The sequence below is a fragment of the Sinorhizobium sp. BJ1 genome (genome assembly GCF_002531555.1).
GTDB lineage: Bacteria > Pseudomonadota > Alphaproteobacteria > Rhizobiales > Rhizobiaceae > Sinorhizobium > Sinorhizobium fredii_B.
On record NZ_NWTH01000009.1, the window covers coordinates 1 to 56988 of the forward strand.

At 62.7% G+C, this 56988-nt stretch carries 48 protein-coding genes, 1 tRNA gene and 4 pseudogenes (1 of these 53 only partly in view); 21 read left to right on the forward strand and 32 right to left on the reverse strand.

The annotated features are described in order from the left end of the window. Positions 1-63: 63 nt before the first annotated feature. Positions 64-570, reverse strand: a pseudogene (locus CO676_RS14510) (DUF899 family protein); the annotation flags it as partial. Between the two features lie 151 nt (positions 571-721). Between CO676_RS14510 and CO676_RS14515 the strand changes: the two are divergent. Further along, positions 722-1168 (forward strand): MarR family winged helix-turn-helix transcriptional regulator, encoded by a 447-nt coding sequence (locus CO676_RS14515; RefSeq protein ID WP_097521598.1) that lies wholly within the window; start codon positions 722-724, stop codon positions 1166-1168. A gap of 11 nt (positions 1169-1179) precedes the next feature. On the opposite strand, the gene CO676_RS14520 is transcribed toward CO676_RS14515, so the two are convergent. Continuing rightward, positions 1180-1641: a MarR family winged helix-turn-helix transcriptional regulator gene (locus CO676_RS14520; RefSeq protein ID WP_014765936.1), complete on the reverse strand. Its 462-nt coding sequence runs from the start codon at positions 1639-1641 to the stop codon at positions 1180-1182. A gap of 87 nt (positions 1642-1728) precedes the next feature. Here CO676_RS14520 and CO676_RS14525 point away from each other — a divergent pair, with 87 nt between their 5' ends. Further along, entirely contained in the window at positions 1729-2133 is a 405-nt protein-coding gene (locus tag CO676_RS14525; protein WP_014765935.1) for a GFA family protein, read from the forward strand. Between the two features lie 4 nt (positions 2134-2137). Here CO676_RS14525 and CO676_RS14530 read toward each other — a convergent pair whose 3' ends face one another. After that, positions 2138-2713 (reverse strand): nucleoside 2-deoxyribosyltransferase, encoded by a 576-nt coding sequence (locus CO676_RS14530; protein WP_097521599.1) that lies wholly within the window; start codon positions 2711-2713, stop codon positions 2138-2140. A gap of 126 nt (positions 2714-2839) precedes the next feature. Then, positions 2840-4678 (reverse strand): dihydroxy-acid dehydratase, encoded by a 1839-nt coding sequence (gene ilvD, locus CO676_RS14535; RefSeq protein ID WP_014765933.1) that lies wholly within the window; start codon positions 4676-4678, stop codon positions 2840-2842. 346 nt (positions 4679-5024) lie between these two features. Here ilvD and CO676_RS14540 point away from each other — a divergent pair, with 346 nt between their 5' ends. The 6 genes from CO676_RS14540 (at position 5025) to CO676_RS14570 (ending at position 12339) form a co-directional block, all read left to right on the forward strand. Next, entirely contained in the window at positions 5025-8291 is a 3267-nt protein-coding gene (locus CO676_RS14540; RefSeq protein WP_097521600.1) for an adenylate/guanylate cyclase domain-containing protein, read from the forward strand. 89 nt (positions 8292-8380) lie between these two features. After that, the gene (locus CO676_RS14545; protein WP_097521601.1) at positions 8381-9061 is read left to right on the forward strand and encodes a peroxiredoxin-like family protein; all 681 of its coding nucleotides are present in this window, start codon (positions 8381-8383) and stop codon (positions 9059-9061) included. 339 nt (positions 9062-9400) lie between these two features. After that, positions 9401-9568: a hypothetical protein gene (locus tag CO676_RS14550; RefSeq protein ID WP_097521602.1), complete on the forward strand. Its 168-nt coding sequence runs from the start codon at positions 9401-9403 to the stop codon at positions 9566-9568. A gap of 151 nt (positions 9569-9719) precedes the next feature. After that, positions 9720-10034 (forward strand): hypothetical protein, encoded by a 315-nt coding sequence (locus CO676_RS14555; RefSeq protein WP_014765928.1) that lies wholly within the window; start codon positions 9720-9722, stop codon positions 10032-10034. A 930-nt stretch (positions 10035-10964) separates the two neighbouring features. Then, positions 10965-11438: a hypothetical protein gene (locus CO676_RS14565; protein ID WP_097521603.1), complete on the forward strand. Its 474-nt coding sequence runs from the start codon at positions 10965-10967 to the stop codon at positions 11436-11438. A gap of 712 nt (positions 11439-12150) precedes the next feature. Then, positions 12151-12339: a hypothetical protein gene (locus CO676_RS14570; protein ID WP_097521604.1), complete on the forward strand. Its 189-nt coding sequence runs from the start codon at positions 12151-12153 to the stop codon at positions 12337-12339. 428 nt (positions 12340-12767) lie between these two features. Here the strand turns inward: CO676_RS14570 and CO676_RS14575 are convergent. Together CO676_RS14575 and cpdR1 are read right to left on the reverse strand one after the other, a co-directional pair. After that, positions 12768-12842 (reverse strand) — tRNA-Val (locus CO676_RS14575). 308 nt (positions 12843-13150) lie between these two features. Then, on the reverse strand, positions 13151-13513 hold the full coding sequence (cpdR1, locus tag CO676_RS14580) for a response regulator CpdR1 (RefSeq protein ID WP_003531148.1): 363 nt from the start codon (positions 13511-13513) through the stop codon (positions 13151-13153). A gap of 189 nt (positions 13514-13702) precedes the next feature. Between cpdR1 and CO676_RS14585 the strand changes: the two genes are divergently transcribed. Together CO676_RS14585 and hisN are read left to right on the forward strand one after the other, a co-directional pair. Next, a complete protein-coding gene (locus CO676_RS14585) occupies positions 13703-14584 on the forward strand; it encodes an N-formylglutamate amidohydrolase (protein ID WP_097521605.1) in 882 nt (293 codons plus the stop codon). Between the two features lie 288 nt (positions 14585-14872). Further along, positions 14873-15649: a histidinol-phosphatase gene (hisN, locus tag CO676_RS14590; protein ID WP_014765924.1), complete on the forward strand. Its 777-nt coding sequence runs from the start codon at positions 14873-14875 to the stop codon at positions 15647-15649. Position 15650: 1 nt separating this feature from the next. Here the strand turns inward: hisN and CO676_RS14595 are convergent, their stop codons facing one another. Continuing rightward, positions 15651-16634, reverse strand: coding sequence for an alpha/beta hydrolase (locus tag CO676_RS14595; protein ID WP_097521606.1), 984 nt, complete (start codon positions 16632-16634; stop codon positions 15651-15653). A gap of 382 nt (positions 16635-17016) precedes the next feature. Here CO676_RS14595 and CO676_RS14600 point away from each other — a divergent pair, with 382 nt between their 5' ends. Next, positions 17017-17478 (forward strand): Hsp20 family protein, encoded by a 462-nt coding sequence (locus CO676_RS14600; RefSeq protein WP_014765922.1) that lies wholly within the window; start codon positions 17017-17019, stop codon positions 17476-17478. Between the two features lie 81 nt (positions 17479-17559). Here CO676_RS14600 and CO676_RS14605 read toward each other — a convergent pair whose 3' ends face one another. Beyond that, positions 17560-18606: a low specificity L-threonine aldolase gene (locus CO676_RS14605; protein WP_097521745.1), complete on the reverse strand. Its 1047-nt coding sequence runs from the start codon at positions 18604-18606 to the stop codon at positions 17560-17562. 555 nt (positions 18607-19161) lie between these two features. On the opposite strand from CO676_RS14605, the gene gltB reads away from it, so the two are divergent. Both gltB and CO676_RS14615 read left to right on the forward strand, forming a co-directional pair. Next, positions 19162-23886 (forward strand): glutamate synthase large subunit, encoded by a 4725-nt coding sequence (gene gltB / locus CO676_RS14610; RefSeq protein WP_097521607.1) that lies wholly within the window; start codon positions 19162-19164, stop codon positions 23884-23886. Positions 23887-23984: 98 nt separating this feature from the next. After that, on the forward strand, positions 23985-25442 hold the full coding sequence (locus tag CO676_RS14615; protein WP_014765919.1) for a glutamate synthase subunit beta: 1458 nt from the start codon (positions 23985-23987) through the stop codon (positions 25440-25442). A 289-nt stretch (positions 25443-25731) separates the two neighbouring features. On the opposite strand, the gene CO676_RS14620 is transcribed toward CO676_RS14615, so the two are convergent. Further along, on the reverse strand, positions 25732-26988 hold the full coding sequence (locus CO676_RS14620) for a DUF459 domain-containing protein (RefSeq protein WP_014765918.1): 1257 nt from the start codon (positions 26986-26988) through the stop codon (positions 25732-25734). 104 nt (positions 26989-27092) lie between these two features. Beyond that, positions 27093-28310 carry a lytic murein transglycosylase gene (locus CO676_RS14625; protein WP_014765917.1) on the reverse strand — a complete coding sequence of 406 codons (1218 nt, stop codon included), beginning with the start codon at positions 28308-28310 and terminating at the stop codon, positions 27093-27095. Positions 28311-28611: 301 nt separating this feature from the next. Here CO676_RS14625 and galU point away from each other — a divergent pair, with 301 nt between their 5' ends. Next, positions 28612-29499: a UTP--glucose-1-phosphate uridylyltransferase GalU gene (gene galU / locus CO676_RS14630; protein ID WP_014765916.1), complete on the forward strand. Its 888-nt coding sequence runs from the start codon at positions 28612-28614 to the stop codon at positions 29497-29499. 90 nt (positions 29500-29589) lie between these two features. Here galU and CO676_RS14635 read toward each other — a convergent pair whose 3' ends face one another. From CO676_RS14635 to CO676_RS14645, 3 genes are all read right to left on the reverse strand, one after another. Beyond that, positions 29590-31032: an outer membrane beta-barrel protein gene (locus CO676_RS14635; RefSeq protein ID WP_097521608.1), complete on the reverse strand. Its 1443-nt coding sequence runs from the start codon at positions 31030-31032 to the stop codon at positions 29590-29592. 104 nt (positions 31033-31136) lie between these two features. Then, the gene (locus CO676_RS14640; protein WP_097521609.1) at positions 31137-31592 is read right to left on the reverse strand and encodes an NfeD family protein; all 456 of its coding nucleotides are present in this window, start codon (positions 31590-31592) and stop codon (positions 31137-31139) included. Between the two features lie 10 nt (positions 31593-31602). Further along, complete coding sequence (locus CO676_RS14645; protein ID WP_097521610.1) at positions 31603-32595, reverse strand: SPFH domain-containing protein; 993 nt, start codon at positions 32593-32595, stop codon at positions 31603-31605. Positions 32596-33007: 412 nt separating this feature from the next. Between CO676_RS14645 and CO676_RS36040 the strand changes: the two genes are divergently transcribed. Further along, complete coding sequence (locus tag CO676_RS36040; protein ID WP_245424328.1) at positions 33008-33175, forward strand: hypothetical protein; 168 nt, start codon at positions 33008-33010, stop codon at positions 33173-33175. Positions 33176-33243: 68 nt separating this feature from the next. On the opposite strand, the pseudogene CO676_RS14655 reads toward CO676_RS36040, so the two are convergent. From CO676_RS14655 to CO676_RS14680, 6 genes and pseudogenes are all read right to left on the reverse strand, one after another. Beyond that, positions 33244-33570, reverse strand: a pseudogene (locus CO676_RS14655) (glutaminase); the annotation flags it as partial. Between the two features lie 89 nt (positions 33571-33659). After that, positions 33660-34697, reverse strand: a complete 1038-nt coding sequence (gene hemH / locus CO676_RS14660) for a ferrochelatase (protein ID WP_097521611.1) — start codon at positions 34695-34697, stop codon at positions 33660-33662. A gap of 113 nt (positions 34698-34810) precedes the next feature. Beyond that, positions 34811-36688, reverse strand: coding sequence for a bifunctional UDP-sugar hydrolase/5'-nucleotidase (locus CO676_RS14665; protein ID WP_097521612.1), 1878 nt, complete (start codon positions 36686-36688; stop codon positions 34811-34813). A 223-nt stretch (positions 36689-36911) separates the two neighbouring features. Then, a complete protein-coding gene (omp10, locus tag CO676_RS14670) occupies positions 36912-37274 on the reverse strand; it encodes an outer membrane lipoprotein Omp10 (protein WP_014765908.1) in 363 nt (120 codons plus the stop codon). 304 nt (positions 37275-37578) lie between these two features. Continuing rightward, positions 37579-39030, reverse strand: a complete 1452-nt coding sequence (locus CO676_RS14675) for a homospermidine synthase (RefSeq protein WP_097521613.1) — start codon at positions 39028-39030, stop codon at positions 37579-37581. A 145-nt stretch (positions 39031-39175) separates the two neighbouring features. Next, the gene (locus CO676_RS14680) at positions 39176-40087 is read right to left on the reverse strand and encodes a DUF3445 domain-containing protein (protein WP_097521614.1); all 912 of its coding nucleotides are present in this window, start codon (positions 40085-40087) and stop codon (positions 39176-39178) included. Positions 40088-40204: 117 nt separating this feature from the next. Between CO676_RS14680 and CO676_RS14685 the strand changes: the two genes are divergently transcribed. Next, positions 40205-41155, forward strand: coding sequence for a sensor domain-containing diguanylate cyclase (locus tag CO676_RS14685; protein ID WP_097521615.1), 951 nt, complete (start codon positions 40205-40207; stop codon positions 41153-41155). Here the strand turns inward: CO676_RS14685 and CO676_RS14690 are convergent. From CO676_RS14690 to CO676_RS14700, 3 genes are read right to left on the reverse strand one after another with little or no spacing between them, the layout of a single operon-like run. Further along, a complete protein-coding gene (locus CO676_RS14690) occupies positions 41120-41746 on the reverse strand; it encodes an aminotransferase class IV family protein (protein ID WP_097521616.1) in 627 nt (208 codons plus the stop codon). The genes CO676_RS14685 and CO676_RS14690 overlap by 36 nt on opposite strands. Beyond that, positions 41743-42900 (reverse strand): aminodeoxychorismate synthase component I, encoded by a 1158-nt coding sequence (locus CO676_RS14695; RefSeq protein WP_097521617.1) that lies wholly within the window; start codon positions 42898-42900, stop codon positions 41743-41745. The genes CO676_RS14690 and CO676_RS14695 overlap by 4 nt, the downstream gene beginning before the upstream one ends. A 47-nt stretch (positions 42901-42947) precedes the next feature. Further along, a complete protein-coding gene (locus CO676_RS14700) occupies positions 42948-44816 on the reverse strand; it encodes a M3 family oligoendopeptidase (protein WP_097521746.1) in 1869 nt (622 codons plus the stop codon). Between the two features lie 289 nt (positions 44817-45105). Between CO676_RS14700 and CO676_RS14705 the strand changes: the two genes are divergently transcribed. Together CO676_RS14705 and CO676_RS14710 are read left to right on the forward strand one after the other, a co-directional pair. Beyond that, on the forward strand, positions 45106-46653 hold the full coding sequence (locus tag CO676_RS14705; protein ID WP_097521618.1) for a sigma-54 dependent transcriptional regulator: 1548 nt from the start codon (positions 45106-45108) through the stop codon (positions 46651-46653). Between the two features lie 180 nt (positions 46654-46833). Further along, positions 46834-48675, forward strand: a complete 1842-nt coding sequence (locus CO676_RS14710) for a DUF882 domain-containing protein (RefSeq protein ID WP_097521619.1) — start codon at positions 46834-46836, stop codon at positions 48673-48675. Between the two features lie 69 nt (positions 48676-48744). Here CO676_RS14710 and CO676_RS14715 read toward each other — a convergent pair whose 3' ends face one another. From CO676_RS14715 to CO676_RS14725, 3 genes are all read right to left on the reverse strand, one after another. Continuing rightward, on the reverse strand, positions 48745-49011 hold the full coding sequence (locus CO676_RS14715; protein ID WP_014765899.1) for a DUF2312 domain-containing protein: 267 nt from the start codon (positions 49009-49011) through the stop codon (positions 48745-48747). Positions 49012-49174: 163 nt separating this feature from the next. Then, positions 49175-49477 carry a DUF1244 domain-containing protein gene (locus CO676_RS14720; protein WP_097521620.1) on the reverse strand — a complete coding sequence of 101 codons (303 nt, stop codon included), beginning with the start codon at positions 49475-49477 and terminating at the stop codon, positions 49175-49177. Between the two features lie 92 nt (positions 49478-49569). Further along, complete coding sequence (locus CO676_RS14725) at positions 49570-50355, reverse strand: N-formylglutamate amidohydrolase (protein WP_097521621.1); 786 nt, start codon at positions 50353-50355, stop codon at positions 49570-49572. Positions 50356-50654: 299 nt separating this feature from the next. On the opposite strand from CO676_RS14725, the pseudogene CO676_RS14730 reads away from it, so the two are divergent. After that, positions 50655-51026: pseudogene (locus CO676_RS14730) on the forward strand (DUF1036 domain-containing protein); the annotation flags it as partial. After that, complete coding sequence (pyk, locus tag CO676_RS14735; RefSeq protein ID WP_014765895.1) at positions 51026-52465, forward strand: pyruvate kinase; 1440 nt, start codon at positions 51026-51028, stop codon at positions 52463-52465. The pseudogene CO676_RS14730 and the gene pyk, both read left to right, overlap by 1 nt. On the opposite strand, the pseudogene CO676_RS14740 reads toward pyk, so the two are convergent. The 6 genes and pseudogenes from CO676_RS14740 to CO676_RS14765 all read right to left on the reverse strand — a co-directional run bounded on the left by CO676_RS14740 (position 52432) and on the right by CO676_RS14765 (position 56301). Next, positions 52432-53477, reverse strand: a pseudogene (locus tag CO676_RS14740) (alpha/beta hydrolase). The gene pyk and the pseudogene CO676_RS14740 sit on opposite strands and share 34 nt — an antisense overlap. Positions 53478-53525: 48 nt before the next feature. After that, positions 53526-54137, reverse strand: coding sequence for a hypothetical protein (locus CO676_RS14745; protein WP_097521622.1), 612 nt, complete (start codon positions 54135-54137; stop codon positions 53526-53528). 95 nt (positions 54138-54232) lie between these two features. After that, complete coding sequence (gene ykgO, locus CO676_RS14750; protein ID WP_012709334.1) at positions 54233-54358, reverse strand: type B 50S ribosomal protein L36; 126 nt, start codon at positions 54356-54358, stop codon at positions 54233-54235. Positions 54359-54534: 176 nt separating this feature from the next. Beyond that, positions 54535-55584, reverse strand: a complete 1050-nt coding sequence (locus CO676_RS14755) for a 5-(carboxyamino)imidazole ribonucleotide synthase (RefSeq protein WP_097521623.1) — start codon at positions 55582-55584, stop codon at positions 54535-54537. Further along, positions 55581-56045, reverse strand: a complete 465-nt coding sequence (gene purE / locus CO676_RS14760; RefSeq protein WP_037389346.1) for a 5-(carboxyamino)imidazole ribonucleotide mutase — start codon at positions 56043-56045, stop codon at positions 55581-55583. The genes CO676_RS14755 and purE overlap by 4 nt, the downstream gene beginning before the upstream one ends. Positions 56046-56097: 52 nt before the next feature. Then, positions 56098-56301 carry a DUF465 domain-containing protein gene (locus CO676_RS14765; protein ID WP_012709331.1) on the reverse strand — a complete coding sequence of 68 codons (204 nt, stop codon included), beginning with the start codon at positions 56299-56301 and terminating at the stop codon, positions 56098-56100. Positions 56302-56512: 211 nt separating this feature from the next. Between CO676_RS14765 and CO676_RS14770 the strand changes: the two genes are divergently transcribed. After that, positions 56513-56686, forward strand: a complete 174-nt coding sequence (locus CO676_RS14770; protein ID WP_014765888.1) for a DUF465 domain-containing protein — start codon at positions 56513-56515, stop codon at positions 56684-56686. Between the two features lie 182 nt (positions 56687-56868). On the opposite strand, the gene CO676_RS14775 is transcribed toward CO676_RS14770, so the two are convergent. Next, a protein-coding gene (locus CO676_RS14775) for a metalloregulator ArsR/SmtB family transcription factor (RefSeq protein WP_014765887.1) crosses the window boundary here: on the reverse strand, positions 56869-56988 show its final stretch. The gene runs 141 nt beyond the window's last position; the window shows 120 of its 261 coding nt (coding positions 142-261); the start codon falls outside the window, past its right edge; it ends in the stop codon at positions 56869-56871.

A 56988-nucleotide genomic window follows, 5' to 3' on the forward strand; every position in this document is an offset into this window, starting at 1 on the left:
ATGACCTCCGAATCATGGAGACCCATAGATTCAGATCATAAATAAATATGCAACTGTAATGTTAGGATCGATTTCGGTGAAGTTGTACACGACCTTGTCCTTCGCCATTTCGCTGGGCGTGAAGGACACGTGGAAGTCGCCGTTGAAGTCGCTGCCCGAGGCGGAAACCCAGGGGAAATCCCAGCCCATTCGCTGTCGATAGGCCTCGATCTTCTCGAGCGGCGCGCTCGATGCGGCGACCAGCGTAACGTCGTGATGGTTAAGATGCGGCAGGGCGCCATCGAAATGGTCGACAAGGAAGGAGCAGCTTGGGCAACCGGCGTCCCAGCTCTCGCCGAACATGAAGTGGTAGACGAGAAGCTGGCTGCGTCCGTCGAAGAGCTCCGCCAACGTTCTTGGGCCTTCCGGTGTATCTAAGGTGTAGGATTTCTCCAGCCGCACCCAAGGCAATGCCTGACGTTGGGTGTTTATCTTGTCCCGCAGCCGACTATGTTCCTTCTCCAGCGCCAGCAGCGATCTGCGTGCCTGCAGCCATTCCTCCTGAGATACGACGGCGTGGTTCGGTCCCATATCCGTTCCTCCTCCAGTGCGGGGCTTTGTTCGAATTTCTCGTTGGAGCACCGATTATAACGCAGCTCGAGCCTTGCGGTGAGCACGTCGAACGGTGGAGGCATTGCCATTTGTGCTTGACTATTTAGGTTGATATCAACATTAGTCGGACATGTCAAAGTCGCCGCTCATCCCTTTCTCGACCACGATCTTCGTCAGGGATACCTGCCTGTGCCTGCATGTCCAGCGCGCCGCCCGGGCGCTGGCCCGCCGTTTCGACGAGGCGCTCAGGCCGCTCGACATCACCAATGGACAGTTCTCGCTGATGATGTCGCTCAATAGGCCGGAGCCGCCGAGCATGAGCGCGGTCGCGTCGCTCCTGGCCATGGATCGCACGACGCTGACTGCAGCGCTGAAGCCGCTGGAGCGTCGCAGTCTTCTGGAGACCTTCGTGGATCCGCAGGACAGACGACTGCGGCGCCTGCGACTGACGGAAGCGGGCGAGCGGCTGCTGACTGAAGCCGTGCCAATCTGGAAGCGAACGCATGAGGCGATCGATGCGCAACTCGGCGACGCCGGCCCCGAGCGGCTGCGGGCCGACCTCCTCGCTCTTACATAGGCGCCGCATGATCAGGATGGAGTGCGCCTTTCGCCGAGAAGCGCGACAATCTCCGTGATCAGCGCCGTTGCCTGCCGCAGCCTCTCTTCCCCTAAGTCAGCTCCGAGCGCATTCGCCCAGATGGCCTGCCGGCCGGCGATGTCGGCGAGCGCCGCCTCCCCTTTCTCGGTTAGCGCCATCAACTTGGCGCGCTGATGGACCGGATTGCTCCGATAGGCGATCAATCCCTCGGCATCGAGAAGATCGGCGATGCGCTGCACCCCTTGCCGGGCCAATCCCAGCAATCGGGCTGTTTCCGCCACGGACATGGGCGCATGGCCGGCTGCCGCCAGCACCTGCCATCGCGCACTGCTCTGGCCGGACGGCTCCGCAAGCCTATCTCCTTCCGAGTTCAGGTGACCGGCGAGACGAAGCACGGAGATTGCCAATTCGGCAAAGGCATCGCCGGCGGGCGTGCGCGTGGGAAAGCTCATATTGACAACATGCTGTCAAAAGTGGATGTTGACAATATGTTGTCGTATTCGTGTCGGCTTTACAAGCTTTGAATGGGAGGAACGCTGATGAAGACGACCTACAAGGGTAGCTGCCATTGTGGACGGATTCGGTACGAGGTCGATGTCGACCTTAACGCCGGGACCAGTCGATGCAATTGTTCGTACTGCTCGAAACTGCGCTATTGGGGCGCCAGCGTGAAGCCGGAGAATTTTCGGCTCCTGTGCGAAGAGACCGGTATCGGAGACTATCAGTTCGCCACGATGAGCGGCCATCACCGGTTCTGCATGACATGCGGTGCCGCGCCCTACGGCCACGGCTATGTCGAAGAGATCGGCGGCGCCTTCGTCTCCATCAATATTTCGTGCCTCGACGATATCGATCCGGGGGTGCTTGCGGCCCTGCCGATCCAGTATATGGACGGGCTGCACAACAACTGGTGGAATGCGCCGGCCGAGACGAAATACATGTGAGGGATCACGTTTCGCTGAGCTTGCGGGCCGCGGCGGCCAGGCATTTCTCGAACGCCGCGAGGTCGGTGTAGACCGCGTCCCTCGCTGCATCGCCGACTATGATGATGCCGCCGCGGCGTTCGATGCCGGAATGCAGCATGAGGTTGTCGATCAGGCCGAAATCCTCGACCGACAACCCGTCGGGGTCGCGCAACCGGCCTTCCGCATCAGGCGCGACGGCGCCCTTGAAGTGTTCGACAACGCGGTCGGTGTGGTCGCGCGCCACATTGGTATAGGCAAAGACCGGCTTGCCGAGCGCGCACATGAAGCCGAGCTCGAACGTGGTCCCGGTGTCGGCGGCGATGCCGCGAAAGGGCGTCAGGTTTGCGATGATCGCGTCCGCCTCGAGCATCATCTGTTCGTCCACGGCGCTGATCGCTGCCGCACGATCCCGCTTCGAATTGGTTGGCGGAATTTTCAGGTCGCCCGGCGACAGGGGGATCAATCCGGCGGCACGCGTCAGCGACGCCTTTTGATCGAGCATTTCGAGCGCATTGGGCAGGAAGACCTCGGGTCCGGCCAGGTAGACTTTCTTCGCCATAAGTTCCCAGTCCCGCCCGACGATGTGGTTGGATCGGACTTGCGTTCTCGACAAACTGGAGCCGGATGAGGAGATGAAGCTCATCCGGTCTGACATAACCTTTTGCAGCTGCGGCGATCCGATGGCTTAGCGGTCGCCCAGGTCCCGGACAGCCCCGCGGTCGGCGGAGGTCGCGAAGGCGGCATAGGCCTTGAGCGCCGTCGTCACCCGACGCTTGCGCTGTTCGGCCGGCTTCCATCCCTTGGCGTCCTGCTCCGCGCGGCGGCTGGCAAGCTCGGCTTCCTCGACGCGCAGGCTGATGGTGCGGTTGGGGATATCGATATCGATGATGTCGCCTTCGCGGACGAGCCCGATCGTGCCGCCATTCGCCGCCTCGGGCGAGACGTGGCCGATCGAGAGACCGGAGGTACCGCCGGAGAAGCGGCCGTCGGTGATCAGCGCGCAGGCCTTGCCGAGGCCCTTCGACTTCAGGTAGCTCGTCGGATAGAGCATTTCCTGCATGCCGGGTCCGCCCTTCGGACCTTCATAGCGGATGACGACCACGTCGCCGGCCTTGATCTCGTTGCCGAGGATCGCCTTGACGGAGGCGTCCTGGCTCTCGAAGACCCGGGCCGGACCGGAGAACTTCAAGATGCTCTCGTCGACACCGGCCGTCTTCACGATGCAGCCGTCGAGCGCGATATTGCCCTTCAGGACGGCGAGGCCGCCGTCCTTGGAGAAGGGATGTTCGACCGAGCGGATGACGCCCTTCTCGCGGTCGGTGTCGAGTTCGTCCCAGCGCGCCGCCTGGCTGAAGGCGACCTGGGTCGGGATGCCGCCGGGGGCGGCGCGGAAGAAGTTGCGGACCGTTTCGCTCGACGTGCGGGTGATGTCCCAGCGATCGATGGCGTCGCCGATCGTCTCGCTGTGCACGGTCGGGCACTCGCGGTTGATGAGGCCGCCTTTTTCCAGTTCACCGAGGATCGACATGATGCCGCCGGCGCGATGCACGTCTTCCATGTGCACGTCGGCTTTTGCCGGTGCTACCTTCGACAGGCAGGGAACCTTGCGCGACAGCCGGTCGATGTCGTCCATGGTGAAGTCGACCTCGCCTTCATAGGCGGCGGCGAGGATGTGCAGGACGGTGTTGGTCGAGCCGCCCATGGCGATGTCGAGCGCCATGGCGTTCTCGAAGGCCTTCTTGCTCGCGACCGAGCGCGGCAGGATACGGTCGTCGTCCTGCTCGTAATAGCGCCGCGCCAGGTCGACGACGAGATGGCCGGCCTCGACGAAGAGGCGCTTGCGGTCCGCATGGGTGGCGAGCGTCGAGCCGTTGCCGGGCAGCGACAGGCCGAGCGCCTCGGTCAGACAGTTCATCGAGTTGGCCGTGAACATGCCGGAGCAGGAGCCGCAGGTCGGACAGGCGGACCGCTCGATGACCTTGACGTCCTCGTCGGAAACACTGTCGTCGGCGGCCGCGACCATGGCGTCGACGAGGTCGAGCGCGTGCGTCTTGCCGTGCAGCACGACCTTGCCCGCCTCCATCGGCCCGCCGGAGACGAAGACGGCGGGGATGTTGAGGCGCAAGGCCGCCATCAGCATGCCGGGGGTGATCTTGTCGCAGTTGGAGATGCAGACCATGGCGTCGGCGCAGTGGGCGTTGACCATGTATTCGACGCTGTCGGCGATGATTTCGCGCGACGGCAGCGAATAAAGCATGCCGTCATGGCCCATGGCAATGCCGTCGTCGACTGCGATGGTGTTGAATTCCTTGGCGACGCCGCCCGCCGCCTCGATCTCGCGGGCGACGAGCTGGCCGAGGTCCTTGAGATGCACGTGACCGGGCACGAATTGGGTGAAGGAGTTCACCACCGCAATGATCGGCTTGCCGAAGTCGCTGTCCTTCATGCCCGTCGCGCGCCAGAGGCCGCGGGCGCCGGCCATGTTGCGGCCGTGAGTGGTGGTGCGGGAGCGATAGGCAGGCATGAACGTTTCCTTCACGGACGAATGTCGATACGCGAATATGGCGATCCTTGAGCGCCGGTGCAGGGGTACTAGCGCAAAATTGCGCGCGCGTCATCTTTCGCGTCAGATTATTTCCGCCTGCCGGGGCGGACAGGCGCGCAGGCCTTGAGGGCGAGGTCTGGTCGGTCGCAGTTGCCTTGCACGGCATTCGATCCGGAGCGGTTGGGCTATGTGCCGACCTATTCCTCGATGTTCGCCTGGATGGCGCCTTGCTTGCCAAGCCGGATCAACAAGTCCATTCTTTTGCAGCATTCACGCCTGTGCCGCGGACTCTTCGCCGCCGGGTGCGTATTGAGGTTCGTCCGCGATGAACTGCCATGAATGCGGTAGCGAGATAGAGAGCGGCTTCGCGTTTTGCCCGAAATGCGGCGCCAAACAGCAGAGTTCGTGCCCAGCTTGCGGCTACCGCTGCGCGCCGCATTTCGCCTTCTGCCCCAGTTGCGGCGCCCGGCTCGGAGCGCCCGCGGAAGCCCGACCGGCTCCGAAGCCGATCACGACGGCGCCTGTGCCACAGGCGCCTGCAGCACCGTCGGCACAGGATATCAGGGCCGACCGGCGCACAGTTACGGTCCTGTTTGCCGATCTTTGCGGCTTCACCGGCCTTAGCGAGCAGATCGATCCGGAAATTCTCCAGGCGCTGCAGAACGAGCTCTTCGAGGAATTGACGAGCGCCGTCGAGACGTTCGGCGGCTTCGTCGACAAGTTCATCGGCGATGCGCTGCTTGCGCTCTTCGGCGCCCCGGTGGCCCATGAGGACGATCCGGAGAGGGCTCTTCGGGCCGCATTGGAGATGCGCGATCGGGCCGCGCAGGTGAGTGACCGCTGGCACAGGCGCATCGGCCTGCCGCTCAGCCTCCATATCGGCGTCAACACCGGCCCGGTCGTCACCGGCGGCTTCGGGGCGGGCGACACGAAGTCCTATTCGGTCACCGGCGACACTGTAAACACGGCGCAGCGCCTGCAGGCGTTGGCGGGCCCGGATGAAATCCTTGCGGGGCCGGTTACTTACAAGCTCACCCGGCATGCCTTCGCCTATGAAACGCTCGGCGCCGTTGCCCTGCGCGGCAAGACCGGCAGCCTTCAGGTCCATCGCGTGGGCGGCGCGCTCGAGGCGCCGCGCCCGGCAAGGGGCCTGGACGCCCTCGGTCTCAGTGCGCCGCTCATCGGACGCGACGCCGAGGTCGCCCGCATGCGCGATTGCCTGGTGCTCGCCTGCGCCGGCACCGCGCAGGTCGTGCGGCTGACCGGGGAAGCCGGCATCGGCAAGTCGCGTCTGGTGAGCGAGTTTCTGGCGACCCTCGGCGAGGATCCGCGCTTTGCGCATGTGGCCGTCAGGCGTGCGGCCTGTTCTCCGCTCGGCGAGCCGTCCTACGGGACGCTCGCCACCGTGCTGAGCAGTGCATATGGCATACCTGCCGGCGGGACGGCGGAGGAAACGCAGGAGCGGCTGGCGTCCGGTCTTGCCGAAATCGGCTTTAGCGCCGACGAGCTCGGCGAGTTGATGCCGCTTCTCTTCCATATCCTGGGGATAGGAGATCGCGAAGGTGCCCTGCAGCACGTTGCTCCCGACCAGATCCGGCGCCAACTCCTCTCCGTCATCCGCACCCTGTTCGAGCGGCGGCTCGAACGGACGCCGTTGCTCATCGTCCTTGAAGATCTGCACTGGGCGGATTCCGCTTCCCTGGAGGCCTTGCGCTTCGTGCTCGACCGGCTGGATCGTCGTCCTTTGATGCTGATCACCACGCAGCGACCCGACGCCGGCCCGGAGCGTCTGGCCCCGGGTCGCACGGGCGTCACCGCACTGCGCCTCGGGCCGCTCTCTCCCGCCGACGGACAGCGGCTTCTTGCCGGTTTCTTCGGAGAGACTTGCCTCCCTGGAAGCCTGCGCCAGCAAATCCTCGCGCGTGCCGGCGGCAACCCACTGTTCATCGAGGAAATCGTCCGGGGCCTCATCGAGCTCGAAACGCTGCGGCGCGATGGCTCCGAATGGCACGTCGCCGACGGCGAAGCGAGAGTCGACATTCCCGCGGGTATCGAGGCGATGCTGCTGGCGCGGATCGATCGGTTGCCGCAGGAGGTGCGCCGTCTCGTCCATGGTGCGGCCGTCATCGGCCCGCGCTTCGACGCCGAGTTGCTTGCCGTCATCTCTCCCCAGCCCAGCGATGTCGCATCGGGTCTGGAGTTGCTTTGCGACGCCGAGATCATCGAAGAGAGTGCCAGGGGCGGTACGCAGGCACCGCAAGGCTTTCGCTTCGTGCAGTCCCTGCTGCACGAGGTGGTCTACAACAATCTCCTCGTCAAGCGGCGCACGGAGATTCATGCGGCCATCGCGAACGCTCTGGAGCGCCGCCATGGGGAGAATCCGGAGCGCTTCGAGGATCTGGCTGTCCTCGGGCATCACTACAGTCAGTCCGCCGATCGGGCCAGGGGCGCACACTACCTGATGGCCGCAGGAGACCGGGCAAGCCAGCTCTACGCCAACGAGGACGCCATCCGCTTCTATCGGCAGGCGATGGCCGCCCTTGCCACGCTTGGCGAAGAGCGGCCGGACTGGTTCGTCGCTCGCGAGCGGATTGCCGATCTCCTGGTGCCGTTCGGCGAGCGCGCGCAAGCCGAGGAGCACTACCGCGCCCTGCTTGGCTCTCATCGCGTATCGGCAGACCCAGTTGCTTCTGCACGAATCCTCCGCAAGCTCGGCCATCTTCTCTGGGAGGCCGGCAAGCGCGATCAAGCGCAGGCGAGATTCACGGAAGCGTCGGGCCTCCTCGAACGCGCCGAGGCACCGGTCGAAAGCGCGTCGCTGTTGCAGGAGCGGGGGCATCTCGCCTTCCGCATGGGCGACTATCTTGCTGCCTCCCAATGGGCGGAGGAAGCTTTGGAGCGGGTCAAGGCGCTTGGTCCAGACGTGAGCGACGAGACCCGGCGGGAGGTGGCCCTTGTCACCGCCGAGGCATTGAATACCAAGGGGGTGGCTCTCGCGCGAAGCGGCCGCACGCGAGAGGCGATCGAGGCTGTGGAGACGAGCGTTGCCGTCGCCGAAGCAGCTGCCCTGATGCACGCGGCCTGCCGCGGCTACACGAATCTCGGCGTGCTCTATACGATCGTCGACCCGAAGCTTGCGATCGACATCTGCCGGCGCGGCCTCGACATGGCCCACCGCATCGGCGATCTCGGCTTTCAGGCTCGGCTGCTCGCCAATCTCGCGGTCGCCTGTTGCACCTTCACCGACCGCTGCGCGACCGAAGGCGTGCCGGCGGCGCAAAGGGCGATCGAAATCGACCGGGCGCTCGATCAGCGCGACCATTTGCCGGTATCGCTGCTCGTGCTGGGGCAGATCTACCAGTGCCACGGCAGGCCAGCTGATGCGCGCCAGCTCTACGGCGAAGCGCTCGCCCTTGCCGGCGAAACCGGCGAGGCGCAGGTGCTGTTTCCGTGCTATGATGGCCTAGCGACACTTTGCCTCGATGAAGGCGAACTCGCCGAGGCCGAACGCCAGTTCCGTTTGGCTCACGACATCTGCGAAAGCCACGATCTCGACCCGGAAGCCTTGGTGATACTGCCGTTCCTCGACTGAACGGTCCTTCATTCCAGGCAAGGGCGCGGAGAGAAGCAGCCTCGCACGCCTAAACGAGGCCCGGGGCTGCACGAGGGAGGAGAACAGCCATGGCGGAAAATCGCAGCTCCGGGCCATTGCAGCCGGGCGACCGGGCGCCGAACGTGGTGCTCGACGCGATCACCCAGGAGGGCAAGATCGCCCTCGATGATTTTCGGGGACACAAACCTGTTCTGGTGGGTCTGTTCAGGGGGCTGCAATGCCCATTCTGCCGCCGGCAGATCGCCACGATGGCGCAGCTCAAGGCTGCTCTGAGCGAAAAGGGCGTCGAGACCCTAACCGTCGTGAACACGCCGATCGAGCGAGCGCGCCTCTATTTCCGCTACCATCCCTTGCCGAATTTGCTCGCCGCGGCGGATCCCGACCGGATTTCGCATCGAGCCTTCGGCTTGCCGAATCTCGAATTCACCGAAGACGAGGACGATTGGCCGCGCAAGATGAGCATGCAGACGGTGATGTCGATGCGCATCGACATGCCTGGCGTATTGCCGAAACCGATGGATCCGGTCGCCGCGTCGAATTATCTCCAGAAGGCCGACGCCTACGAGATGACGGACGACGACCGTCGGATGGAGGCCGCGGCGATGGCGCAACTCGTCGGTGAATTCCTGCTCGACCGGGACGGTGTTGTGCGATGGTCCTTTACCGAAGCTGCGCCGGACGGCCGCAACATGTTCCGTGCGCCTTCTCCGGACGAAGTGATGTCGGCAGCGTCGCAGGTCGCTCACTGAAAGCTGGCGGCCAGGGGCGCCTTCCTCCGGCGCGTGGGCAGACTGTGCCCGGCTCGCATTTTCGCGATCACTGCAAACAAAAAAGGCCGGGGTAGACCCGACCTTCCTCATCACCTTTCCCTTTGCCAGTCCATCCGTGGTCAAAGGCGAGGTGGATCTTTCCTAGCCGCCGATCGTGACAACCGGATGACAAGCAATCGAAGAAGCACGGATCGATTGCATCGGCGGTGAATATGCGGGCCTCTCCGAGAGCGTCGCAAGTATCGACCGGCAGAAATCGAAAGACCGGCGAGGTCGCGCGTTAGATCTTTCTAAATAATTCATCGACAAGATGTCGATATGCGCGGCTCGCTACTCTTCATTGTTGCATTGGCTGGCCTTATGGCGATCGATCAGATCGTCTGGGACGGCCGGTATAGCCGCGCGACTTGGCGCGAAGCGAAAGAACAAGCCAACTCGGTTCGGTATCGGGTGGAATATTGGGTCGGCGATATCGTCAGGCTCTAGAGTCGGCCATGTCCGAGCGGCGATCTAAATAAAACCTTGGGGCGGTTGCCATTGCGATCGCAAAGGCGCAGTGTCCAACCTTCAGTAGCAATATTACGGGCGCTACTGCTTGAGGGCTGACTACCCTGGCCCCCAACGAAAGGAGGACGTCATGTCTTCCACCGTAGACAATTTCTCGAATTCCGATTTGGACATGATCCGGTCCGTCTTGGACGAGGCCGGCTATGACGCCAGCCTCCTTGTCGCGGATCAGCGGCTTTTCAACACGGCCGCATTGCTTGTGACCAAGCTGTTCCTGGCGGGTGAGACGTCCCGAATGGGCCTTGCAGCGAAGCTCGAATATCAATTGGGCACTGCCGGCAAGCACAGGCAACCGTCAGGAACATGCCTGGCGCGCTACGCAATCCAAGGTCTCCCACTCGAGCTTCAGTCGCGAAACCTCGCCCAACAAAAAAGGCCGGGCTGATCCGACCTTCCTCATCATCTTCCCCTTTGCCAGTCCATCCGTGGTCAAAGGCGAAGTGGGTCTTTCCTAGCCGCCGATCGTGACAATCGCGTGACCCGCAGCCGAAAAAGCGGTTGGGCAAGCTGCGATCGGCCTATGGGAAATACCTCTACCGGCCCAAGAACGTCGAAAATATCAACGAAATAGAGGGTGAAGTCGCGCCAAGCCAAGGCGGACGAATTCCGCAGGGCCGGATGAAAGCCGGTCAGCGCATGCCTTGACCTTCGCGAGGAAAGCCCGGATCGACACTCGAGGAAGACCGCTCATCCGCATGGCGAATTCAGGGATGGCTGAAGCGCGAACCTGATTTCTCTTAGCGAAGCTGCGCACCGCTACATGCGCCTCGCCCAGGAAGCAGATCAGCAGGAGCGATCGGCCGCGTGACGATCTATCGGCCGCTGTGAGTCTACTGCTTGGGCATGACGCCCTTGCTTATCAGCCACGCCTCGAAAGTGCCCGGACGCCCATTGTGAGTCCATTCCGCGCGGTATGAGAAACCAGGGGCTGCACCCCGAATGCCGATGCTTCCATCAACAAGGCGTTCGGTTACACCCGGCTCGTGGGTCTTTCGGAGATACTTCTTCTTCACTTTCATGAGTCTCATTGCCTGCCTCCCCCGGGGTACAACCAGGAGTCCGAGGGTCGCACAGGCCACGTGTGAGTCAAGGATTACAAGCAATATCAATGGGATAATAACAAGTTGGGCTAAGACCTCTGGCCCATTTATTGTTGGACCAAGGTCCTAGCAGAGCTCCGCTCGGCCGTAGCCGAGGTGCGGTTGATGGCGGGTTCCCAAACTCGCTTCAGGATTGTTTTTCGGTGGCTTACCTACCCAAATGTGTAACTAGACAGGTCCCGTATCGCGAAGCATTTTTACGCCGGGGGTGGACCATGTCGAGTATGCAGGAACTCGCGAAACAAAATCCCGGGCTTATCTCGGGGTGGCGTCTTTCCGTCACTCTGCAGCCCGGCACACCTTTAAAATGGCTTCTGAGGCATTGGGAAGTTAAGGAGGGTGCCAGCTACCCCAGTGAAGAAATCCCCACAAGCTTCGCGATGTGGATGCCCATCGTGAAGACATGGGCAGAGCTCGGTATTCCCCGAAAAGAATCTTCGCCGACGATGGCCTCTGCCGTGGGGCAAATACCGGTGGATGGAGGCGATCTTCTGCCTTTCCTTATCAAGTACCGGTCGATTGTCGAACTCGTGCCCATCCTCCATCAGGGTCGCCAGATAAGGCGGCTGAAAGCGGAGTATCCGGAATTTTCTCACCTGGTAGAACAGGCGAACAGACCCGGTGCAGGGAAGCTAAAGCGGTTCCCGGGAAGCTACAAAAGGCACCTGCGGAGGCTGGGGAAGCGTTAAACCGGAGGGGCGCCCAGTGGCGCTTCTGAAGCCCGGTGTAGCCTTTTTTCGTCGTCTATGGCTCGATCGATCGCCTCGATGCTCATCTGAAATTCAATCACGCCCTTTGCAGTTGCCACGACCTCCCTGGCTCCCTATTGCTGGCAACATCGCGTCGACGCTCGACCAATTCCTGACGCAATCTCAGCAGGTTATCGATGTGTTCCTTGCTTCTCGCCACGTCATCTCTCCCATCACATCTGACAACTGCATAGATTGGCACCTCGCGAGCAGCAGGCAACAAAAAAGGCCCCCGCCCGTCCTACTTAGGGGAGCGGTCATTCCTTGAGTTCTCCACATCATGTAACCGCTGCAGGAGATCTCTTATCTTCGCGGGCAGTTGTGGCTTGACTTTGAACACGGGAAGAGATCGGAGGAAATCGACGTTGCGAGCGGTGGCCATTGTCCGCCGGATACGCCTCGCCAAGTTTGTGTGGGGCTTCTTCATGTGGCCCGTCCAAAGGGACAAAACATCCAAGCTGAGTGAATGTTCCGGGCAGCAGATGCCGGCCGCTCAATTCAACGGGATAGACGCGATTTCCCGCCGTTCCTCATCATCCATCGGTAAATCGCTGAAACCTTCTCCAACCGCCCTCCAGAGCCGCTAGACGAGACTTTCCCTGGCCCTTTTGGTGCTATCCTTGAGACACGCTATCTCAGAGAGGACCTATGCATGTGGCTCGAATTGCACGACAGCAATGGACCGATATTCGTCAACATGGACACCGTTACGCACTTCCAGCGGGTTGAAGGGCAGCGGCGCACCACTCTCGTCACCTGCGCGACTAAAAGCGGGACCTGCGTCACGCTCCAGGTTAACGAGTCGCCTGACGAGATCATGGGCATGATCGGCGAATATTGACGCGGGTTGACCCGAGCACTCGTACCAAGGATTGCGGAGTTCGCTTCGGGGAACCTTTTGAGCACTGAGTCGTTATATCGCATCGCTCTACGCATACATGCCCTATGCGATCCCAAAAAAGGAGCGAAGAGTCCAAGAGACGACTCCGGCGCCCGTCTAATCAGCGGGCGCTTTGCTTTGGAGAGACGAACAAAAAAGGCCGGGAACGCTGGCCCCGACCTTCCGTCATCGCCTCCCGCCGCTGCCAGTACATCCGTGGTCAACGACGAAAGGCGTATGAGTGATCACAATGTAAGCGGTGATTGAATTTTAATCAAATCGGGAATCATAAACCCGATCATCAGGGGCGCAGGTTCACTGAACCTAAAGAGCACTACGTAAAGCGGCCCCTGAGGACCACCAAAACGTAATCATTTCAAGGAATTGGATGGTGGGCGTGACAAGGATCGAACTTGTGACCCCTACGATGTCAACGTAGTGCTCTCCCGCTGAGCTACACGCCCATCCGATGCGGCGCATAGACCATAAAACCGGCGTCGGCGTCAATAGGCTTTTCGAAGGTTTTTTGACAGAAAATTCGAAGGCGTCGGCGCGGCGGAATTGCTATGGCTCGCGTTCCGACTTTTGCTCGCTGCAGGCGCATTGAGCAGACTAAATGATTGAAATAACAAAAAGCCGCTGCCGAATGAACGTGCAGCGGCAGAACGACCCCGCGCCCTTGCGTACGGGAATCGAGGGGAATTTATTCGTTCAGATCGAGCGATCGACGGTTGTCACAGCGCCGGGCGCCGGCGGGGCCGACGGGGCTGTTTCAGGCGGCCAGCATCTTGTTGACCTCGTTGACGAGGTCGCGAAGGTGGAAGGGCTTGGAGAGCACCTTGGCGTCCTTCGGGGCCTTCGAGTCCGGGTTCAGCGCGACGGCGGCAAACCCGGTGATGAACATCACCTTCAGGTCCGGATCGAGCTCGGTTGCCCGGCGGGCAAGCTCGATGCCGTCCATCTCTGGCATGACGATGTCGGTCAGGAGGAGCGAAAAGGGCTCTTCGCGAAGCCGGTCGTAGGCGCTGGCGCCATTGTCGTAGGACAGGACCTTGTAGCCAGCCTTTTCCAACGCCTTCACGAGGAAGCGGCGCATGTCGTTGTCGTCTTCGGCAAGGAGGATTTTCGCAGTCATGAATCGGCCGTGGCTACTTCTTTTCAATGCTTCTGGGATGCGGCAGCCTAGCAAACCGCAACAGCGTAAATATCCGGTGAGCGGAAGGCGTCAACCCCCTGAACCGGCGGGAGGCCACTATGGACACAGAGGCGGCCAGCTGGCAACATGATCCAAACACCAAGATGCGCATATAGTAAAAGGGTTCCGATGGGGGAAGTGGCCGAGTGGGACGTGTTCGAGGTTCTGGAACCCGCGAGCCAGCGGATCCCCTTCGTGTTCAACTCCCCGCATAGCGGGCGCACTTATCCCCAGTCTTTTCTCGATCAGTCGCGGCTTGATTCGCATTCGATCCGCCGGTCCGAGGATCACTTCGTCGACGAGCTCTTCCAAAGCGCGACACTTCTCGGAGCGCCGCTGCTGCGGGCCCATTTCCCGCGCGCTTTTCTCGACGTCAACCGAGAACCCTACGAGCTCGATCCGCACATGTTCGAGGGGCCGCTGCCGGCCCACGCCAATATCAGCTCGATGCGGGTTGCCGGCGGGCTGGGGACGGTGCCGCGGCTGGTGGCCGAGAACATGGAGATTTATCGCAGCCGTTTCCCGGTCGAGGAGGCGCTGGCGCGCATCGAGGCGATATACAAACCCTACCATGCGACACTCAGGAAGCTGATTGCCCGCACCCATGTCCAGTTCGGGATGGCGGTGCTCATCGACTGCCATTCGATGCCCGGAAACGTTCACCTGGCAGGTAGCGGCCAGCGCCCGGATTTCATCATCGGCGACCGTTATGGAACGAGTGCCGCCGCGGAACTGTCACGCGTTGCGGTCGAGCTCCTGGAGCAGCTCGGCTATGCAGTGACCCGCAACAAGCCCTATGCCGGCGGCTTCATCACCGAGCACTACGGTCGGCCGACGCGCGGTCTTCACGCGCTTCAGATCGAGATCAACCGCAGCCTCTATATCGACGAGGCGACACTGGTCAGAAAGCCGGGTTTCGCCGCCCTGGCGACCGATCTTGCGACCTTCGTCGCGGCGCTGGCGCGCCATGTGGAGGAGTACGGCGCCTATCTGCCGCTTGCTGCGGAGTAAAATCCCTCTCGCGCTCAAAAAGAACCGCGCCAGCGGCGCGGTCAAGTCTAGGGAGGAAACACCCAAGGAGGGTATTTGCAGCCACGCGTGACTGCCTGGAAACTTTAATATTGCACTGCACAATTGTCAAGTTTCAAGGGGTCAGTCTTTTGCGTCGCGGCAAAACCAATGCAGCGATCCGGACGTGGACGCAGCTGTTCCCGAACCGGCGCCGCCGGTGCCGTCGTTGCCTTTCGACAAATTTCCTCTATTCAGAAGGAACTTCGTTCCTCCGCTCAAGAGAGTGACATGCTGCCCGATCGTTCCTTCTTCGACCGCCTCGCCGATGCCGCCAAGGCGGAAACCCTGCCGCGCTTCCGCACAGGCACGAGCGTCGTCAACAAGCTCGAGGGCGGTTTCGACCCCGTCACGGAAGCCGACCAGTCGGCGGAAGCGGCGATCCGGCTGTTGATCGAAGGCGCGTTTCCCGAGCACGGCATCCTCGGCGAGGAGCACGGCAATATTGGCCTCGATCGCGAACATGTCTGGGTCATCGATCCGATCGACGGGACCCGTGCCTTCATCTCCGGCCTGCCGGTCTGGGGAACTCTGATCGGGCTCTACCGCAACGGCAGGGCGATCATGGGACTGATGGACCAGCCCTTCACCGGCGAGCGCTATTTCGCCGACGGCCAGAAAGCGACCTATCGCGGCCCCGGCGGCGAGAAGGTGCTGTCAACGCGTCCCTGCGGTGCGCTCTCGGACGCTGTTCTGTTCACCACCTCGCCGCATCTCTACACGGGCGAACTCAAGGAGCGCTTCGAGGCGCTGCAGGCGAAGGTGCGGCTCTTCCGCTACGGGTGCGATTGCTACGCTTTCGCGCTGCTGGCGGCCGGCCATGTCGACCTCGTCATCGAATGCGGCCTGAAGCCCTATGATGTCGGCGGGCTCATTCCGCTGATCGAGCAGGCGGGCGGCGTCATCACCGACTGGCAGGGCGGGCCGGCGGAAATGGGCGGCGAGATCATCGCCGCCGGCAGCCCGGAACTGCATGCGCAGGCGCTGGAGATGTTGCGATCACGCTGACTCACGCATCCTCCATGGTGCGCGGCGAAGGATCGGCGTCCTCGTCATTCGCCTCCGGCAGGAAGGCCAGAATTGCGGCGAGTGCCTGAGCGCGGTAGCGGTCGGCCTCCTGGAAGAGCTCGTGGCGCGCGCCGTCGATCGGTATCAGGTGGCCGGCCCGGAAATTGCTGGCGAGGAACTCCATCGCGAGATAGGGCACGAGAGCGTCGGCCGTCGGCGCCAGGATGACGGTCGGGACGATGATCTTCGTCAGGTGTTCGCGGCGCATGGCGTGCCTGATCACCCGGAACGACTCGCTGAGCCACCGGCCCGTCGGTGGCCCGATCCGCAAATGCGGATGGGCGTCGATCAAAGCCAGGTTGCGCGCATAGCGTCGGCTGTCGGTGGTCAGCGGATTGTTGTCGAACGGCGTCCGACCCTCGGTGTCGCCGCGCACCGGCAGGCTGCCGAGGCCGAACCAGCGCATGGCGGTGGCGATCGCCACGATGCCGTGCTCGCCGATCGCCTGGCCCCTCAAGCCCAGGAAGGGGGCGAGCAGCACCATCCGGTCGATGCGGCTTGCCAGCATCGGCGCCAGCGACAGGGCGACGAGCGCCCCCATTGAATGGGCGACGATGGAGAAGGGCAGGCGCGTGTCGGGCAGGACGATCTGCTCGAGGAATATCGTGAGGTCGCGCTCGTAATCGGCAAAATGCTCCACGTGGCCACGGCCCGGCTGTGGCAACAGCCGTTCGGACCCACCCTGGCCGCGCCAGTCGAAAGTGGCGACCCAAAATCCTGCCGCCATGAGGTCGCCGATCGTTTCGAAGTATTTCTCGATCGACTCGTTGCGCCCCTGCAGCAGCACGATCGTGCCGCGCGTGACCGGCGCGTTCGCCTTGAACACCGCATAACGAATCTTGCGATCGCCGGCGCCGTCGAAAAAGCCCACCTGGGGCTTTCCCGGTATCGGATTGTCCGGCGTGGATTGAAGGATCGTCGTCATGAAGGCGTCGGCCGATTAGAACGAAGTCGAGATCATCAGGGATAGGCGGCGGTCTCGCCTGCGTCAAAGAAAAAAGCCGGAAGCGGCGGATGAAATCCGGACGATCACCGCTTCCGGCCGCTGAAGGAGAAGGGACATGTCACTTCAGCCCTGGGCGCTTTCACCCAGTGTGCTTGTTTTATACCCGCATGGCTGAACGGCGACCGAACCGGTCGTTCATATGCCGTTCACCAACGCTGCCAGACGGCCCCTTGAACTCATGCGAAGGCATTCCCATGTCTTGCTTGCGGACGCCGTAGACGGGTCCGTTCACCGGTCATGCCACAGCCAAATGGGGTGGCAGGGCAGACATCGCAAACCGTTGCTCTTGAAGGAGGACACCATGCGCCACGTTGATTTTTCCCCCCTCTACCGCTCCACCGTCGGCTTCGATCGCCTGTTCACCATGCTTGACAGCCTTGGCCAGCCCGATCAGGCGCAGACCTATCCGCCCTACAACATCGAGCGGACCGGCGAAAACGCCTATCGCATCACCATGGCCGTTGCCGGCTTCGACGAGACCGAGCTTTCGGTCGAAGCGCGTGAAAACACGCTGACGATCAAGGGCGAAAAGAGCGAGGAGAAGGGTGAGGAAACCCAGTTTCTCCATCGCGGCATCGCCAAGCGCGCCTTCGAGCGCCGCTTCCAGCTTGCCGACCATGTCGAGATCAGAGCCGCCTCGCTGAAGAACGGCCTGCTTCATGTCGATCTCTTGCGCGAGATCCCCGAAGCAGCCAAACCGCGCCGCATCGAGATCACTTCGGTCTCCTCTCAGCCGAAGCAGATCGAGGCGCAGAACGCCTAACTTCAACGGTCAGGCCTATTAGGACGGCGGCCCTCGGGGGCGCCGTTTTTTCATGGGGCATTTCCGCCGCGGCGGCGGTCTTCAGCAGGCAGCGACGAACCGGTCGACATCTTCGGCCTGCGTGGCGAAGCTGGTGACGAGGCGATAGAGGCCTTCATTCTCGGTGAGGCTGCCGGCGAGATGGTGCGGCACGGGCCAGTCGTAGAAGACCGCCCCCTGCTGCTGCAGCCGTGCGGCCAACTCACGCTTCAGGATCACGAAAACCTCGTTGGCTTCCGGCGCCCAGGCCAGCCGGCTATCGGCCGAAGCCGAGATTCCCTCCGCCAGGCGACGGGCCATGGCGTTTGCATGGCGGGCGAGTTCGAGCCACAGGTCGCCGGCGAGATAGGCTTCGAACTGGGCTGCGATAAAGCGCGACTTCGAGAAGAGCTGCGCCGCACGCTTGCGCAGGAAGTGCATTTCGTGCGCCTTGGAGAGGTCGAAGAGAATAAGGGCCTCGGCGCACCAGCAGCCGTTCTTCGTGCCGCCGAAGGACAGAAGGTCGACGCCGCGCTTCCAAGTCATCTCGGCCGGCGTGACGTCGAGGCTGACCAGGGCATTGGCGAAGCGTGCGCCGTCCATGTGCAACGGCAGCTTGTGGGATTGAGCGATCGAGGCGAGCGTTTCGATCTCCTCGAGCGAATAGACGCTACCGCTTTCGGTCGCCTGCGTCAGCGTTACCGCCATCGGTTGGCCGCCATGTACGAATTCCGGTGGAAACCGGCGGATTTCGGCCTCGAGCCGGGCTGCTGCCATCTTGCCATGCTCGCCGTCGACCGGGCTCAGCCTGGCGCCATGGGAGAAAAACTCCGGCGCCCCGCATTCGTCGACATTCACATGTGCCTCGCGGTGGCAGAAGACGACGCCCCCCGCCCTATTGGCGCTCGCCAGTGCCAGCGAATTGGCGGCCGTTCCGGTGCCGACGAAAAACACCGCGACATCCCTTTCGAAAATCTCCGACAGGCGTTTTTCCACCGACCGGTCGAGATCGCTCGTGCCATAGGCGGAGACATAGCCCTGGGCATGCGCGACGAGGTTATCGGCAATTGCCGGATGGGCACCGGCCCAGTTGTCGGAGGCAAATATCATTGGCACATCACCCTGTCTGTCAGCCCCTGGCGGATGCTTCGGCGAGACCATAGCCGAGTTCGCCTGTCAGGCAATGCTTTGGCTCCGGCGCAATGCCAACAGGAGACCAGTTTGAAACCAAAGCGAAGAATGTGGGCCCGAGGCGTAATTTAATTTCAAAACTGCGCAATTTACGGCAATGTTCGGCAAAATCTCCTCTATTATTTGCGGCGATGCCCCTTGCGAAGGGGGGCGCTTTCTGGCATAGAGCGCATGAAATAGGACAGGTTTGCTGTCCTATTTCGGTCTAGGGACCGGAACAATCGCCGGAAGGCCAGCGAAAAGCGGCATCGGGCGGAGAGCGCAAGGGGTTTGGCCGGATTTCATTCGGCCGTGACTGCCTGCCATCAGGATGGTCGTGGACATTCGTGCCTGGTGCAGCCGCGCTTCATTTGCGACCTGATCAGGATCATGCGACGATAATGCCCCGGCTTGCCGCGATGCGAAACGCAGGACGGCGATAGGCGCGCGGGCCGCGGCATGCCCGGAATTCCGGGTGCAACAGGAGGGAAGACGATGACGGATCATTCGCCATCACAACAGATTGGGCTCAACCTCGCACAGAATGCTGCGACGGCTGTGAAAACGCCCGCATTCCCCTCCGGTCTGCCGCGAAAACAGGGCCTTTATGATCCGCGTAACGAACACGACGCCTGCGGCGTCGGCTTCGTCGCGCATATGAAGGGGGAGAAGTCGCACCAGATCGTGCGCGATGGCCTCTTCATGCTCGAAAACCTGACGCATCGCGGTGCGGTCGGCGCCGACCCGCTGATGGGCGACGGCGCGGGCATTCTCGTGCAGATTCCCGACCGCTTCTTTCGCGAGGAGATGGCCGGCCAGGGGGTTACCCTGCCCAAGGCCGGCGAATATGCCGTCGGCTATCTCTTCATGCCGCGCGACGACAAGCTGATCGCCCATTTCAAGGAGGTGATCAGCGAAGTGGTCGCCGAGGAAGGTCAACACCTGCTCGGCTTCCGCGACGTTCCGGTCGACAATTCATCGCTCTCCAAGGCGCCCGACATCGCTGCCACAGAGCCGCACCACGTGCAAGTCTTCATCGGCGCCGGCCGCGACGCCGCCACCAACGCGGAATTCGAGCGGCGCCTGTTCACGCTGCGCAAGGTGATCTCCAACCGCATCTATGCGGAGGCGGATGGTGGCGATCTCGGCTTCTATGTCGTGTCGCTGTCGACCTCGACCATCGTCTACAAAGGCATGTTCCTCGCCTACCAGGTCGGAGCCTACTACAAGGACCTCGCCGACGAGCGCTTCCAGTCGGCCGTAGCGCTGGTTCACCAGCGATTCTCGACGAACACCTTCCCGTCCTGGAAGCTGGCGCATCCCTACCGCATGGTCGCCCACAACGGTGAGATCAACACGCTGCGCGGCAACGTCAACTGGATGGCGGCGCGGCAAGCGTCGGTTTCCTCGCCGCTATTCGGCGACGATATCTCGAAGCTCTGGCCGATCTCCTACGAGGGCCAGTCCGACACCGCCTGCTTCGACAACGCGCTGGAGTTCCTGGTGCAGGGCGGCTATTCGTTGTCGCATGCGGTGATGATGCTGATCCCGGAGGCCTGGGCCGGCAACCAGCTGATGTCGCCGGAGCGCAAGGCGTTCTACGAGTATCACGCGGCGCTCATGGAGCCGTGGGACGGACCGGCGGCGGTTGCCTTCACCGACGGCCGCCAGATCGGCGCCACGCTCGACCGCAACGGTCTGCGCCCGGCGCGCTACATCGTCACCAGCGACGACCGCGTCATCATGGCGTCTGAAGCCGGCGTGCTGCCGGTCGATGAAGACAAGATCGTCAAGAAGTGGCGCCTGCAGCCGGGCAAGATGCTGCTGATCGACATGGAAGAGGGCCGCATCATCTCCGACGAGGAGGTGAAGTCGTCGCTTGCCGGCAAGCATCCCTACCGCCAGTGGCTCGACGATACCCAGCTCATCCTCGAAGACCTGAAGCCGGTCGAGCCGCGGGCGCTGCGCCGCGACGTATCGCTTGTCGATCGCCAGCAGGCCTTCGGCTACACCCAGGAAGACACGAAGCTGCTGATGTCGCCGATGGCGACGACCGGTCAGGAAGCGATCGGCTCGATGGGCACCGACACGCCGATCTCGGCGATGTCCGACAAGCCGAAGCTGCTCTACACCTATTTCAAGCAGAACTTCGCTCAGGTCACCAACCCGCCGATCGACCCGATCCGCGAGGAACTGGTGATGAGCCTCGTCTCGTTCATCGGCCCGCGGCCGAACATCCTCGACCACGCCGGCATGGCGCATGCCAAGCGGCTGGAAGTCCGCCAGCCGATCCTGACGAACGGCGACCTCGAGAAGATCCGCTCGATCGGCCACACGGAAGACCGCTTCGACACGAAGACGCTCGACTTCACCTACGACATTTCGCGCGGCGACGAAGGCATGCCGGAAATGCTCGACCGGCTCTGCGAGCGGGCCGAAGCGGCGGTCAAGGGTGGCTACAACATCATCGTGCTCTCCGACCGGCAGGTCGGTCCGGATCGCGTCGCGATCCCGGCACTGCTCGCCACCGCGGCGGTGCATCACCACCTGATCCGCAAGGGCCTGCGCACCTCGGTCGGCATCGTGCTGGAATCCGGTGAACCGCGCGAGGTGCATCACTTCTGCCTGCTTGCCGGCTATGGCGCCGAGGCGATCAACCCCTATCTCGCCTTCGACACGCTCGTCGACATGCACAAGCGCGGCGAGTTCCCGAAGGAGGTCGACGCCAGCGAGATCGTCTACCGCTACATCAAGGCGGTCGGCAAGGGCATCCTGAAGGTCATGTCCAAGATGGGGATCTCGACCTACCAGTCCTATTGCGGCGCGCAGATCTTCGACGCCGTCGGCCTCTCGTCGAAGCTGGTCGACAAGTATTTCTTCGGCACGGCGACGACCATCGAGGGCATCGGCCTCGAGGAGATCGCCGCCGAGACGGTGGCGCGTCACAAGGCCGCCTTCGGCGTCGATCCGGTGCTGGCCAACGCGCTCGACATCGGCGGCGAATATGCCTTCCGCATGCGCGGCGAGAGCCATGCCTGGACGCCGGACGCGATTGCTTCGCTGCAGCATGCGGTGCGCGGCAATGCCGAGGATCGCTACCGCGAATTCGCCGAGATGGTGAACGCATCGGCGCTGCGCATGAACACCATCCGCGGCCTCTTCACCCTCAAGAGCGCCGAGGCCGCCGGCCGCCAGCCGGTCCCGGTCGACGAGGTCGAGCCGGCAGTCGAGATCGTCAAGCGCTTCTCGACCGGGGCGATGTCCTTCGGCTCGATCAGCCGCGAGGCGCATACGACGCTCGCTAAGGCGATGAACCGGATCGGCGGCAAGTCGAACACCGGCGAGGGCGGCGAGGAAAGCGATCGCTACCTGCCGCTGCCGGATGGCTCGATGAATCCGGAGCGTTCGGCGATCAAGCAGATCGCCTCCGGCCGCTTCGGCGTCACCACCGAATATCTGGTCAATGCCGACGTGCTGCAGATCAAAGTGGCGCAGGGGGCGAAGCCCGGCGAGGGCGGGCAGCTGCCCGGCCATAAGGTGGATGCGACCGTCGCCAAGACGCGTCACTCGACGCCGGGCGTCGGCCTCATCTCGCCGCCGCCGCATCATGACATCTATTCGATCGAAGATCTGGCGCAGCTGATCTACGATCTGAAGAACGTCAATCCTGAGGCCGATGTCTCGGTCAAGCTGGTATCGGAAGTCGGGGTCGGCACGGTCGCGGCCGGTGTCGCCAAGGCGCGCGCCGACCACATCACCATCGCCGGTTTCGACGGCGGCACCGGGGCTTCGCCGCTCACCTCGCTGAAGCACGCCGGCAGCCCCTGGGAAATCGGCCTTGCCGAAACCCAGCAGACGCTGGTGCTGAACGGCTTGCGCTCGCGCGTCGCGCTGCAGGTCGACGGCGGCCTGAAAACCGGCCGTGACGTCGTCATCGGCGCGCTGCTCGGCGCGGACGAGTTCGGCTTTGCCACCGCTCCGCTGATCGCGGCCGGCTGCATCATGATGCGCAAGTGCCACTTGAACACCTGTCCGGTCGGCGTTGCCACCCAGGATCCGGTGCTTCGGAAGCGTTTCAAGGGTACGCCGGAACACGTCATCAACTACTTCTTCTTCGTGGCCGAAGAGGTGCGGGAAATCCTCGCCTCGCTCGGGGTCCGCAAACTCGACGACATCATCGGCGCTTCGGAGCTGCTCGAGCGCGACCGAATGATCGAACATTGGAAGGCCAAGGGCCTCGACTTCTCGAAGATCTTCCACAAGGTGGAAGCGCCGAAGGAAGCGACCTACTGGACGGCCCGTCAGAACCATCCGATCGACGACATTCTCGACCGCAGGCTGATCGAGAAGGCCAAGCTCGCGCTCGAGACCAAGGTGCCGGTGGCATTCGAGGCGGAGATCAAGAACGTCGACCGTTCGGCCGGCGCCATGCTTTCCGGTGCGCTCGCCAAGCGTTGGGGCCACAAGGGCCTGAAGGACGACACGATCCATGTGACCCTCAAGGGCACGGCTGGCCAGTCCTTCGGGGCGTTCCTGGCGCGCGGCATCACCTTCGATCTCGTCGGCGACGGCAACGACTATGTCGGCAAGGGCCTTTCCGGCGGGCGCATCATCGTCCGGCCGCCGGAAAACACCAGGATCGTGCCGCACCAATCGATCATCGTCGGCAACACCCTGCTCTACGGGGCGATCTCGGGCGAGTGCTACTTCAACGGCGTCGCCGGCGAACGCTTCGCAGTGCGCAACTCCGGCGCGGTGGCGGTCGTCGAGGGCGTCGGCGACCACGGCTGCGAATACATGACGGGCGGTGTGGTCGTCGTGCTCGGCAGTACGGGGCGCAACTTCGCGGCCGGCATGTCCGGTGGCGTCGCCTATGTTCTCGACGAGGAAGGTGACTTCGCCCGCCGCTGCAACATGGCCATGGTCGAGCTGCAGCCGGTGCCGGAGGAGGACGACATGCTGGAGAAGCTGCACCATCACGGCGGCGACCTGATGTACAAGGGACGGGTGGACGTCTCGGGCGACATGACGCGCCACGACGAGGAGCGGCTTTATCAGCTCATCTCCAACCACCTGCACTTCACCGGTTCGCCGCGTGCCAAGGAGATCCTCGAACACTGGGCGGATTACCGGCCGAAATTCCGCAAGGTCATGCCGGTCGAATACCGCCGTGCGCTAGAGGACATGGAGCGCATGAAGATGGCTGAAGCGGCCGAGTAACCGGCTCTGAAAGAGCGGCCCCCGATCCGGTTCCGGTGCGGGGGCCATTACGCGCGCCGAGGCGCGCCCGTTCAGATTGAAATTATCAGGATCGTAAGATGGGCAAGGTTACTGGATTTCTCGAGATCGACCGGCAGGTAGCGAAGTACCAGCCGGCGTCCGACCGCATCCGCCATTTCCGTGAATTCACCATTCCGATGTCCGAGCAGGAAGTGCAGAAGCAGGCCGCTCGCTGCATGGACTGCGGCATTCCTTACTGCCATGGGCCGACCGGGTGTCCGGTACACAATCAGATCCCGGATTGGAACGATCTCGTCTATAACGGCAATTGGGACGAGGCGATCCGCAACCTGCATTCGACCAACAACTTCCCGGAGTTCACCGGCCGCGTCTGCCCGGCGCCGTGCGAGGAAGCCTGTACGCTGAACCTCGAAGACGTGCCGGTGGCGATCAAGACTGTCGAGCAGGCGATTGCCGACAAGGCCTATGAGATGGGCTACATCGTGCCGCAGCCGGCCGTGACCAAGACCGGCAAGAAGGTGGCGGTCATCGGCTCCGGCCCTGCTGGCATGGCGGCCGCCCAGCAGCTCGCCCGCGCCGGACACGAGGTCCATGTCTACGAGCGCGAATCGAAGCCAGGCGGTCTGCTGCGCTACGGCATCCCGGATTTCAAGATGGAGAAGAACTTCATCGACCGCCGCGTCGAGCAGATGAAGGGCGAAGGCGTGACCTTCCATTGCGGCGTCAATGTCGGCGTCGACGTGGCGGTGCAGACGCTTCTCGATGACAATGACGCGGTGCTCTATTGCGGCGGCTCCGAGACTCCGCGCGATGCCGGAATTCCAGGCGTCGAATTCATCGGCGTGCACGACGCCATGCCCTATCTGGTGCAGCAGAACCGCCGCGTCGGCCGCGAGAACATCGACAGCGTCGGCTGGCCCTCCGAGCCGATCCTTGCCGGCGGCAAGCATGTTGTGGTCGTCGGCGGCGGCGACACGGCCTCCGACTGCGTAGGGACCGCCTTCCGCCAGGGTGCCGTCAAGGTGACGCAGCTCGACATCCGCCCGCAGCCGCCCGAGAAGGAAGACAAACTCGCCGTCTGGCCGTTCTGGGCGACGAAGATGCGCACCTCCTCCAGCCAGGCCGAGGGCGCGGTCCGCGAATTCCAGGTTGCGACGCTCGAATTCGTCGGCGACGAGGATGGCAACCTGACCGGCGTCAAGTGCTGCCAGGTCGACGATCGCCGCAAGCCGATCGCCGGTACCGAGTTCATCATCAAGGCGGACCTCGCCTTCATCGCCATCGGCTTCCGCGGTCCCTTCACCGACAGCGTGCTCAAGGACCTCGGCGACAAGCTCTCGCTTAACACCGACCGGCGCGGCTCGACCAACGTCGTGGCGAACGAGCGGGACTACAGGACCTCGCTCGACAAACTCTGGACCGCCGGCGACGTCCGCCGCGGCCAGTCGCTCGTCGTCTGGGCGATCCGGGAAGGCCGCCAGGCGGCGCGAGCGATCGACGAGGCCCTGATGGGATCGACGCTGCTGCCGCGGTAGTCGGCTTAAACGCTCCATGCGGGTCTCGCAAATTGCGGGCCCTGCGTCTAAGTTGCCGCACCTCTCTAACCGCCGTCATCCTCGGGCTTGACCCAAGGATCCAAACACAAGGGGCTGCGCAAGCTTCGCTCCGAAATGTCACGAGCATGCGTAATGGGGAATCCTGGGGCATGGAGCCTCGAATCAAGGCCGAGGATGACGACCCTTGAGGTATGGCAAGCAACAATGTTCCGATCGTGAGCTTACGGCGTCGCGGCAGGCCCCTCTGCCGACATGAAACGTCTAACACTCAGTCCCGCAACAGCGGATTGCTGATCACGGTTGCCGGTTTCGCAAGCCGGAAGTCGTCGACGCGTCCGACCGGTGCGGCCGGAACCTCGCCCTTTTCAACGAGCAGGTCTCTCGGGCTCTTGCCGGTCCCCTTCTGCGGCGCGCCTGCGCCCAGAAGTGCGGTTGCGCCGTCGAGCGCCGGATCGGTCACGCCGATCGGCGGCGTCTTGACGATATCCTCGTTGGCAAGCGGGGCCGTGACCACGAGATCCTTGAGGCCCTCGGCGCCCGGCACGTCCGCATCGGCGGCGGCCTCGCCGAGCAGCTTGCGGATGTCCTTCTCGACGTAGAAGGCGAGCTTGCGCTTGCCCGCCTTGGTCAGGTTGATGCCGTCGGAGCCGCGCAGGCGGACCTGCTGGCCGTTGATGTCGGAACCTGTCAGGACGAACTTGCCTCCCTCGTCGACGAAGCCGTCCCAGATGTCGATGAACTGCCCGCCGACCTTCTCCACCTCTTCGCGGTAAATGCCGTTGAAGGTGACCATGTCGGCGGTCATGGCGGTCGATTGGAAGGGCGGCATGCCGACCCAGAGAAGCGGCAGATTGTCCTTTCGAGCGAGAGCGGCAAGGGCGTTGACGCGCTTGCGGTATTCCGCCGTCCAGAGGTCGGTGCGCAACGTCTCCTTGGTCTCGCCGATCCGCATCATCTGCCGGTCATTGGCGCCTAGACTGACGACGATGACCGAGGGCTTGAGCTCCGCCATATAGCCCGGCAGGCTGTCCGGCCAATTGAAGTAGTCGTCGCGGACAAGGCCAGACGAGCCGTTGGCGCGCGTTTCGACAACGACGCCCGGCGTCATTTCGAACGCGGCCTTCAGGCCGTCGCCGAGACTTCCGGCAACGAAGTCGCCGACGACGAGCACCTTTTTCGCATCCGGCGATTTCTCGACCACGGCCGCCGGCGGGGGTGCATCGGCGACGCGCGGCTTGGCGCGCTGCTGTCGCGGCCGCTGCTGCTCGGCCGGCTGCTGCCGCCGCCTTTGTATGCGTCGCGGCCGCGGCTGGGTCGGATACTGGTTTGGATCCTCGTAATATGTCCGCCGCTGTGGGGCGAAGCCGCCGAAGAGCCGTTGCAACAGGGTGCGACGCGGGACCGGTTCTTGCGCCTCGGCCATGGTGGCAAAGAAGCCGGTGACCAGCATCGCCGCCGCAGCCGCGAAGACCGGCGCCAAACGCAGGAGAAGCGACCCTTTCCCGGCATCTCTGGTTATCAACATGATTACATCACCGTCGAATGGCAGGCGCTTTCATCATACGCCAATTCACGGCGACTTGGGATCGAATGATCGAAAATCGCCGTGGGAGATTGGCTGCAGAGCGGTCACTTGCGCAAGGCGCGCAGCAGATTCTGCGTCGGTTCACCGTCGGTGGGCAGGCCGTTCTGCGCCTGGAAGGCCTGGATCGCGGCTTTCGAGCCGGAGCCGAAATTGCCGTCCACCTCGCCGTCGTAGTAGCCAAGTTCCTTGAGCCTGTTCTGCAGTTCGAACTTCTCGCTGATGTCGAGCGAACCGTCGGGCCGCGGCCAACGCTGCTGCATGCCGGCATAGCCGGCGATCTGGTCGGCGAGCAGCCCGACGCCAAGCGCATAGGAGTCCGACGCGTTGTAGCGCTTGATGACAAAGAAGTTCTTCGTCATCAGGAAGGCCGGGCCCCGGCCGCCGCCCGGCAGCTTGAGTTCGGCTCGCGTCTTGGAAGTGCTGAAACCCTTGCCGTTCGGGCGGAGGAAGCCAAGCGCGGCCCATTGGCCGAGCGTTTTCGTCTGGCCCGAATATTTCGCCGCATTGGCTGGCGCCACGACCTCGTAGCCCCAGGTCTGCCCGGCCTGCCAGCCGTTCTTCTTCAAGAGGTTCGCAGCCGTGGCCAGCGCATCGGGAACCGAATTCCAGATGTCGCGATGGCCGTTGCCGTCGGCGTCGACCGCGTAGAGCAGGTAGCTGGTCGGGATGAACTGCGTATGCCCCATGGCGCCGGCCCAGGAGCCGGTCAGCTCGCGCGGGGTGATGTCGCCGCTCTGCAGGATCTTCAAGGCCGCGATCAGCTGAGTCCTGGCAAATTTCGCCCGCTTCGGATCGGCATAGGCAAGCGTTGCGAGCGCGCGCGGCACATAGTGCAGCCGATCGTCCTTCTGGAGGACAGCGCCGTAGTTCGACTCCATCGACCAGATCGCCAGCAGGATGGTCCTGTCGACGCCAAAATGCCGTTCGAGCGAGTCGAGCGTGCGCGCGTGCTTGGCTGCCATCTCCTGGCCAATGCGCCTGGTATACGGATTGACACGCGAGTCGATATATTCCCAAATCTTGTGCTTGAACTCGGGCTGGAAGTTGGCTTTTTCAATGACGGCCGGGTCGGGGGTCTTCACGCCGGCGAAAGCCTTACGGTAGGTCGCCTGGGTGATCCCGCTCTTGGCCGCCGTTGAGTAGAAGTTGTTGATCCAGTTCTGAAAACCTTGATCCGCGCGCGCGGCCGAGGGACCAAGCGCGGCGACAACGACGAGAGCGGCGGCGATATGTCGGAAGAACGTCCTGCGGTTTCTGATCATCTGCTGTCGGTTCCGTTTCTCGGCGGAGCATTCAGCCAGCGTTCATGCCGGACGGATTACTCCGGGTTTTGCAAATGTTGCCCGCAGCGGGCCGCTTGAGGGGCAGCATGCGGTCCTTCGTGAGGCCGAGCGGCAGCAGCCGTTTCGGGTCAGTGAGAAGCCTACAGAAACGAAGTCAACAAAGTCTTTACCATGAAATTCCTGAGTCGTCTTCCTTCGCAAAAAATGGCAAATGACGACTAATTCCGATTCCAATTCGCCTGTTTCAGGCTAGACCGAGATCCACTCCGAGGAGGTGTTCATGACCGAGAAGCGTAAAGTCCGCAAAGCCGTGTTCCCCGTTGCAGGCCTTGGGACGCGTTTTCTTCCCGCCACCAAGGCGGTGCCGAAGGAAATGCTGACGGTGGTGGACAAGCCGGTCATCCAGTATGTCGTCGACGAAGCACTGGAAGCGGGGATCGAGCATCTGATCTTCGTGACGGGTCGCAGCAAGGCGGTCATCGAGGATTATTTCGACATCCAGGTCGAGCTCGACCAGACGCTGCGCGAGCGCAACAAGAAGGCGGAGATCGAGCTGCTCGAAGCCATGCTGCCGCAGGCCGGCACGACGAGCTTCACCCGCCAGCAGGCGCCGCTCGGCCTCGGCCACGCGGTATGGTGCGCGCGTGAACTCGTCGGCAACGAGCCCTTCGCGCTGCTTCTCCCCGACATGATCATGAAGGGCGAGAAGGGTTGCCTCAAGGGCATGGTCGAGCTTTACGAGCACAGCGGCGGCAATGTCATCGCCGTCGAGGAGTGCGCCCCCGACCAGGCGCACAAATACGGTATCGTCGGCGTCGGCGACACGGTCGGCGACGGTTTCAAGATTACCAAAATGGTCGAGAAGCCGGCCCCCGGCACGGCGCCGTCCAACTTCTTCATCAACGGCCGCTATATCCTGCAGCCGGAAATCTTCCCGATTCTCGAGCGGCAGGAACGCGGCGCCGGCAACGAGATCCAGTTGACCGACGGCATGGTGAAGCTTGCCGAGGCGCAGCCTTTCGCCGCCTATCATTTCCGCGGCGAGACTTTCGACTGCGGGGCGAAAGACGGCTTTATCCTCGCCAATGTCGCCTTCGCGCTCGAGCGCGCCGATATTCGTCCCACGGTCGAAGGGCCGCTCAGGTCGCTGCTACAAGGATTGAAGTGAGCTTTTTGCTCAGGCGAAATTCGAACGATCGAGACTGGCCGCGTCCTCAGCCGCGGCCTTTCTTCTTTTGAAGGAGGACTCCCGCTTTCCTCAGCGCCGCAACGTCAAGCCGACGCCGACGCGGGTCGTGTCGCTCGCAGGGCCGACATCCCTCTTCGTGCGCTCGTAGCTGACGTCACCGGTCAGGGCGAGATAGCGGCTCATGTCCCACGTCAGACCGGCGCCGGTCCGCCAGGTGGCCTCGTCGGCGGCGGCGGCATCCGCGGGAAAATCGCGCAATGTCAGGCTGTTCGACAGTGTCGCGACCAGCGTCGAACGCAGCTGGTGGGTGATGATATTCGTCAGCTCGTATTTGATCGATCCCGGGTTGCCTGCTGTCGTGGACGGGTCGAGGTAGGTCAAGAGACCGAAGAGCACGTCGGTGCCGCGCTGCGGCGACCAGTTGATCCGCCCGTCGACCGAAAGGCCGCTGAGGTCGCCGAGCCGCTCATCGTCAAAACGAAACGTTTCGTATCCCATCGCCAGCTCGCCATTGAGCTTCTCGCCGAGGTCGACCTCCATGCCGCCGCGGCCCGCATAGCTCACGTAAGAGCGCTCGAAGCCGAGCGTATCGCGCCGCAGATCGTAGATGGAGTTGCCGACCGAGGCCTCGAGGAAGGGGATAAGTGCCGGCGAAAGCTCGTAACCGAGGCGGCCGGTGAGCGTGCCGGTATTGCGGTTGCGGTCCTCCTGCGACAGCGTCGTTCCGTTGTCGAGCTCGACATCGCCATAGGTCTGCCGCTCGAAATCGAGGCCGACGGAGCCGCGAATGAGGCCTAGGTCGCGCTCGACCGCAGCGCCCAGCCGATAGGTGTCGACTGCCGATTGCTCCTCGGCATTGGCTATGGCGTTTGGATCATTGGCGTCCTCGCGCTCGAAACTGTAGCCCGCGCTCAGTCTGGCAATTGTTTCGTTGCTCAGGTCGAGACGCAATTCCGCATCGACGTCGGCGCGCGGCTCTTCCTCGCCTTCGCCTGATATGTTCTCCTGCAGCACACCTTCGCCGGTCACGCTCAGTTGGTGGCGCGACCAGTCCGATATGAGCGACCCTTTGAGGCCGGTCTCGAGAAAGCTTCGGCTCTGGCTCGTCCTGCCGTTCTTCTGCCGTTCATGGTTGAAGGTTTCGCTGAGTGCCGGCTTCAGCACGAATGTGCCGATGCGGATGCCTTGCGCCTGACCGGCGTCCGGATCGATGCGCGCGCGAAGACCGTCGATCGTCTCCTCGCGCCGGTTGAGGCGGTTGAAATCCTCGTCCAGCGCCGGTGGGAGGTCAGCGGCCGCAACGGCGGCTGTCGTTTGAGGATCGGTGATAGCCGGAAAGGCCACCGCCTCAGTCGCAATGCCCGTCACCGCGGCGTCCTTGGCTCCCGACACATCAAGGCTCTGCGTAGCCGCCGGGCTCGCGGCAAGAAAGGCACAGCTCGCCAGAAGCCAGAGTCGCTTTCTCGCAAGCAATGCGCCCGCCGTGATCGAGCGTGAAAAACTGGGCGCCATCTACCGTCTGTCCGCGAACCTGATTACAATCGTTTCGCAATCGTAAAGGCACGTGGTTAAGCAATCGTTTCTTAAGGGAAATCGGCTGCGGGACAATACCAGCGTCAGGCCGGCTCGATGGTCAGCTGTCGGCCGCTGCTGGCGACGATGCTCACGCGGGTGCCGGCGGGCAGGTCCGGCCCCTCGACGGCCCAGGTCGTGTCGTCGAGGCGGACGCGCCCTCGGCCCTCGGCGATCGGCTGCTCGAGCACGGCGGTGCGGCCGATGAGGCTCTCGCCGCGCTTGTTGAGCAAGGGCTCGTCGCTTTCCGACGAAGAGACGACGAAGCGCCGCCCGATTATCACCGAGACGAGCGCGAGTAGCGAGAAGACGACGAGTTGCACCTCCCAGACACAGAAGCCCATGTCCCATAGGACGAGCGACAGGGCGCCGGTGAGGAGCGCCGCCAACGCGATCCACACCAGGAAGACCCCGGGTAGGATCACCTCCGCCGCCAGCAGCAGGAGGCCCAGGGCCCACCAGTTCCAGGGGCCGAGCTCGAGCGCGATGCGCTGGATCATCGAACGATCCTCATGCGTTCTCGACGGGGCCGGACGCGGGGCCAGTGCGCGGCGTCGACTGACGGGGGCGGGAGGGGCCGGGCGCCTGACCGTCGCCGAACACTTCCCTGGCGATCGCACCGATGCCGCCGAGCGAGCCGATCAGCGAGGATGCCTCCATCGGCATCAGCACGATCTTCTGGTTGTTCGCGGTACCGATAGAGGCCAAAGCCTCGGTGTATTTCTGCGCGACGAAATAGTTGATGGCCTGCACGTCGCCTGCGGCGATTGCTTCCGAGACTACCCGGGTCGCCTTGGCCTCCGCTTCCGCCAGGCGCTCGCGCGCTTCGGCCTCGCGATAGGCCGCTTCCCGTTGGCCCTCCGCCTCGAGGATCGCCGACTGCTTCGCGCCTTCGGCGCGCAGGATCTGCGCATTCCGGCTGCCTTCGGCTTCGAGCACCTGTGCGCGTTTCTCGCGCTCGGCCTTCATCTGCCGGGCCATGGCCTCGACCAAGTCGGTCGGCGGGGCGATATCCTTGATCTCGACACGGGTGATCTTGAGGCCCCATGGATTGGCGGCCTCGTCGACGACGCGGAGCAGCCGGTCGTTGATCGTATCGCGGTTGGAGAGCAATTCGTCGAGATCCATCGACCCCATGACCGAGCGGATATTGGTCATTGTCAGGTTGAGAAGGGCGTTCTCGAGATTGGAGACCTGATAGGCGGCCTGGGCGGGGTTCAACACCTGATAGAAGGCGACGGCGTCAGCCGATACGCTGGCATTGTCCTTGGTGATGACCTCCTGGGTCGGCACGTCGAGCACCTGCTCCATCACGTTCATCTTGGCGCCGATGCGATCGAAATAGGGAATGATGAAGTTCAATCCGGGGTCTATGGTCCTGATGTAGCGGCCGAAGCGCTCGATCGTGTAGCGGTAGCCCTGCGGGACGGTCTTGACGCCGGCGAAAAGCGTGAAGAATACAAGCACGACAAGCGCAATGACCGCGTAATCCAAGCCGCCCACGGATAACCCTCCCTCTTTGCAACTCCAGGATTTGGAGTGCTGCCCGCGATATGACGTGGCGATTCGCGGAAATATTTCAAGCGGCATGCCGACATTGCCCGTCGGCGTATTCAGGCCGGCTGGCGGCGGTTCGGACTTAATAGAGCTCAAACCAGTTGTCGTCTAACATCGATCTTCTGAATGTAGTGAAAGGCCGAACGCAGCGCGATGAATGGCATCTGGGGGCAATTTGTTGGCAACCTGGCATTTGTGAGCCTGGCAATCTCGGTCTGGGCGCATCTGTCGATCTGACTGCGGCGGCGCTTTGTCGGACATGAGAAGGTCCTGTTCGGGCTGATGGCGGGCGTTGCATCGATCGGCTCGATCCTGCTCGCCGTCGAATTCAGTCCCGGCATCCATATGGACCTGCGCGGTGGGCAGTCTCCTGACCGTGCTGATGGCGGTGCTGCCCACCCTGTCGAAGGTTCATGCCTTGACGGCGCTCGGCCTGCCGATGGCTGGGATGAACTGTGCGGCGATCATCGTCTGCGGTTTCATCGTGCTGACGACGCAGCATCTGGAGCTCGAGCGCAGACATTGACGTTGCTGCGTCCTTCCGCGTTGCGCTCGATGCCGGCAATAGTTGAATGCGTAGCCGGTCGCATTGACGCCAAGCCGCTCACGCGCGCCGGTCGCGCCGATCACATCGCAGATCAACGCAAAGATGAACGGCTTGGACACGCTCATGATGGTGAATTCGTGTTCCGCATCTCCGACCGCAAACGCGCGCCCATCCACGCTCACGACGCAAATTCCGAACACATTGTTCGGTACGCGGGCAAGCGCCGGATACACTTGGGAGTTCTGCCCCAGAGTGACTGACCCGAAGCGTTCGTGGGCTTGCGTTACCAGACGTGAGATGTGATCGGACGGCGGAAGGCTCCCTGTCGAGACATAGGAGCTCTGAGGGTCAAAGAAGGGGTCCAGTAGCTCCATGTGCCTTCCTCAACGACTGGGCGGCCAAGGTCACGCTACGTTCAACTTTGCGGTGCATCCTACCTCAGAAGACCCGTGCAAGCAACACGCTACAACCAGCCCTCGAGTTCGCGGCGCACGACGTGGTTGAGCACTGCCATGCCCTCGGGGCCGTCGTTCAGGCAGGGGATGTGGGTGAATTTCTCTCCACCATTGTGGTGGAAGCTTTCGGCTGCCTGGCCGGCGATCTCCTCGAGCGTTTCCAGACAGTCGGAAACGAAGCCGGGATTGATGACGGCGATGCGTTTGACGCCCTCCTTGGCGAGCTTCTCGACCGTCGCGTCCGTATAGGGCTGCAGCCATTCCTCCGGGCCGAAGCGGGACTGGAACGTCACCTGCAGCCTCTCCTTCGACCAGCCGAGCTTGTCGCGCAGCAGCCGCGCCGTCTTCTGGCACTGGCAATAATAGGGATCGCCGAGCTCGAAATAGCTCTTCGGGATGCCGTGGAACGACGCCAGGACCACGTCCGGCCGCCAGTCGAGGGTCGCCAGGTGGCGCTCGATCGAGGCGGCGAGCGCATCGATATAGACCGGATCGTCGTGATAGGGCGGAGCGGTTCGCAGCGCCGGCTGCCAGCGCATCTTCAACAGGGCCTCGAAGGCCTTGTCGTTGACCGTGGCGGTCGTCGCCGCCGCATATTGCGGGTAGAGCGGAAATATGAGGATGCGTTCGCAGCCTTGTTTTTGCAGCGCCTCCATGCGCGAGGCAATCGACGGCTGGCCGTAGCGCATCGCCCAATCGACGATGACGTGCGGATGACCGGCAAACGTCTCAGCCATCAGCGCCGCCTGGTTGCGGGTATAGGTGCGCAGCCAGCTTTCGTTCAGTTCCTTGTTCCAGATCAGCTCATAGGCCTTGCCGACCTTCTGCGGCCGTGTGTTGAGGACGATGCCGTAGAGGATGGGATACCAGAAGAGACGCGACCACTCGATGACGCGCCTGTCGCTCAGGAATTCACGCAGGTAGCGGCGCATGGAGGTGTAATCGGTGCCATCCGGCGTGCCGAGATTGACCAGCAGGACACCGACTTTACCCGATTTCACGAGGGGGTGAGCGGCGGCGGTCGGCTCGGCGGTTGCTTCTGTCATCGTCTTCCTCATGGCGCCTATATGTCCAGCGACGCCTCAACTTTCAAATCCTTCTAAAAAGAAAAGCCGGCGCGGGAAAGCCCGCACCGGCATTGCAAGCGAGGCAGATTGTCTTACTTCGCCGGAATCTCCAGTTCCCGCCCGATGTGCAGCGCCCGCGGCTCGGGGTCACCATTGGCCGCCGCGATCTTCTTCCACTCGAAGCCGTTGCCGTAGAAGGACTCGGCGAGATCCCAGAGCGTGTCGCCCCTGGCGATCACGTGCTTCTGCGGACCGCCGGCGGGCGTCGCCGTTTCGGCCGAGGGCTTTGGCGCAGGTGCGGCGGCAGCGCTCTCGGCCGGCTTGGTTTCCGCAACCGGTTCCGACGTCGTCGTGCCGGCCGCAGCGGCGACCTCGGAGATGCGATCGTCCGTATAGGGCTTGAATGGTTGATGAGCGGCGAGATAGTCGGCCAGCACCGTTTCCAGACCCGGGCCGTAGTCATAGGCGTTCTCGCCCTTGGCCTTGAAGACGGCATAACCGTCGCCGCCGCCGCGCATGAAGTTGTTGCTGACGAGCGAATAGGTCTTTTCCGGCTCGAGCGGCTTGAAGGCGTCGCCCTCCTTCACTTCGACCGAAACCACCCGGTTACCGGCCGGCTTCGAACGATCGAAGGAAAACTTGAGGCCGGCCACCTGCGGGAAGCGACCGCCGCCTTCCTCGACCTGGCTCACGCCGTTCTCCAGCGCTGCGCGAATATCGGCGCCTTTCAGCTGAAACGTCGCGACGGTGTTCTGGAAGGGCAGCACCGTGATCACCTCGCCCATCGTCACGTCGCCGGCGTCGATCGAGGCCCTGAGGCCGCCGCCATTGGTGACGGCGATCGTCACGCCCTGGCCCTTGACGCGATCCAGCATGGCGTCGGCGACGAGGCTGCCCATTTCGCATTCCTTCGCGCGGCAATTCTCGCGCGATCCGTCGATCGGCGCTTCCGTCTTGGCGATGACCTTGGACCTCAGCTCCTCGATCGGCTTGGCAAGCTCCTTGACGCGCGCGACCACGGCTTCGTCCGGCTTGATCGAGGAATCGACAAGGATCGGATCGCCCTTTGCGGCCTTGACCACGCCATTGTCGTCGAAGGTGACGATGAGGTCACCGAGATACTTGCTGTAGGAACCCGCCTGGACCACCGGCACCTTGTAGCCGCCCGGGTTGTCGACCATCGTCGGATAGGGCCCCTCGGCCTTTTCGTCGGTGTTGGAAAGAAGGCTATGGGAATGGCCGCCGACCACGACATCCACATCCGGGATTTTCGCGATGGCCGCAAGGTCGCGCGGATAGCCGACATGGGTGAGCGCGATGATCTTGTCGACACCCTGTTTCTTGATCTCCTCGATCGCGCTGGTGATCGTCGCCACGTCCTCGCCGATCAGGATGTCGGGCCCAGGCGAAGAGAGTTCCGGCGTGTCGTTGGCGACGGCGCCGACAATGCCGATCTTCTCGCCGCCGACGTCCAGCACGAGCGACGGCTTGATCCGGTCGCCGATCTTCGACTTGTGGCTCGGCAGCACGTTGGCGGTCACGACGGGGAAGGTGACCTTGTCGAGGAAGCTTGCGAGTCCGTCCTCGGCTTCGTCGAACTCATGGTTGCCAACGGTCATCGCGTCGAACTTCATGAGGTTAAGGAATTCCGCTTCGACGGTGCCCTTGTAGGTCGTGAAGAACAGCGATCCTTGAAAGTTGTCGCCGGCATTGAGCAGAAGCACGTTCTTGCCGGTGAGTTCCTGGCGCTTCTGGTCGATCAGCGTCTTCAGGCGGGCGACGCCGCCAAAGCACTCGTTCTTGCCCTCCTCCTCGGCCGAGCAGGTCGAATCGAATTTGTTGATTGACTCGATGCGCGAGTGAAGATCGTTGATATGCAGGATGTTCAATTCGTAATCGGCGAAGGCGGCGCCCGATGAAAGGGCGAGAAGCGATGCGGTGATAAGACCGGTCCGCATGTATTTGGTCATGATGTTCTCCTGTTGCCTGTCGTCTTCAGCCGATTGCAAGCCTCGAAGGAAACCTTTCCTGTCGAGGTGGTTTCGCAGGCCGGATGTTTTCATCAGTCGCGCCCGACTTCAAGCGCTAAACGCGCGCCTTCTTTGCCGGATTCGAAGTAGGGTTAAGCCGGCTTCAGAAACAAAGAAGCCCCCGGATGGGGGCTTCGAAGGCATGTCGTTTTCTGATCTTTGCTCAGCCCTGGCGGGCGAGCGAGAACTGGGCGCCCGCATCGGTCGTGCAGTTCAGCTGCGTCGGCGCCACCATCGCGCAATTGACCCTGGACTGGGTGTTTCGCACCAGCGAGGTCATGTTGATCTCGACGAGGGTCGGGCTGACATTCACATAGGTGCCGGAAGCGAGAAGCTGGTTGGTGTCGGTGGTGCGCGTCGAGAAGGTGCCTCCGGCGAAGGTGGAGACAATGCCGTTCGGATCCACCCAGGATCCTTCCACGCCGCCCGCCCGGGCCTGCGGTGCTTGGCGGATCTGTGGGGACGACTGACATGATGCAAGCGCCGTGGCGGTTGCCAGGACGATCATTATGGCGAGTGGCTTCATCGGCGTTTCTCCCGCGTCACGAGTTGAAGCGGGATGCAAACGCAATACCGCTACAGACTTCTGCTCGTCCCCGCTCTACCCCATAATTCGTTCCGCCGGAACCGGCTTAACGGCAAATTGAGCAGCGGAGCAACGTTCTGGGGCGACTTTGTGCGCCCGGCGTTGCACTCAAGCCGCAGAGGCATTCGTTTTCGAGAAAGACAAGTCCCGATCCTAGGTTGCAGGCAAGAGCAGGAAGCGGCGACCGCGGCGCGAATATCGCGGTAGAGGCGCCCGGAACCAGAGAGCTCCGGGCGCGATCGACTTAGCGGACAAGGATGTTCTTGAACTGCCAAGGATCCTTGGTGTCGATGTCTTCGGGGAAGAGACCGGGACGACCGTCAAGCGGCGTCCAGTCGGTATAGTGGCCTTCGACCGGACCGAGATAGGGGAGCTGCACTTCGAGGCAGCGCTTGTAGTCCATCTCGTCGGCCTCGACGATGCCGGCTTTCGGATTCTCCAGCGCCCAGACCATGCCGGCGAGAACGGCGCTCGTCACCTGCAGGCCGGTTGCGTTCTGATAGGGAGCGATGCGGCGGGTTTCTTCCAGCGAAAGGCGCGAGCCGTACCAATAGGCGTTCTTGTCGTGGCCGTAGAGCAGCACGCCGAGTTCGTCGATGCCGTCCTCCAGTTCCGTCTCGTCCAGGACGTGATGCACCGGTTGCGGCGCGCCGCCGTTGCCGAACATCTCGTGCAGCGACAGTACCGCGTCGTTGGCCGGGTGATAGGCATAGTGGCAGGTCGGCCGGTAGCTGACGTCGCCATTCTTGTCACGGACGGTGAAGAAGTCGGCAATCGAAATCGATTCATTGTGGGTGACGAGGAAGCCGTATTGCGGACCCGGCGTCGGGCACCAGCTGCGCACGCGGGTGTTCGCGCCCGGCTGTTCGAGATAGATCGCCGCCTGACAGCCCTTCTTGTGCTTCCTGGCGTTCTTCGGCATCCAGGCCTCGTGGGTACCCCAGCCGAGTTCGGCCGGCTGCATGCCTTCCGAGATGAAGCCTTCGACCGACCAGGTGTTCCAGAAGACGTTGAGCGGCTTTGGGTGCTTGGTGCGCTGGGTGTCCCGCTCGGCGATGTGGACGCCCTTGACGCCGGTCTTCCTCATCAGCTTGGCCCAGCCTTCACGGTCGTCCTGATGCGGCTCCTCGTATTTCAGGCCGAGGTCGTCGGCGAGGTCGAGCAGCGCCTTCTTGACGAACCAGGAGACCATTCCCGGATTGGCGCCGCAGGTCGAAACCGCCGTCGTGCCGCCGGGGTTCTTTTCCTTCTCGCGGCGCATCGTCTCGCGAAGCGCGTAGTTGGTACGCGCGGCATTGTCCATTTCCGGGTCGAAGTAGAAGCCGAGCCACGGCTCGACGACCGTGTCGATATAAAGCACGTCGAGCTTGCGGCAGAGCTTGATGATGTCGAGCGAGGAGGTGTCGACGGAGAGGTTGACGCAGAAGCCCTGGCCGCCGCCTTCGGTCAGCAGCGGCTTCAGCAGTTCCTTGTAGTTGTCCTTGGTCACAGCAGCGCGGACGTGGCGCACGCCGTGGCGCGCAAAAATCTCCGTGTCCTTGGCGTCCTCACGGGGCTCCACCACGATCAACCGGCTCTTGTCGAATTTGAAGTGGCGCTCGATCAGCGGCAAGGTGCCGTGGCCGATCGAACCGAAACCGATCATGACGATCGGGCCGGTAATCTCGCCATAGACCGGGTAGCTGGTGTCTGCCATTTTAGCGTGTCTCCTGACAAAACGTCTCTAATTGCTGCTTGAACGCGCGCAGAAAAGCGCGCCTGGGAATTTCGCGTGAGGCCCTAGATCATAATTTCGTGTCACAATAAAGAGCCGGCGGGTCAATCGAGAATTCGGACTTTGCTTAACCGGCTATCGATAACAGGGCCGAGATCAGGGCCTCCCGCTTGCTGACGAGACCCTTGTAGGCTGCCTGCGGCAGCGTCAGCTCGTTCAATTGTCCGACGAAGGAATGGGCGAGGGCGGCCGCGTCGGGCCGATTCTTGAGTGCGGCAAGCGGATCGGAATAGATGCGGATGGTGAAAGCGATTGCGCCGGTCCGCGGCAGCTTGCGCAGCGTCTGTCTTTCGATGCGGATGAAGGTGCCGTCCTCGGTCAGTTGGGCCGGCTCGGCGCCGATGCCTTCCGCCTTCGACTTCGGCAGATGCAGGGCGCCGTCGACATTGACGGCCCAGTTGAAGCGCTCGACGAAGCGGGCTGGAGAGAGATTGTCGAACATGCGGGCGATCAGGTCCGCATTGCGGCTTCCGCTTTCGAAGCCCGGCACCGGCGCGTGAATCTCGTCGATCGACCGGCCGAACTTTTCGGCGAGAGACCAGGAAGATGGAAAGGCGACATAGGCGGCGGTAAGGTGCCACTCTTCCGCTTTGCGCTCCATGACCGCCAGATCGTCCTGGATCAGCGACCCGGCGACTACCAGAGGGGCGTCGTCGTCGAGCGCCACACGGCGGCCGCCGGCGATCATCGCGCCGTTCTCGCGCCGGTAAACCTGCGGGTAGCGGCGCGGGAGATAATCGGTCAGAAAATCGAGGAGCTCCCGCTGGGCAGCCTCCGTCCCGGATTCAGCCGCGAAGACGGTTTCGCGACTTGCCGCCAGCAGCCTGGCCTTTTCACCGAGATAGAAGTCAAGCGCCTCGTCCGGCTCGATCCATCGCTCGGGTTCGAGTTGCGTGAGCCCGATCGTGAAGGGCTTCGACGAGCCGTCGTAGGGCGTGTGCTTCATATGCGAATTCGGCACTTTCTGCGGCTTAACCATTTTCCCTTCGGTACACATGTTGTACGACTTGCCACAAGCTTTTCGTGCTATAGCTTTAGTTGATCCGTCCGCTTCGCGCCGTGATTGATTTGATGTTCAAGCTGGAGCAGACCAACCGTGACCGGTGATTACCTCAAGGCCCTGATGGGTTTGCAAGCCCGATCGCCCGTGCTGATCTCGCTCTACGATCAGCATGATCGGCTGCGCTTTGCCAATGCGGCATTCCGTTCCACCTATCATGTCGGCGTGAACGATGCTCCGACCTGGGAAGAGATCATGCGCCGCAATCATGCGGCGGGCCGGGGTGTGATAATCGGGACCGACGACATCGATACCTGGATCGCCGCGGCCCTCGAGCGGCGCGGCAACGTGCCGTCCCGCACGTCGGAAACCGAACTGCACGACGGCCGTTCGCTGTGCGTGACGGAGACCGTCGATGAAAAGGGCTGGACGCTGTCGATGGCGGTCGACGTGACCGGCATTCGGGAGGAGGAGCGCAAGCACCGGAAGGACCGGGATTTCGCCTTGCGGGATTCGCCGGTGGAGGAACTGACCCACGTCCCCGACCGCCGCCATACACTCGGAAAGCTTGCCGAATTCATCCAGGACTGCGCCGAGAATCCGCAGATGTGGGGTTGTGTGGCGATCGTCGACATCGATTATTTCAAAGCGATCAACGACCGCTATGGTCCGCAGCGCGCCGACGAGGTCCTGCTCGATTTCGCAGGTCAAATGCAGGGCTTCGTGCGCCGCTCCGACTGCTTCGGGCGCATCGGTGGCGAGGCATTCATGCTGATCCTGCCGGACACGACGGTCAGCGAGTCGAACCTCATTCTCGATCGCCTGTTGGAAAAAATACGCGGCGCCAGGCCGCTGTCGAACATTCCTGAGTTCTACTACACCTGTTCGGTCGGCCTTGCGGAATATCGCGAAGGCGACAAGGTCAGTGACATCTATTCCCGCGCAACCCAGGCGCTCAATCTGGCGAAGCGCGAGGGCCGCGACAGGGTGAAGCGCTATACGCTGCCCGGCTCAGACCACGAGCTCCGCCCGGATCAGACCTCTTAGGGAATTGCCGACATAGAGATGACCTCTGTGAAGGTCGGCGGGCGACAGCCGCGCGACCCTCGCGCGCCGCTGGCAAATGAGTTCCGTCCGCAGAACGCCGGCGAGGAGGCCGCAGGAGATCGGCGGCGTCTTCAGCGCGCCGTGGCCATCGTCGAGGAAGATCGAGGTTATTGTGCCCTCGCAGACCTCGCCCCTCTCGTTGAGGAGGAGGACTTCGTCGGCCTCGGCCGCGAAAAACTCGTTGCGTGCCGTCTCGTAGACGCCGCGCCGCGTCGTCTTCATCCGAAGCAGCCGATCGGCAGAATCGAGCCGTGTCGAAGCGATCCGGACGCGCCACAGTGCATCGGCAGGAAGCGGTGTGAACGGCGCGGTTGTGACCGCTAGAGCGCCTTGACGATCGAGCGTGAGGCGCACGCGCACGGCGCTTTCCGCGTCGCGAACCGCCTCTCTGAGCTGCGCCTCGGCCGCCGCCGCTCCGGCAAAACCGAGGCGGCGGGCGGAGCGCGTCAAACGTGCAAGGTGTAGTCTGAGCCGGACGAAGCCGGCCTCCGGCTCATAGCGTAGCGTCTCGATCAGCGAGAAATCCGTCATCGGGCGATCTCGGCGTCGCCGACGGCGAAGCGGGCCTTCAGCAGGCACTCGTCGTATTCGGCTGCCGCCTTTGAGTCGAAGACGATGCCGCCGCCGACATTGAAGATGGCGCGGCCATCGGGAAACAAGGAAATCGTCCGGATCGCCACACTGAAACGCATCACACCATCGGGTGCGATGAAACCGATCGCCCCACAATAGGCGTCACGGGGGCCGGACTCCAGTTCATGGAGAATTTCCATGGCCCGCATTTTCGGCGCGCCGGTCACCGATCCGCAGGGAAAGAGGGCGGCGAAAATATCGGCGACCGAAATATCGGGCAGCAGCCTGGCGCGCACATGGCTCACCATCTGGTGCACCGTCGGATACGTCTCGATTTCGAAGAGCTTCGGCACATGCAGCGTGCCGACCTCGGTGATGCGGGAGATGTCGTTGCGCAACAGGTCGACGATCATCCGGTTTTCAGCCTGTGTCTTCTCGTCTTCGCGCATCTCCGCGATGATCGCCGCGTCCTCCTCGGCGGTCGCGCCGCGCGGTGCGGTGCCTTTCATCGGATGGGTCTCGATCCAGCCGTCCGGATCGACATGGAAGAACAGCTCGGGCGATCGCGATAGCAGGATCGGTCCGTCGAGCGCCACCAGGGCACCGTATTTGACCGGCTGGCGTTCGATCAGCGACCAGAAGGCGGTGCGCGCGTCGCCAGACCAGCGCGCATGGATCGGCATCGTCAGGTTCGCCTGGTAGCAATCGCCCTGGCGCAGGTGCTGGTGCAGGCGCTCGAAACGCTGGCGATAGGCAGAAAAATCCCAACCGGCCCGGGGTTCGCACAGAAGCGGTTCGTTTTCGACACGTCGCCGCGGCTCGGCGAGCGGATGGCCTTCCGCGGGCGCGTCGAAGACACCGAAGGACATCAGCGGCGTCTCGCGGTTCTCTTCGGCAAAGGGAGTGAGCTTCGCCTCGAAGAGATGCCCCGCCTCATAGGCCATGTAGCCCGCGAGCCATTTCCCGGCGCGGCGGGCAGCCTCGAGTTCGGAAAGTCCGCGCAGGAACTCCGCCCGCGTGCGCGCCGTGATCACGCGCGAAGGCTTGGCGAAGACCATCGTGCGGTTTTCGCTGTCGTCCCGGAAGAGGACAAAGGGCGCGTGTTCAATCATCGAGGCTGGTCGCTGTCAGTCGGTCAACGTTCCGCCCGCCGGGCGTTTCACATCCTATCAAGCGCCTCCAGTTCGTCGATCAGTCCTTCAATCATCGACAGGCCCTGTGCCCAGAACGACGGATCGGCGGCATCGAGCCCGAAGGGCGCCAGGAGTTCGGAATGATGCTTGGTTCCGCCGGCCTTCAGGAGGTCGAAATACTTCTCCTGGAAGCCGCTTTCGGCATTGCGATAGACGGCATAGAGCGAATTCACCAGGCAATCGCCAAAGGCATAGGCGTAGACATAGAAGGGGGAGTGGATGAAGTGCGGGATATAGGCCCAGTAGGTCTCGTAGCCTTCCGAAATGCGGATGGCCGGACCGAGGCTTTCGCCCTGCACCGAGAGCCAGATTTCGCCGAGATCATCGGCGGTCAGTTCGCCCTGCTTGCGCGCGGTGTGGACCTTGCGCTCGAAATCGTAGAAGGCGATCTGGCGCACCACCGTGTTGATCATGTCCTCGACCTTCTGGGCGAGCATGGCCTTGCGCTCGCGCTTGTCCTTGGTCCGGTCGAGGAGGGCGCGGAAGGTCAGCATCTCGCCGAAGACGGAGGCGGTTTCGGCGAGCGTCAGCGGGGTGGACGCCATCAGCGCGCCCTGCCCGCCGGCGAGCACCTGATGGACGCCATGCCCGAGTTCATGGGCGAGCGTCATCACGTCGCGGGGCTTGCCCATATAGTTGACGAGCACGTATGGGTGCACGGAGGGGACCGTCGGATGGGCGAAGGCGCCGGGCGCCTTGCCCGGGCGGACCGGTGCGTCGATCCAGCGGTCGTCGAAGAAACGCCGGGCGATTGCCGCCATTTCCGGCGCGAAGCCATGATAGGCGGATAGAACCGTGTCCTTCGCCTCGCCCCAGGGGATCAGCGCGTTCGGCGTCTCCGGCAACGGTGCGTTGCGGTCCCAGAATTCCATCTGCTCCATGCCGAGCCACTTGGCTTTCAGCGCATAATAGCGATGCGAGAGACGCGGATAGGCAGCCTTGACCGCCGAGGCGAGCGCGTCCACCACTTCGCGCTCGACGCGGTTGGCGAGATGGCGGCTGTCGGCGATATCCTCGAAGCCGCGCCAGCGGTCGGAGATTTCCTTGTCCTTAGCCAGCGTATTGGTGACGAGCGTGAAGGTGCGGATGTTCGCCTTGAAGGTCTCGGCAAGCGCCATGGCGGCCTTCTTCCGGTTTTCCGAGGACGCATCCTGCAAGAGGTTCAGCGTCACCTCGAGCGGTAGCGCTTCCCCGTCGACCGAGAACGTGAGCGACGCAATCGTTTCGTCGAAAAGCCGGTTGAAGGCGTTCGCCCCGGTCATCGATTTTTCGAGGAAGAGCTGCTCCAGCTTGTCGTCGAGCTGGTAGGGCTTGTCCTTGCGCAGGTCGAGAATCCAGGGCTTGTAGTAGGCGGCCAGGCTATCCGCTTCGAGTGCGGTATCGATCACCTTGTCGTCGATCCGGTTGAGCTCCAGCGAGAAGAACAAGAGATGCGCCGATATGTCGGTGAGCTTCGATTGCACGTCGCCGTAAAGCTTGCCGTTCGCCGGATTGGACGTGTCGGAGAAATAGGTGAGGCCGGCGAACGAGGCGATGCGGCCCATCAGGTCCTCGAGCGCCTCGAACGCCTTGACGGCGGCGCCGATACCCTGATCTCCCGTCTTGGCGGCGGCTTCTGCCAGTTTCCCCTTCCACTCCTTTTCGAAGGCGAGCGCGTCGGCTTCCGCCTTAGCAAGGTCGGCGCGGAATTCATCGGAGGCGGCTGAGGCATAGAGATCTTCGAGCCGCCAGGTGGGCAGCTCGCCGAGATTCGCGGCCGAACTGGCCGCCTGCCCGGCCTGCGCACGCACTGCAGAGGGGCCGAAGGCGGCGAGGAGGGGCTGAGCGAGTCTCATCGGCGGTTCTCTCGTTTTGACTACAGCGCCGCGCGTCTTATCGGACGCGCAAAGGTCGCTGTAGCAGTTTGAATCGCTGCATAATTTTGTCCCGAGATCGAATGCGATCTCGGGAATTATGCGGTGAAGGCAGGCAAGCGATATGGGGCGCATTGCTATCGCCCGCAATGGCTAAAATGCAAGCATTTCTCAAAACACGATGTTCAGCCCTTTATGGCACGAATGGCTGGCATGATTTGGCACATGAGGCTGGCCAAAGAGTACCGCGTGTCCAGAGCAGGAGGCTTTCGTGACATCCCATATTCTTGTCATCGATGACGATCCGGTGCAGCGCCGTTTGCTGACGAACATGATCGAGCGGCTCGGCCATGTCGCGCATCACGCCGACAACGGGCGCAGCGGACTCGAAATGCTCGAGCGCAGGGGCAGCATGATCAATGTCATCCTGCTCGACCTCTTGATGCCGGAGATGAACGGTCACGGCTTTCTCGAGGCGCTTGCCGAACGGGGTATCGACACGCCCGTCATCGTCCAGACAGGACAGGGCGGCATCGAGACGGTGGTGCAGGCGATGCAGGCGGGCGCCTTCGATTTCCTCGTCAAGCCGGTCTCTCCGGAGCGGCTGTCGATCGCCATCGGCAACGCGCTGAAGATGGCTAGCCGCGACGGGCGGGTCAAAACCGCTCGCCGGCCGCGCGGTGGCGCCGTCGGCTTCGACGATATCGTTTCCGCAAGCCCGGCGATGATCCGCGTCCTCGATCTGGCGCGGCGGGCCGCGCAATCGAACATCCCGATCGTGCTCGAGGGTGAGTCCGGGGTCGGCAAGGAGATGGTGGCACGGGCGATCCAGGCGGCAAGCGACCGGGCAAGCAAGCCCTTCATTACCGTCAACTGCGGTGCCATCCCGCACAACCTCGTCGAGAGCATCCTCTTCGGCCACGAGAAGGGCGCCTTTACCGGCGCGACCGAAAAGCACAGCGGCAAGTTCGTCGACGCCGACGGCGGCACGCTCTTCCTCGACGAGATCGGTGATCTGCCGCTCGAGGTTCAGGTGAAGCTGCTGCGGGCCGTCCAGCAGGGCGAGATCGAGACCGTCGGTGCACGCCAGCCGCAGCGGGTGAACGTGCGGCTGATCTCGGCCACCAACAAGGATCTGATCAACGAGGTGCGCGAAGGGCGCTTCCGCGAAGACCTCTACTACCGCCTCAACGTCTTCCCGATCACCATTCCCGCCCTGCGCCGGCGCAAGGAGGACATTCCCGTGCTGGTGCGCGCCTTCGTCGAGCGCTTCACCGCAGAGCAGAGGCTCAACCACCCTGTGGCGGTTTCGAGCGGGGCGATGGCGTTGCTGACCGCCTATGACTGGCCCGGGAATATTCGCCAGCTTGAAAACGCCATCTTCCGCGCTGTCGTGCTTGCCGAAGGCGGCGAACTCACGGTCAAGGACTTTCCGCAAATCGCCACTCAGATACCGGGTTACGTCGTTGCCGACCGCAGCGGGTACTCCTGGGGCGAGACGGGGCCGGAAGGCCGCCGCCCGGTGGCTGCCGCCGCTGCGATCGTTCTCCCCTCGCGCGCCGACATTCCGGAAAGGTCCGTGCCCTGGGAACCGGTGCCCGACGGACGGTTCGACAATGCCATCGCCAGCGTCGACGAGGGCGGCGAAGTGCGCAAACTGGCCGAGGTCGAGGAGGAACTGATTCGTTTTGCGCTGAAGTTCTATCGGGGCCAGATGAGCCAGGTGGCCCGCAAACTGGGTATTGGACGCTCCACGCTCTATCGAAAGCTCAAGGATTACGGCATCGATCCGGACAATCCACTGCGCGAAGCGGCATAAAATCGACGCATTCACACCTCATTTGCCGTGCAATTCGGTCACCGCTGTTTAGACCTTGTTAGGAAACTGTTCACTATATTATAAGGGGCGGTGACTACTGTGGCATAATTGCCATGCTGTCACCTTATTTGACAGTCATCTGAGACAGCAAAGCACGGTTGTCCGTCGGACGGGGATTGAATGCCAAATTTGTTCGGTTTGGAGGAACCTATCGGTTCCCTAACGCGCAGAGTCTGTTCGGCGATTGCCCGCAAGGCGCCGCAGGTTCTTGCCTCCATCGCTTTGGCGGCGTCCCTCGTCACGCCTGGAATGGCGCCGCCGGTCGAGGCCGCCGGCCAGACCCGGACATTGAAGCTCTACTTCATCCATACCAAGGAGAAGGCGCAGATCACCTTCAAGCGCAACGGTCGCTACGACTCCAAAGGCTTGCAGCAGATCAACCGGCTCCTGCGTGACTGGCGGCGGAACGAGCCGACCAAGATGGACCCGCGTCTCCTGGACCTTATCTGGGAAGTCTACCAGAAGAGCGGATCGCGCGATTACATCCACGTCGTCTCTGCCTATCGCTCGCCCGCCACCAACGGCATGCTGCGGTCCCGTTCGAAGGGCGTCGCCAAGAAGAGCCAGCATATGCTCGGCAAGGCGATGGACTTCTATCTGCCCGACGTGAGGCTCAAGACGCTGCGCGAGATCGGCATGAAGTTCCAGGTCGGCGGCGTCGGCTATTATCCGACCTCGGGATCGCCCTTCGTGCACATGGACGTCGGTGGCGTGCGCGCCTGGCCGCGCATGACCCGCAACGAGCTGGCGCGGCTCTTCCCCGACGGCAAGACGATGCACATCCCAGCCGACGGCAAGCCGCTACCGGGCTTCCAGCAGGCTGTTGCCGACTACAAGCGGCGCGTCGGCGCGTCGGCGATCGAGGTCGCCGGCGGTGGCGCCAAGGGACCGGGCGACGTTGGCGGCAAGCGCCGCAACCTCTTCGCCGCGCTCTTCGGCGGCGGTGGGGATGAGGACGAAGAACCGACGGCGATCGCTGCCGGCGCCGGCGGCGACGAGGAAGCCCCTGCCAAGGTTCAGACCGCGTCGGCTGCGGCAGATCAGGAGGCGCTGCCCGGCGTCGCAGGTTCGGTCGCCGGTGCGCCGGCGGACGAACAGCAGGATATCAACGCGCCGGTACCCGCCGTGCGCCCGGCCTTCAAGAATGCACCGGCCGAAGCCGGCGTAGCCGTGGCGCTCGTTGCACCGGAAAAGAACAGTGCCCAGGAGGCCTTGGCGGCCGCCATGCCGCAGACGGCGGAAACGCCATCCGAGTTTGCGGATCTCGGCTCGCTCAAGGTGCCGGTTCCGCAAATGTTGGAGCGGGGTGACATGAACCCGCTGATGGGCGGCGAAACACTGGTGGCCTCTGCCAACGGCCAGACGTCTGAACTCGGCTTCGTGCCGGTGCCGGGAATGCGTCCGGCCGGGGAAGCGGCGCTGGCCGCCGTCGCCGAAGCCAAGGTCACCGGCCCGCTCGTTCCGGAGCGCCCGGCTGCAGCGGCATCCGTTGCCGAGACGATTGACATGGGCCGGCCGGCGGAGACGCGTGTCGCACTCGCGGCTCCGACCGTCGGCGAGCGTCCTGAGCCGGTGATCCAGATGGCCGCCTATGCGCCGCAGTCCGACACCAATTCACGGGCCGCGATCTTCGACAGCGCCTTCGACACCGAGGCAGACTTGCCTTCGAAGGGCGCCCGTCCGAGGAGGCAGGATGCGGAGGCGGCAAGCCGCTCCTCCGTCCGGACGGAGCCGAAGCTGACGAAGAAGATCATTTCCGAATGGGCGCTCTCGACCGGTCGCGTCGCCACGCTGTCGAAGCCCGTCAAGGCACCGCGTTTCGTCAGCAGCTCGCTCAGGGCCGCGCCGACGACCGTCTATGCGGCCGGCTTCAACAGCAATGCGGGAACCGCGGTCGACACGGCTCGCTTCAGCGGCAATGCCGTGAACTTCATGGAAGTGAAGAAGTTCAGTACCAACTGAGCTCGTCTCCGGACACGAAAAAGCCCGCCAGACCGGCGGGCTTTTTGTTGAAAGCCGTTTTCGACCGTATCACGCGGCGTCCTCGGCCACCGGCACCATGCCCAGCGCCTGCAGATAGGTGTCGAGGATCGCTTCCTGCTCTATCCGCTCGTCCTGGTCCTGCTTGCGGATCGAGATGACCTTGCGGAGGATCTTCGTGTCGAAGCCCATGGACTTGGCTTCGCCATAGACATCCTTGATGTCGTCGGCGATCGTCTTCTTTTCCTCTTCCAGCCGTTCGATCCGTTCGATGAAAGCGCGAAGCTGGTCGCGCGCGAAGCCTTGAGCATCCGACATTGTCTTCTCCTATTGGGGATGAATTCTTGGGTGCTGTGACCTGCCGCGAACGATCGCCGAGGTCAAGGGCGATTGCGCAACACGGGGCTCAAATCTCAGCAAGTCCGCACCGAGCGGCGCCGGCCGGCGGGTTTGAGCGGCACGGCGGCGAAGCCCAAGTCGCCTACTTCGGCCGATTGTGCTCGAAGCCGTCCTTCTGTTCGGCGGATGCGTCGCTCTGGAAACGCTCTCGCCATTCCTCATATGGCATGCCGTAGATGATCTCGCGCGAATCTTCCTTGCTCATCTCCTTGCCTGCGGATTCCGCCGCCTCGCGATACCAATTCGACAGGCAGTTGCGGCAAAAGCCGGCTAGGTTCATCAGGTCGATGTTCTGGACGTCGCTGCGGGTCCGCAGATGCTCGACCAGCCGGCGGAAGGCGGCGGCCTCGAACTCGGTGCGCTGCTGCTTGCTGAGCTCGGTCATGGGATATGTCTCCTTTCCTCAGCCGTCATAAAGCGTGTCTTGCTTTACGCATGTTCGTAGTTCCAAAACCGCGCACTTTTGGGCGACACGCGTTAGGCGCCCGTTCGCGAAGGATAGCGCTGATAGGCGTGAAGCGCCGGCATGGCGTTGAGTTCTGCCAGGATCGGCGCCAGCCGCTCGGCCCAGGCGGCGACGCCTGCCGCATCGGAGATCAGGTCCTGCCTCACCTCGATCAAGGCATGGGCGATGCCAGGTGTCATGCAGTGCCGGAACATGGTATCGCCCCTTAGCGCGCCGTCATAGGGCTCGTTGTTGCCGACGACGACGTCGCCGGCCGCCTCGAGCTTCTCGATCAATGGGAAGACGGCGCGGGGGTCGTTGTCCCAGAGCACCGCCGCATGCCAGGGGCGCGGGATACCCTTCCAGGCGGGCGTGAAGGAATGCAGCGAGATCACCAGCGGCGCCTTTCCGCCGGCGGCCGCGGCCTCGGCGATGGTTTGCGAGATGGCCTGGTGGTAGGGCCGGTGGAAGCGATTCAGCCGGTTCTGCCATTCCTCGTCGGAGATCGGATGGTTGCCGGGCACGATCGCGCCGTCCGAGATCTTCATGATCAGCGTCGGGTCGTCCTCGCCTCTGTTGGGGTCGATCAGCAGGCGTGAGAAGCAGCCGAGGACCGCCGGCGCGTCCAGTGCCGCCGACAATTGCCGCACCAACGGCTCGATGCCGATGTCGTAGGCTATGTGCCGCTCGAAGGCGCTGTCGGCAAGGCCGAGCCGCCCGTATTCCGGAGGAATCCGGTTCATGGCGTGGTCGGCAAGAAGGACGAGGCCCTTTTCCGGTTTGCCGTTGATGATTTCAAAGGGGGAGTAGTGCCGCATTCCGATCCCGTGTCGCTCTCCAACGTTCGGCATCTGATCGCACGCAAAATTGCGCGTCGCAATAAAAAGGCGTGAGTTCAGGGCCTTCTGTCACAGCAATGGCAAATATAATCGATTAGAGTTGCGTTGACTTTCCGGGCTGGCCGTCGCAAGAAAGTGCCACGCAATTCAAAAACGGAGTTCCGCAGGAAGCCGTGTCTAGATATCCTTTTTCCAAAGCGAAGCCGGGGTCGACGACGTTAGGAGCTATCCTCCTGTATTCCTTGGTAGTCTCCGGCGCACTTCTGTTTTCTGGCGAAGCACGGGCCGACTTTCGCGTTTGCAACGGGACGCAGCAGCTGGTCGGCGTGGCGATCGGCTATCGCGCCAAGGACGGCTGGATCACCGAGGGTTGGTGGCAGGTGCCAGCAACGACCTGTGCGACGCTGATCGAGGGCGAACTCGAGTCCCGCTACTACTATCTCTATGCGGAAGACGCTGCCAAGGGCGGCCGCTGGACCGGCGACATCAACATGTGCGTCGCTGAAAACGAGTTCAAGATCGTCGGCGTGCAGGACTGCTATGCGCGTGGCTTCCAGCGCATGGGATTCAAGGAATATGACACGGGGCGGCAGGGGAGCTGGATGGTTCAGCTTTCCGATACGCCCGGCACGCAGGAAAGCCAGAATTGATGAGACGGAACAGAAAAGTCAAAATCCTCGCCACGCTCGGGCCGGCATCGGCCGAGGAGCAGATGATCCAGAAGCTGCACGAGGTGGGGGCCGATCTGTTCCGCATCAATATGAGCCATGCAAGCCATGAGGTCATGCGCACGCTCATCGAACGGATTCGCAATGTCGAAGCGCGCTGCGGCCGGCCGATCGGCATCCTTGCCGACCTGCAGGGGCCGAAGCTGCGCGTCGGCAAGTTCGCTGAAGGCAAGGTCGACCTCAAGGTCGGTCAGACGTTCACGCTCGACAACCGGGACGTGCCCGGCGACACCAAGCGCGTCTATCTTCCGCATCCTGAGATTCTCGAGGCGGTGAAGCCCGGCGACCGCTTGCTGATCGATGATGGCAAGCTGCATCTGCGAGCCGAGAAGACTGACGGCAAGAGCATTGTCACCACGGTCGTTTCCGGCACCAGGATTTCGGACCGCAAGGGCGTCAGCCTGCCAGATACGCTGCTCGGCGTCGGCGCACTGACCGACAAGGACCGGACCGATCTCGATGCCGTGCTCGCCACCGGCCAGGTCGACTGGGTGGCGCTTTCCTTCATCCAGCGCCCGGAGGACATTGCCGAGGTCCGCAAGATCGCTCGCGGCCGCGTGGGGTTGATGTCGAAGATCGAAAAGCCGCAGGCGATCGAACGCATCGACGAGATCATCGAGCTTTCCGACGCGCTGATGGTGGCGCGCGGCGATCTCGGTGTGGAAATGCCGCTCGAATCCGTCCCCGGCCTGCAGAAGCAGCTGACGCGCGCCTGTCGGCGTGCCGGCAAGCCCGTCGTCGTTGCGACGCAGATGCTCGAATCCATGATCTCCTCGCCGGTGCCGACACGCGCCGAGGTCTCGGACGTCGCAACCGCCGTGTTCGAAGGCGCCGATGCGGTCATGCTTTCGGCCGAATCCGCCTCCGGCGAATACCCCGTCGAAGCGGTCGCAACTATGGCTTCGATCGCCAGCAACGTCGAACGCGACCCGCATTATTCCGGCATCATCTACGCCCAGCGCACGCCACCGGAGGCAACCGGCGCCGATGCCATTTCCCTTGCCGCCCACCAGATCGCCGAGACGCTCAATCTCGCGGCGATCGTCACCTATACATCGTCCGGCGCCACCGGCTTGCGCGCAGCGCGCGAGCGGCCGCAGGTGCCGGTCGTCGCCCTTTCGCCGATCGTTCAGACGGCACGTCGTCTCTCGGTCGTTTGGGGCCTGCATTGTGTCGTCACGGAGGATGCGACCGACCTCGACGACATGGTCAATCGGGCCTGCCGCATCGCCGTTTCCGAAGGCTTCGGCAAGCCTGGCGATCGCATCATCATTTCCGCCGGCGTGCCGCTCGGAACGCCCGGTGCCACCAATATGCTGCGCATTGCCTATATCGGCTCGGACGGACGTACCGGCGTATAAGCAATCTCCGTTATCGCACTGTTGTTCGTCAGGCGGGCTTCGGCCCCCTTGCGACTTCTTGCAGGTCGCGCGGCTTTCCGGAGATCTTCTCGATGGCGGCGACGACAAGGTCGGTCACCACGTAATCGGGCTTGTGGCCCAAATTGCTGATCCACAGCAGTTCCGATCCCTTGATGGATGCCGCAAGCCCGCGGGAATGGATATCGGCGAGAACGATCCCGTCCTGGTCGCCGGTGATGATGACGGTCGGCGCGGAGATTTCCGCATAGCGCGGCGACATCTGCGTGACGTAAGCATGCAGATTGGCGACGTCGACGGCATTGTTGAGAAAGGTGGCAGGTCTCAGAACGAGGTGCGGCGCCGTATTGGCAATGTAGTCTGTCGGACGCGGATTGGGCCAAAATATCGTCTGCGTGACCCGATCAATGCGTCCCAATCCAAGCGGAATGACCGCGGTATTGGCGAAAAACCAGCCGACAAAGGGTAGCGTCGCGAAGGTGATATGCCAGTCGACGCCTCCCGGCCAGGGATGCGTCGCTGGCGCGAGCAGAACGACGCCTTCGGTTCTTTCCGGATGGTGAAGTGCGAGGCTGGCGGCGATCGCGGCGCCGAAGGAGTGGCCGACGATGATCGCGCGGGAGATGCCGCGCTTGTCCATCAGACGGACAATGGCGTCGGCCTGGCCGTCCGGCCGAGCATTGGCCGGTCCGCCGCGCTCCGAATAGCCATGGCCTGGCCGATCGACGAAGAGCATTTCGGCACGGCCGTCAAGCGCCGGCAGAAAGGCGTGCAACTGGTCGCGAAGATTACCGCCGGCACCATGAATGAAGACGACCGCAGGTAAATCCGCCGTCCCTCTCGGCCGGATATGGACAGAGTTCATTCGAAAACCGCCGACGTCGACCAACTCGCCGCTGTTCGGGAATCGTGTCGCGATCCTGTGCGCCTGCCATTGGCTGTGGCCGAATGCTGCGAGGACGAGAACGGCGAGGATCAGAACAGCCAGGAACATGCGTCGGTCATATCGAGATCGTAGCTGCTATCAGCGCGTCGCGGTCCGTCACGTCCGGCTGCCCGCGAGCCTCTCGGCGAGTTCCCCGAACTGCTCCTGTGCCTTGCGGTCGGAAGGATAGATATCGAGGAATTGCTGCCATGCCCGCATCGCCAACTCGTTCTTGCCGGCGGTCTCCAACATGGTGGCCATGCCGGCGATCGCGCCGAAATGCCGGGGTTCGATCGCCAGTACGCGGTATATGTCGGACATCGACTTCCGGTAGTTGCCCATCTGGTAATGCACCGTCGCGCGGCGATTCCAGCCTTCGACGTAGCTGGGAGCAAGCACGATGACCTGGTCGAGTATATCGAGCGCCACCGGCTTCTTGTCATCGGCGATCGCCTTGTCAGCCGATTGCATCAGCAGGTTCACCGTGGCGCTGCCGGACTCCTGCCACTCGAGGCGAATGCGGTCGGCGAGTTCCCGCGCCTTGTTTTCGTCGCGTTCCTTCTTGAGGTCGAGGAACAGGACATCGAGACGTTGCTCGGGTGTCGTAAGACTTGCCGCCTCCGGCTGAGGCGCGGGTTCGGCCGCCTGCAGGAGACTGCCGGTTGCCATTGAAGCGGCGAGGGCGAAACACGCCAGAATCAAGTTCACAAAAAAGCGCATGGCGGACATCGTAGCCCGCCATGGAACAAGATCAAATCAAATATGCAGGATCACCGAAGCGATCCGCCATCAGGCCGGCGGCAAACGGGTGCCGCCGCAGAACCTCAGCCCTGACGTGCCTTGAAGCGCGGGTTCGACTTGTTGATGATGTAGACGCGACCCTTGCGGCGAACCAGGCGGTTTTCGCGGTGGCGGGTCTTCAGCGACTTGAGCGAATTCTTGATCTTCATTTTTCCTGATCCGCAGGTTTCGGGGAATGAAATTCGCCCGGTAATTCCAACAATCAAAAGCGCGCCATTCAGCGCGCTCTTCAAGTAGGCAGGCACATACCTTGTCGCCCCCCTCGTGTCAACCGCGGGACCGCGGGATTTCGACAGGCGTGCGCGCAATCCTGTGGCCAACGGGCTCAGGTCAGGCGGGTGAAATGACCCATCTTGCGGCCGGGGCGCGCCTCGGCCTTGCCGTAGAGATGAACCAGTACGTTCGGTTCGGCAAGCAAGTTCGACAGTTCGCCAATGTCGTCGCCGATGAGGTTCTGCATCACGCAGTCCGAGTGACGCGAAGAGTCACCGAGCGGCAGGCCGGCAATGGCCCGGATATGCTGCTCGAATTGCGAAACGACGCAGGCGGCTTCCGTCCAGTGGCCGGAATTGTGGACGCGCGGGGCAATCTCGTTGACGACGACGCTGCCGTCGGCAAGCACGAAGAACTCGACGCCGATCACGCCGACATAGCCGAGCGCCGCGAGAATGGCGGTCGCAGCCTTGCGCGCAGCCTCTGATGTCGCGTCGGTGACCGATGCGGGCACGGTCGAGGTGTGGAGAATGCCGTTCCGATGCACGTTTTCCGCCGGATCGAAACAGGCCGTGGCGCCGTCAGGGCCGCGCGCGGCGATGATCGAGATTTCCCGTTGGAACGGCACGAAGCTTTCGAGGATCAGCGGCACGTGACCCAAAGCAGCGAAGGCGCCGGAAGGATCGTCCTCGCCAGAACGGAAGACGCGCTGCCCCTTGCCGTCATAGCCGAGGCGGCGGGTCTTCAGCACGCCCGCCCCGTCGAAATCGGCAAGCGCCGCTTCGAGATCCGCCTGGCTGTCGATGGCGTGGAAACGGGCCGTGGCAATGCCGCAGCCATTGATGAAGCGCTTCTCGACCAGCCGGTCCTGCGCGACTTCCAGCGCCTTCGGCGGCGGGAAGACCGGCCGCGTTGCCGCCAGCCGCTCGGCTGCGGCGACGGGAACGTTCTCGAACTCGTAGGTGATCAGGTCGGAGATCCGGGCGAGCTCATCGAGCCCGTGCGGATCGTCATAGGCCGCGACGATCTGGGCGTTCGCCGCCTGGGCGGCGGGACTGTCCGGCTGGGGCTCCAGAATGACGGTGCGAAAATTCAGCCGCGCAGCCGCCATGGCCAGCATGCGGCCGAGCTGGCCGCCACCGATGATTCCGATGGTTTTCATGCCTGGTCTACCGGGTACTCGGCAACCGAAACGGTCTGCTGTTCGCGCCAGTCGTCGAGGCGGTCGGCAAGGTCGTCATCGCTGAGCGCGAGGACGGCAGCGGCTAGCAGGGCGGCGTTGACGGCCCCCGCCCTGCCGATCGCCAGCGTGCCGACCGGAATGCCGGCTGGCATCTGGACGATCGAGAGCAGGCTGTCCTGACCGGAGAGCGCCTTTGACTGCACCGGAACGCCGAAAACCGGCAGCGGTGTCATCGCGGCGCACATGCCCGGCAGATGGGCAGCCCCGCCGGCGCCGGCGATGATCACCTTGAAACCCTCGTCGCGGGCGCCCTTGGCAAAACGAACGAGCCGGTCGGGTGTGCGATGAGCCGAAACGATGCGGGCTTCATAGGCGATGTCGAGGGCCTCGAGCGTATCGGCCGCGTTCTTCATCGTCTCCCAGTCCGACTGGCTTCCCATGATGATGGCGACGGGCGGGGTCGTGGTTTCGGTCACTCTGTCAGGGTCCGTGTCAGGCGATAATGTCGGGGATGATCTGGTCTTCGATCTTGCTGATCTTGTCCTTGATGGCCAGCTTCTTCTTTTTCATGCGCTGGATGCGCAGCGCGTCGCAGCCGGTCTCGATCATGGCATTGATGGCAACATCGTAGTCTTCATGCTCCTGCCTCAGGCGCGCTATGGTCAGTCTGAGTTCGGCCTGGTCCTGGTCCGGCATGCAAAACGATCCCCATAAGCCCGACCGCATTCACGCCGCGATCCGGAATTTCCTGCGCCGCTCTAGCACATCTTGGGCGGTGACGGGAAGTTATCCGACGTCATCATTTCGCCTTCGACAAATGAAAAATGGCATGGCACACTAGTAAGGTTACAACCATGGAACATCCGGCATTTGCGTGCCGGATGCAAGCAAAAGGAAGGGACTGCCAATGACCATTGAGGCTCATCTTGCAACGCTTGAGAAAAAACATGGCGCCCTGGAACAGGAGCTGCATGAAGCCCTCAATTCTCCCTCCTGTGAGGACGAGTTGATCAGCGAGCTCAAGCGGCGGAAGCTGCGCATCAAGGACGAAATCGAAAGACTCCGTTCCTCGACACACTGATTGTGAACGGTATTTCCCGCGTTTTCGGGAGGCGTCGTTTCGTTGAGACGAGATGACGCGACTAAGGTCAAAAACAATCCCCATGACTGACGGATCGCTCGACCAGGCTCACGGCCCGGTCGAGGGATCTGGGCGATTACTTTCACCCAGCCGCGGCGGGAACGAACCGCGGATTCAACTCGTCAGGACCAGAACTGGTCGAGCCATAGATTGAGGTGATCGAAGCCGGGTCTGTGGATGGCGTAGATGCGCCTGGTGCCGCTCGTCGACACCGATACGAGATTGCAATCGAGCAGCGCCTT

Coding starts and splice junctions, on each gene's coding strand:
- CO676_RS14515 (WP_097521598.1), top strand. CDS start 722: ATGTCAAAGTCGCCGCTCATCCCTTTCTCGACCACGATCTTCGTCAGG.
- CO676_RS14520 (WP_014765936.1), bottom strand. CDS start 1,641: ATGAGCTTTCCCACGCGCACGCCCGCCGGCGATGCCTTTGCCGAATTG.
- CO676_RS14525 (WP_014765935.1), top strand. CDS start 1,729: ATGAAGACGACCTACAAGGGTAGCTGCCATTGTGGACGGATTCGGTAC.
- CO676_RS14530 (WP_097521599.1), bottom strand. CDS start 2,713: ATGGCGAAGAAAGTCTACCTGGCCGGACCCGAGGTCTTCCTGCCCAAT.
- ilvD (WP_014765933.1), bottom strand. CDS start 4,678: ATGCCTGCCTATCGCTCCCGCACCACCACTCACGGCCGCAACATGGCC.
- CO676_RS14540 (WP_097521600.1), top strand. CDS start 5,025: ATGAACTGCCATGAATGCGGTAGCGAGATAGAGAGCGGCTTCGCGTTT.
- CO676_RS14545 (WP_097521601.1), top strand. CDS start 8,381: ATGGCGGAAAATCGCAGCTCCGGGCCATTGCAGCCGGGCGACCGGGCG.
- CO676_RS14550 (WP_097521602.1), top strand. CDS start 9,401: ATGCGCGGCTCGCTACTCTTCATTGTTGCATTGGCTGGCCTTATGGCG.
- CO676_RS14555 (WP_014765928.1), top strand. CDS start 9,720: ATGTCTTCCACCGTAGACAATTTCTCGAATTCCGATTTGGACATGATC.
- CO676_RS14565 (WP_097521603.1), top strand. CDS start 10,965: ATGTCGAGTATGCAGGAACTCGCGAAACAAAATCCCGGGCTTATCTCG.
- CO676_RS14570 (WP_097521604.1), top strand. CDS start 12,151: ATGTGGCTCGAATTGCACGACAGCAATGGACCGATATTCGTCAACATG.
- cpdR1 (WP_003531148.1), bottom strand. CDS start 13,513: ATGACTGCGAAAATCCTCCTTGCCGAAGACGACAACGACATGCGCCGC.
- CO676_RS14585 (WP_097521605.1), top strand. CDS start 13,703: ATGGGGGAAGTGGCCGAGTGGGACGTGTTCGAGGTTCTGGAACCCGCG.
- hisN (WP_014765924.1), top strand. CDS start 14,873: ATGCTGCCCGATCGTTCCTTCTTCGACCGCCTCGCCGATGCCGCCAAG.
- CO676_RS14595 (WP_097521606.1), bottom strand. CDS start 16,634: ATGACGACGATCCTTCAATCCACGCCGGACAATCCGATACCGGGAAAG.
- CO676_RS14600 (WP_014765922.1), top strand. CDS start 17,017: ATGCGCCACGTTGATTTTTCCCCCCTCTACCGCTCCACCGTCGGCTTC.
- CO676_RS14605 (WP_097521745.1), bottom strand. CDS start 18,606: ATGATATTTGCCTCCGACAACTGGGCCGGTGCCCATCCGGCAATTGCC.
- gltB (WP_097521607.1), top strand. CDS start 19,162: ATGACGGATCATTCGCCATCACAACAGATTGGGCTCAACCTCGCACAG.
- CO676_RS14615 (WP_014765919.1), top strand. CDS start 23,985: ATGGGCAAGGTTACTGGATTTCTCGAGATCGACCGGCAGGTAGCGAAG.
- CO676_RS14620 (WP_014765918.1), bottom strand. CDS start 26,988: ATGTTGATAACCAGAGATGCCGGGAAAGGGTCGCTTCTCCTGCGTTTG.
- CO676_RS14625 (WP_014765917.1), bottom strand. CDS start 28,310: ATGATCAGAAACCGCAGGACGTTCTTCCGACATATCGCCGCCGCTCTC.
- galU (WP_014765916.1), top strand. CDS start 28,612: ATGACCGAGAAGCGTAAAGTCCGCAAAGCCGTGTTCCCCGTTGCAGGC.
- CO676_RS14635 (WP_097521608.1), bottom strand. CDS start 31,032: ATGGCGCCCAGTTTTTCACGCTCGATCACGGCGGGCGCATTGCTTGCG.
- CO676_RS14640 (WP_097521609.1), bottom strand. CDS start 31,592: ATGATCCAGCGCATCGCGCTCGAGCTCGGCCCCTGGAACTGGTGGGCC.
- hemH (WP_097521611.1), bottom strand. CDS start 34,697: ATGACAGAAGCAACCGCCGAGCCGACCGCCGCCGCTCACCCCCTCGTG.
- CO676_RS14665 (WP_097521612.1), bottom strand. CDS start 36,688: ATGACCAAATACATGCGGACCGGTCTTATCACCGCATCGCTTCTCGCC.
- omp10 (WP_014765908.1), bottom strand. CDS start 37,274: ATGAAGCCACTCGCCATAATGATCGTCCTGGCAACCGCCACGGCGCTT.
- CO676_RS14675 (WP_097521613.1), bottom strand. CDS start 39,030: ATGGCAGACACCAGCTACCCGGTCTATGGCGAGATTACCGGCCCGATC.
- CO676_RS14680 (WP_097521614.1), bottom strand. CDS start 40,087: ATGGTTAAGCCGCAGAAAGTGCCGAATTCGCATATGAAGCACACGCCC.
- CO676_RS14690 (WP_097521616.1), bottom strand. CDS start 41,746: ATGACGGATTTCTCGCTGATCGAGACGCTACGCTATGAGCCGGAGGCC.
- CO676_RS14695 (WP_097521617.1), bottom strand. CDS start 42,900: ATGATTGAACACGCGCCCTTTGTCCTCTTCCGGGACGACAGCGAAAAC.
- CO676_RS14700 (WP_097521746.1), bottom strand. CDS start 44,816: ATGAGACTCGCTCAGCCCCTCCTCGCCGCCTTCGGCCCCTCTGCAGTG.
- CO676_RS14710 (WP_097521619.1), top strand. CDS start 46,834: ATGCCAAATTTGTTCGGTTTGGAGGAACCTATCGGTTCCCTAACGCGC.
- CO676_RS14715 (WP_014765899.1), bottom strand. CDS start 49,011: ATGTCGGATGCTCAAGGCTTCGCGCGCGACCAGCTTCGCGCTTTCATC.
- CO676_RS14720 (WP_097521620.1), bottom strand. CDS start 49,477: ATGACCGAGCTCAGCAAGCAGCAGCGCACCGAGTTCGAGGCCGCCGCC.
- CO676_RS14725 (WP_097521621.1), bottom strand. CDS start 50,355: ATGCGGCACTACTCCCCCTTTGAAATCATCAACGGCAAACCGGAAAAG.
- pyk (WP_014765895.1), top strand. CDS start 51,026: ATGAGACGGAACAGAAAAGTCAAAATCCTCGCCACGCTCGGGCCGGCA.
- CO676_RS14745 (WP_097521622.1), bottom strand. CDS start 54,137: ATGTCCGCCATGCGCTTTTTTGTGAACTTGATTCTGGCGTGTTTCGCC.
- ykgO (WP_012709334.1), bottom strand. CDS start 54,358: ATGAAGATCAAGAATTCGCTCAAGTCGCTGAAGACCCGCCACCGCGAA.
- CO676_RS14755 (WP_097521623.1), bottom strand. CDS start 55,584: ATGAAAACCATCGGAATCATCGGTGGCGGCCAGCTCGGCCGCATGCTG.
- purE (WP_037389346.1), bottom strand. CDS start 56,045: ATGGGAAGCCAGTCGGACTGGGAGACGATGAAGAACGCGGCCGATACG.
- CO676_RS14765 (WP_012709331.1), bottom strand. CDS start 56,301: ATGCCGGACCAGGACCAGGCCGAACTCAGACTGACCATAGCGCGCCTG.
- CO676_RS14770 (WP_014765888.1), top strand. CDS start 56,513: ATGACCATTGAGGCTCATCTTGCAACGCTTGAGAAAAAACATGGCGCC.